The following is a 56,768-nucleotide window of genomic DNA, read 5'->3' as shown; positions in this document are numbered from 1 at the left end:
CGTCGCATGCCGCTCGATGGCCCGTGCCGCGTTGGCGCGGTCCATGCCGTGCCCGTCATCGCTCACGCGGATCAGCGCCCGTCCGCCTTCGCGCACGTCGAGGTCGATCGCCGTCGCGCCGGCATCGAGCGCGTTCTCGACGAGTTCCTTCACGACCGAGGCCGGGCGCTCGACGACCTCGCCGGCCGCGATGCGGTCGGCGACATCGCTCGCCAGGACGGCGATGGTCGGGGTGGTGGAACCGGCGGTCATGCTCGCAATCTCCCGGGGCGGATGCGGGCGGTCAATCGCGTTGCAACGGATAGGTGCGCTCGACGGGATACCAGCCTTCGCGGCCCGCCTCGAGCGAGATGCGAACCCACACGCCGCGGCGCTCGCGCACGGTGACCACTTCGCCGACGAGCGGGACCGCCCCCGGCTCCGCGCCAAGCGCGGGGAGGGCGCGCAGCGGTGTCGCGGTCGCGACGACGAGGAGATCGTCGGCACGGAGCCGGCCCTCCAGGACGGCGGCGACCGCGATAAGCGCGACCGAGGGGATGAGGAGGAGCCAGTGTGCTCCCGCCGGCCCACGCCGCGCCCGTAGCGCGAGCACGCCCCAAGCGGCGCACCAGAGCACGAGCGCGAGTGCGGCCATCGGGAGCGGCGGCACCGGGAGCACCAGGGCGGCACCGCGATCCTGCGGCGCGCGGGCCCGCGCGAGTCGCGGCCGCAGGTCGGCGGCCATGGGGTCGAGTCGCAACGCGCGTTGCCAGCCGAGGACCGCGCTCGCCGTATCCCCCGCCTGCCAGGCGGCGGTGCCGAGGTTCGCCCACGCGGCGGGATCGCGGGGCGCCGCCCGCGAGGCGCGAAGGAACGCATCCCGGGCACGCGCGAAGTCCCGACCGAGATACGCGGTCTGGCCCTCGCTGAACGCGGCGAGCGCCTCATTCGCGCCCTGTGCTGTGAGCCGCGCCCCGAGCATGAGCGCGCCGGCGAGCAGCAGCAGTGCGCCCTTCGCCCGCGCCTCCTTCGCCACGCGATCGAGCAGCGCCCGCACGCGGTCACGGTGATCCGCGGGCCGGGCCCCGCGCGCGTACGAGGCCTGATCGAGCGCATCACGCAGGTACTCGGCGTCCTTCGCCGTCTCCGCGGTGACCCCTTCACGCCGCAACGCCGCGCTGAGCGCGCCGGGGGCGGTCTCACGGTCCAACCGGACGCCGGTCCGGTCGCGCAGTGCCGCCTCGAAGAGCGTGCGCAGCGCCCCTTGCTCCGCGCTCCCCGGGCGTGCGAGGCGTTCGGCCGCCGTGAGCGGGCGGACCGGCTTGGGTCGCCGACGTCGGAACGCGAGGAAGGCCCACGGGAGCGGAGCCGCGAGCGCGAGCCATCCCCAGAGCGCCAGGCGCGGCAGCGTGAGCGGACGCGGGCCTTCGAGCGCCGGGCGCAGGGCGAGCGCCGAGTCTCGCCCGGTCGCGCCTGCCGCGCGCGTGATGCTCACGTAGTCACCTTCCCGAACGCGCAGCGCGATGGGGACGGTGCGCGCGACCTCGTATCGGCGCGTCCCCGGATCGAAGAAGACGAACTCGACGGCCGGCACCTCGCGCGCACCGGCCGTCCGCGGCGTCAGGAGCCACGAGAACTCCTTCGACCCCCCGAGCGCATTTGGCGTCGTGTCGAGCGTGACCCGTTCGTCCTCCGCGACGACGTCGGCCCAGGTCACCGCGAGAGCCGGGCGCGGCAGCAGCGTCGCATTGCCGATCCCCTCCACGCGCAGCGTGAGTACGAGCGGGTCGCCGACGCGCCCCTCGCGTGCGTCGGTCCGTGCGGTCACCCGCCACCGCCCGACGGCGCCGAGCCACGCACTCGGCCGACCGACGAGCGGCGGATCGATCGCGACGAGCGTCACCGACTCCGATCGCAGGGTGCGCTCCTCCTCGCGACTGAAGAAGCTCGGACTCTGCGGCAGCGCGTAGGTGAGTTGCGACGGCGCGATCTGGTAGCGGCCGGGCGTGAGCGGGAAGAGCGCGCGCCGGAAGACATGGACCTCGCTGCCTTCCCGCGTCGGGTCGCCCTTCGACATCGGCAACTCGTACGCGAGCATGGCGCGCGCTTCGGGCGGCACGAACACGGGATTGCGGCGCAGGCGCTGGCGCACCTCGGCGGGGAGGCTCACGGTCAGTGAGTACAGCGCCTGCTGGCCGACATAGACCGTATCGGGACCGATCGACGCGCGGAAGCCGACGCCGTCCTGCGCGGCAACGACCGGCGCCGCAGTGACGGACGCCGCGAACGCCCACGCCGCGACGGTCGCGGCACGTTGGGCGATGAGCAGCGCACGACCGGGACGGCTCACCAGTCCTTCTCCCCGTTCGCCCGCTGGTTGCGGCTGCCGCGCTGGCGACGCGACTGCGTCTCGCGCTCCTCTCGCGCCGCGGCGTCGAGCAACGCCTCTGCCTGCTGGCGGGACATCTGTCCCTGCGGCTCCGGCCTCGGTTGCTGCGACTGCTGTTGCGGCGGCTGCGGGCCGCCCCCACCGCCGCCGCCCTGCTGTTGCGGTGCGCGCAAAGCGAGCTCGTAGTTCCACTGCGCGTCAGCGTCGCCCGGTCGCTCGAGGAGCACGGTGCGCAGTGCGCGCCGGGCGTTGCGGAGGGCCGCCGTCCGCTGCTCCCCGTCGGTGTGCGTGCCGCGCTTCAGATAGGCCGTGCCGAGGTTGTACAGCGCGCGCGAGCGCAACTCGGGGCTGGGCGTGAAGGTCGCACGCTCCAACGCGTCGATCGCCGCGTCGATCGAATCGGCGGCCAGCAACGCCGTGCCGAGGTCGTACAGCACGATGGGGCGTCGGTCGCCGCTCGCGACGACGTCGCGGTAGGCGCGGATGGCGCCTGGCAGGCGCCCGGCTTGGTGCTCGCGGATCGCCTCGCGCAGCCGGTCGCCCTGGGCCTCGATGGGCGCGGGGAGCAAGAAGAGCGCGAACGTCGCCGTCACGCCGAACCGTCGAACGCGCCCGCCGTCGGCGAGCCAGGCATCGAGGAGGAGCAACAGGATGGCGAGCCCGACGAACCACTGGTACTGGAGCGGACGTGCGAGGCGCTGCTCCTCTTCGCGGCGCTCCGACTCGAGTTCCGCGAGGGCGCGACGCACGCGCATTCCCTTGTCACTCGCGTCGGCGGGCACGAACTCGCCGTCGGCGGCCTCGGCGAGTTCCCGCAGGAAGGTCTCGTCGTAGCGCGTGATGACGATCTCGCCCTGCTCGTCTCGCTTGACCTCCGTGCCGCCCGACTCGAGGAGCGGGATGGGGCCGCCCCCGGGCGTGCCGAAGCCGACCGTGACGAGGTGGATCTCCTTCTCCTTGGCGGTGCGCGCGAGCGCGAGGGCGGCAGGCTTGTCGTCGAAGGCCTCGCCGTCGCTCATCACCACGAGTGCCCGGTCGGCGCCGCCCTGGCTCACGGAGAGCAGGTCGAGCCCTTGACGCAGCGGCGGGGCGATGGCGCTCCCCGGCTGGCCGACGATGGTCGGGTCGAGGTTCTCGAGGAAGAGCTCGAGGGCGCCGTCATCGCTCGTGAGCGGCGAGAGGATGTAGCTCCGTCCGGCGAAGGCGAGGATCGCGACGCGGTCGCCGGGTGCGCTCGCGCGGAAGCGGCGGACCTCCTGCTTCATCCGCTCGAGCCGGCTCGGCCGCTCGTCCTCGGCGAGCATCGAGAGCGAGACATCCATCGCGATCGCGACGTCGAGGCCCTCCGTGTCGACGATGGCACTCCCCTGCCCCCATCGCGGCGCGGCGAGCCCGACGCCGAGCAGCGCGATGGCCGTCGCGAGGCGCGCCGCGCGCGCACGAGGCACCCGGCCGAGGCCGGGCGGTCCGAGCCGCTCGAGCGCTTCTGGCGAACCGAACCTCGCCAGCCGCGCCTGTCGCCGGCGGAATCCGGCGAGGACGGCGAGGAGCGCGAACAGCGCGGCCCCCAGCGCGGCGACGAGCATCCAGGGATGATCGACGACCCGCATCATGGCAGCGGTCCTCGACGCCAGAGGAGCAGCAACTCGCCAAGGAGTGCAAAAGCGGCGAGCGCGAGCGGCCACGAGTAGAGCTCGGTGAACCGCACGTAGCGCGTGGAGCGTATCGGCGCCCGCTCGAGCTGGTCGATCTGGTCGTAGATCCGCTTCAATGCCTGCGCATCGCGGGCCCGAAAGTAGCGGCCCCCGGTCTGCTTCGCGATGTCCTCGAGCAGCGCCTCGTCGATCCGCACCGGCCGGTTCTCGTAGCGGAGGCCGAAGACGCCGCGCCCGACCGGCACCGGGGCGACACCCTCGGTGCCGACGCCGATGGTGTACACGCGCACGCCGAGCGCCGCCGCTGCCTGCGCGGCGGTCCGCGGGTCGATCGTGCCGCGGTTGTTCTCGCCGTCGGTGAGCAGCACGACGACGCGCGACCGCCCGGCGGCATCGCGCAGGCGATTCGTGGACGTGATGAGCCCGGTACCGATCGCCGTGCCGTCCTCGAGCTGTCCCGGCTGGATGTTGTCGACCGCCGCGAGGAGGACCGGGTAGTCGAGGGTGAGCGGGACCTGCGTCAGCGCCTCCCCGGCGAAGGCGACCACGGCGACCTGGTCCTGCGTGCGCCCGAGGATGAACTCCTTGATGGTCTGCTTGGCGACCGCGAGCCGATTGTCCGGCTGGAAGTCCTCCGCGAGCATGGACGTCGAGACGTCGAGCGCGAGTACGATGCTGATGCCATCGGCGCGGACCGTCTCGGCGCGCGCGCCGGTCCGCGGCCGCGCGAGCGCGGTGACGGCCGCGACGAGCCCGAGCAGGCGGAGCGCGATCGCGAGGCGCGCGGCCCACTGGCCGCGCCGCGGACCGGCGGCGAGCAGTTCAGCCCGCGCGTGGAGCAACGCGGGAGGACGACGCCGCCGACGCCAGACGAGCCACAGCAGCACCGGTGCGAGTGCCGCGAAGGCCCACGGCGTCGTGAAGTCGAGCGCGCGCCAGTTCATCGCAGCGGCCTCCGACGGATCTTCCCTTCGCTCGCCCGGCGCGCGCGCCACGCGGTCTCGACGTCCGCCACGATCGCGCGCGCCTCGATCGCGATGCCCTTCGCCTCGTCGGCGCTGACAGGCGCGCGCGCGAAGGCGATCGGTTCACTCCGCAGCAGCAGTTCGGCCACGCGCTCCGGCAGGATCGGGAACTCCGCACCGCGCAGCGCGTCCGCGACCTCGCGCGCGGTGCGCGACGGGTCGGCCTGCGGGAATCGCGCAGCGAGGTAGCGGCGCATCACGTCGATGTGCGTGAGCGCGAACCGTCCGTGCTCGCCCGCTTCAAGGAGCCCGAGCCGGGCCGCGTGGGTGAACGCCTCGTGCGCGACAGCGGACGCGTCGGGGCCCTCGGCGCGGCGCGCGAGACGGTGCCGACGCCACGCGCGCCAGCCGGCCCAACCGAGCGTCGCGATGACCACGAGCGCGATCACCTGTCGCCACCACCCGCCACCGAGCACGAAGAGGTCCCGCGGCGGACGGGCGACACGCTGGGCGCTGTCCGCCGGGAGGACCGAGAAGACGCGCAACGCAGGGAGCCGCACCGGATACCGCACCTCGGCGCCGTCGCGGAGGACGGTGATGTCGCCGAAGCGCACCACGCGCTGCCCGGTATCCCACGCGATGAGCCGGTAGACCGCGGTCCGGTCGAGCACGGACGAAGTCGAGGCATCGCGGATCGCGCGCGGATCGAGCGGTTCCACGACCTCGTTCGAATCGGGGAGTGCCGGGAAACGGATCTCGGCGCCCGCCGGGACCCGCACCCGGAGCTCAACGGTGATGGGCTGCCCGACCCCGACCGAGTCCGGTGTCACGCGCGCAGTGACCTGCGCCACGAGGCGCACGGGCGCCACGGCCGCCGCGACCAAGGCGAGCCCCGCGATCCCGGAGCGGCAGCGGACGCCGATCGTCACCGGCGGCGGGCGCGCGTCTCGCGCGTGCGGAAGAAGCGGAGCAACGGCTCGACGTACCCGGCCTCGAGCGGCACGAGCACCTCATCCACCGCGAGCCGACGGAGCAGGGCCTGTCGCTCCTCCTGCTCCTTGCGCACGAGGGCGGCGTAGCGGGCGCGCACACGCCGGTCGCTCGTGTCGACCTCCACCAGCCGTCCCGTCTCCGCGTCGCGGAGCCGGGCGACCCCCGCGTCGGGGAGCGTCCGCTCGGCGGGATCGTCGAGGACCACGGCGACCACATCATGCCGCTGCGAGAGGCGCGTGAGCGGCTTGTCGAGCGCGGGGCTGACGAAGTCCGAGAGCACGAAGACGATCCCGCGATGCGAGAGCAGCCGTGCGGCGTAGTCCATCGCCGCCCCGAGATCGGTCCCGCGCGACGTTGACGGCCAGGCGAGGCAATCGCGCACGAGGCGGAGCGCGTGACGTCGCCCCTTCTTGGGCGGCACGACATGCTCGACCCGGTCGGTGTGCATGAGCAACCCCACGCGGTCGTTGTTGCGCGTCGCGCTCAACGCGAGCACCGCCGCGAGTTCCGCGGCGACGGCCTGCTTGTCCCGCGCCCCCGCCCCGCCCCGCGACGAGCCCGAGCAGTCGACGATGAGCAACACCGTCAGCTCGCGCTCCTCGACGTAGCGCTTGACGAAGAGCCGCCGCATCCGGGCCGACACGTTCCAGTCGATCGTGCGCACCTCGTCGCCCGCCTGGTACTCGCGCACCTCGGCGAACTCCATCCCCATCCCCTTGAAGACGGAGTGGTACTCGCCGGTGAAGCGCGAATTGACGAGGCCGCGCGTGCGCAGCTCGATGCGTTTCACCTGCCGGAGGATGTCGGCGGGGACCGCGCGGCCGCCGCGCCGCTCCGCCCGCTCGGGGGCGGCGGCGCCGGGGCTCACGGGGCGGGAACGGCGGCGAGGATCCGCGCGATGACCTCGTCGCTCGAGACGTTCTCGGCCTCGGCCTCGAACGAGAGGAGCACGCGATGGCGCAGCACGTCGGGGGCCATCGCCTTCACGTCATCGGGCGAGACGAAGTCGCGCCCGCGGAGGAAGGCGTGCGCGCGCGCCGCCTGCGCGAGCGCGATCGTCGCGCGCGGACTGGCGCCGTACTCGACGAGCGGCACGAGATCGGCGAGGCCCGCGTCCTTGGGCGCGCGCGTCGCGTGGATCAAATCGACGATGTAGTCGCCGAGTCGCGGGTCGAGGAAGAGCGCCGCGATCTGCTTGCGCGCCGCCATGAGTTCCTCCGGGCCGGCGACCGCCTTCACGTCGATCGCCTCGCCACCCGCCATGCGCTTCATGATCTCGCGCTCCTCGTCCCGGGTCGGGTAGCCGACACGGAGCTTGAGCATGAAGCGGTCGACCTGCGCCTCGGGGAGCGGATAGGTCCCCTCCTGCTCGATCGGGTTCTGCGTCGCGAGCACGAGGAACGGCTCGACGAGCGGGAAGCTGGTGCCGCCGATCGTGACCTGCTTCTCCTGCATCGCCTCGAGGAGCGCGGCCTGCACCTTCGCCGGCGCTCGGTTGATCTCGTCGGCAAGGACGATGTTCGCGAAGATCGGCCCGCGCTTCACGGAGAAGGTCGCGGTCGCCTGGTCGAACACCTGCGTGCCGATGACGTCGGCGGGGAGCAGGTCCGGCGTGAACTGGATGCGGCTGAAGCTCGTGCGCACCGTCTCGGCGAGGGTCCGGACGGTGAGCGTCTTGGCGAGGCCGGGGACGCCCTCGAGGAGGACGTGCCCGCCGGTGAAGAGCGCGATGAGGAGGCGTTCGACCATCGCCTGCTGGCCGACGACGCGCTGGGAGACCTGGTCGAGGATGTCCTGCGGGAGACGCGACGTCGTCATCAGCGGGTCTCGGAGTGGGTCAAGGCGAGGAGCAGGTCGCGCTCGCGGGGCGTGAGCGAACGGGACGCGCCCGACGCGAGCGCGCCGAGCTGGACGGGACCGAAGGAGGTGCGCACGAGGCGGAGCACCTCGAGCCCGACCGCCTCGCAGAGCCGACGCACCTCGCGCGTGCGACCTTCGCGGATCGTGAGCAGGAGATCGAACGCACGCGGCGTCTCCGAGGGCTCGACCGAGACCTCCTCGGGGACGACGAGGCCGTCCTCGAGCTCGACGCCGGCGCGGATCTCCGCCGCCGCCGCCTTCACCGAACCGCGGACCGTCGCGACGTAGCGGCGCTCCACCCCGGTGCTCGGGTGCGTGAGCAGGTGCGCGGCATCGCCATCCGTCGTGAGCAGCAGGACGCCCTCCGTCATGTAGTCGAGTCGCCCCACGTACGTGAGCCCCGGATCGGGCGGCACGAAGTCGAAGACCGTCTGGCGGCCTTCCGGGTCGGAGCGTGTGGTTATTACCCCGGCCGGCTTGTGGAGGACGTACCACTTCGCGGACGCGGGCATGCGCACCGTCTTTCCGTCCACCGTGATGACATCCTTGCCCGGCTCCACGCTCTGCCCGGTGCGCGCGACGGCGCCGTTCACCCGGACGCGTCCCGCCGCGACGAGCTCTTCCGCCTTGCGCCGCGACGCGATCCCGGCGCGGGCGAGCGCCCGATGGATCCGCATCGCCTCGTCGGTCACTCGGCCCCCGCGGCCTCAGCCTCCACGACCGCCTCGACCAGCACTTCCACGATGGACGCCTCCGCGGGCGGCTCGACCGCGGCCGGCGCCGGTTCCTCGTACCCCGGCTTCCGAAGCGCGATCGCGAGCTCGTCGACGCGCGGCAGCTCCTCGAGATGGCGCAATCCGAACTGCTCGAGGAACGATCCCGTCGTCCCGTAGAGCAGCGGCCGGCCGAGCCCTTCGGCGCGACCCACGACATCGATGAGCCCGCGTTCGTGGAGCGACTTGATGACCGCTCCCACGTCGACGCCGCGGATCTCGGCGACCTCGGCGCGACCGATCGGCTGCCGATACGCGATGATCGCGAGCGTCTCGAGGGCGGCCGCTGAGAGTCGCTGCGGCCGCGCCGCCATCTGGGCGCGCTCGATCGCTTCCGTGTACTCGGGGCGCGTCAGGATCTGCCACCCGCCACCCATGTCGACGAGGGCCACGCCGTGCCCGTCGACGTCGTAGTGCTCCCGGAGTTCGTCGAGCGCGGACTGCACCGCGGCGGGTGAGGACTCCGGGTCGAGCGCCGCGAGCTCCTCGGTCGGGATGGGACGAGGGCTCGCGAAGAGCGCGGCCTCAAGCAGCTTCGCCAGCGAGTTCACGGCGGATCTCCACGTCCGCGAACGGACGCAATTGGGTCAGGTGGAGCTCGCTGCGCTTCGCGAGCTCGAGCAGGGCGAGGAGGCCCGAGAGGACCTCCCAGGGTTCGGCATCGGTGCGGACGACATCACGCCAGCGGGCGTTGGCGCGCAACTGGAGCACCGCGCGGACGGTGGTCATGGCACCGTCGACGTCGAGCGCGCGCGGGATGACCTCGTGGACCGTCGGCTTGCGGGACGCGCGCAGCACGCGATCGACAGCGACGAGCAGATCCGTGAGGGCCAGCGCGAGGGGTGCCGGCGGCGGGGCGGCCGCCTGCTGGAGGAAGGAGCGGCCGAAGCGATTGCGACGGTCCTCACCGAGCTTCTCGAGGACGTCCACGACCTCGCGCATCTGCTGGTACTCGAGGAGCCGACGCACGAGTTCGGCACGCGGATCCTCCCAGCCTTCCACGCCTTCCTTCCGCGGCAGCAGCATCTGCGCCTTGATCCGGATGAGGCGCGCGGCCATCTCGAGGTACTCGGCCGCCTCGTTGAGCTTCAGTTCCCCCATGCGCGCAAGGAACTGCTCGCAGATGCGCGCGACGGGGATGTCGTAGATGTCGACCTGCTCATCGCGGATGAGCGCGAGGAGGAGGTCGAGCGGGCCGTTGAATCCGGCGATGTCGACGACGAACGCGGCGTCGGTCGGCTGGGGCTCGACCGCGGTCACGAGGACCACGCCGGGCGACAGGGGGAGGCGGCGAACAGGGGGCAAGCGCGGCGCGGCTGGAAGTGAGGCCCGTCACGGGCAGTCGGGCCGTAAAGTAGACCCCGTGCGCGCGGGAGTCAAAGCACGGCGCTCACTTGACTTACGCCCCTTCCCTCCCTAGGCTTCCCGTGCTACGGGTGCCGCATGCGTTCGCAGGGCGCCCGGGACCACCCTTAGGAGAATCAGTCAGTGCCGAGAATCGCGTCCGCGAAGAAGAACATGCGCAAGACCAAGACGGCGACCGCGCGCAACCGGTCGCAGCGCGCTGCGCTCCGGACCGCGCTGAAGACCGCGAAGGAGGGGGCGTCGTCCCCCGCCGAGAAGCTCAAGGCGACGCAGCTGCTCGACCGCGCCGCGCGGAAGGGGCTGATCCATCGCAACGCCGCGGCCCGCCAGAAGTCGAAGCTCGCCAAGGCGAAGTAGCCGGTCAACGCAAAAGGCCGCGCCCTGCCGGGCGCGGCCTTTTGCATTTCCAGAGGTCCGAGTTCGGACGGCAGTAGGCAGGCGCCGGGAGCCCGCGCGGCTATAGCGCCGCCAGCTCCCCGCCGCAACGCTCGCAATACCACTCGGTCGGATAGTTCAGCGTGCCGCACTCCTGGCACTTGAGCGTCTTGATGGCCTGCGACGTGCGAGGCGTGGGGCGGCCGAGCGGGCCCGATGAGGTCTCGTCGCCATCCGGCGCGGGCCGGGTGGTCGACGTCGAACGGGCGGGCGGCGTCACCGGGGGGGCGGCCGGGGTCGGGGTCGGCATGGCGCGTGAGGCGCCGCTCGGGCGCGGCGCGGTCACCGGGGCCGGATCATCCGCCTTCACCGGCGTGGAGGCGCGACCGACGACGGAGTTCAGGAACGCCAGTTCGTCGAATGACGGACCACCCGACATCGGCGCGGGCGCCGGCGGCGGCACGATCGCGGCAGGGGCGGCGACCGGTTCCGGAGCAGCGACCGGCGGCACCGCGGGCGCGGCAGGCGACGGCGTCGACGATCGGGGAGCGATCGGCGTGGCCGCGGGAACCGGCGCGGCGGGCGGCGCGGCGGGAGCCGTGGCGACCGGTTGACCAATCGGGGTCTGGCGGACGGGCGGCGGCGGCGCGGACGGCGCCTCCGCAATGCCCCGCGGCGTGGGAAAGGATACGCGCGGTGCCTGCACCGGCGCGACTTCAGGGATCGGTTCGGGCGCGGGGGAAGCCGCCGCCGCGACCGCGGGGACCGGCACCTCGGCAGGCGCCGCAGCGCCGCGAGCCTCGGTCAGCAACGACCGCGTCCGCTCGAACGCCGCGACCTTGGTCTCCCGTTCCCTCTCGATCTTCGCGATGCTCTCGTTGAGCGTCGCGAGCTTCTTGCCCCAGTCCGCGGGGTCGTACTCCCCGACCTCCGCGCGCAACTCACCCTCGATCCGCTCCTCCGTCACGAGCGCGAGCTTGGCCTCGATCTCGGCGACCGCGGCCTCGTCGGCCTTGAGTCCCTCGCTGAGCGACTCCGCCTCCATCGACGCGCGGACCTGAAGGTCCGTCAGCTTGGTCAGGTACTCGTCGCGCAGCCGATTGAAGACGTGCGCGGGCGTGCTCGCGCGCCGATCCTCGAGCTTCGCGAGGTAGCTCTCGTGCTTGCGCTTCTCGGCCATGATGGCTTCGAGCGTATCGATCCGCGAGGTGTCAGGCTTCGCCATCGGGTTCCCTTGTCACTGATGGGGCGACCGGAGAATGGTCACCCGTCCAGATCGTAGACGATTCGACCACCCACGATGGTACGGAGGGCGCGTCCGCGCAAAGTCCGGCCGCCGTACGGCGTGTTCCGCCCCTTCGACTTGAACTGCGTCGGATCCACCGTCCACGCGCGCGAGGGATCGAAGACGGTCACGTCCGCGAGACTGCCCTTCGCGAGCGTCCCACCCGGCAGGTGGAACACCTTCGCCGGGCGGCAGGCCATGCGATCGACCAGTTGCGGGAGCGTCAGGATCCCCGGCTCGAGGAGCCACGTGACGTTCACGCCGAGTGCGGTCTCGAGGCCGACGATGCCGTTGGGGGCATCGGCGAACTCGCGCTCCTTCTCGTCATAGTGGTGCGGGGCGTGGTCGGTCACGAGGAGGTCGATCGTCCCGTCCTTGAGTCCCTGCTGCAGCGCCTCGACGTCCCGCTGGGTCCGGAGCGGCGGGTTCATCTTGGCGTTGGTGTTGTACCCCTCGACCGCCTCGTGGGTCAGCGAGATGTGGTGGGAGCAGACCTCGGCGGTGACGTTGACCCCCTGATCCTTGCCCCAGCGCACGAGATCCACCGATCCCTTGGTGCTCAGGTGGCACAGGTGGATATGCCCGCCCGTGAGCTTCGCCAGCAGGATGCAACGGATGACGTCGATCTCCTCTGCCTCGCCGGGGATGCCCTTGAGCCCGAGGCGGGCGGAGATCGCCCCCTCGTGCATCGAGCCACCGTGCGCGAGGGCCATCACCTCGCAGTGCTCGACGACAGGGATGCCGAAGGTCTGCGCATACTCGAGCGCCGTGCGCATGAGATGCGAGTTCTCGACGGGCTTGCCGTCGTCGGAGACGGCGACGGCGCCGGCCGCGACCATCTCGCCGAACTCCGCGAGGGTCTCGCCCTGCTGGCCGACGGAGATGGCGCCGTACGGGTAGACCCGCGCGAAGCCGGCGGCCTCGCCCTGCCGCTTCACGAAGCCGACCGTCGCCTGGTTGTCGGTGACGGGCTTCGTGTTCGGCATCGCGGCGACGGCGGTGAAGCCGCCCGCGACGGCGGAGTGCGCGCCGGTCGCGACGGTCTCGACATCCTCGCGACCGGGCTCCCGCAGGTGCACGTGCACGTCGATCATGCCGGGCGCGACGACCTGTCCCGTGCAGTCGAGACGGCGCACGCCGTCAGGGCCGGCGATGGTGCCGCCGACCGCGGCGACCTTGCCATCGACGAGGAGGAGGTCACCGACCGCGTCCATCCCCTGCGAGGGATCGACGATCCGGCCACCGGTGAGCAGGAGCGGCGTCGGCTGCGCGGGCATCAGGCACCACCCTTGGCGACGTCGGCGAGTGCCGCCTTGTTGCCGGCGAGGAGATAGAGGACGGCCATGCGCACGGCGACGCCGTTGGTGACTTGGTGCAGGATCACGGAATGCGGTCCATCGGCCACGTCGGAGTCGATCTCGACGCCGCGGTTCATGGGGCCGGGGTGCAGGATGAGGAGGTCGCGCGGCGCCTTCTCCAACCGCGCACGCGAGACGCCGAAGACGCGGTTGTACTCGCGCAACGACGGGATGTAGCCGAGCTGCATGCGTTCGAGCTGGAGCCGGAGGACGTTGAGGGCGTCGGCCCACTCGATGGCGGCCTCGACGCGGTCGAAGACCTGGACCCCGAGCTCCGCGATGCCGGCGGGGAGCAGCGAACGCGGTCCGCAGACCGCGACCTCTGCCCCCATCGCCTTGAGGCCCCAGATGTTGGAGCGTGCGACCCGCGAGTGCAACACGTCCCCGACGATGCACACGCGTTTGCCCTCCAGGGAGCCCAGCTTGTCGCGCAGCGTGAGCAGGTCGAGCAACCCCTGGGTGGGATGCTCATGCGTGCCGTCACCGGCGTTGATGACGTTCGACTCGATCCGCTCCGCGAGGAAGCGTGCCGCCCCGGAGCCCGGGTGGCGCACGACGACCATGTCGATGCGCATCGCCTCGAGGTTCCGCGCGGTGTCGACGAGGGTCTCGCCCTTGGAGATGCTCGAGGCCGAGGCGGCGATGTTGACCGTGTCGGCGGACATCCGCTTCTCGGCGAACTCGAACGAGATGCGCGTTCGCGTGGAGGCCTCATAGAAGAGATTCACCACGGTCATGCCTCGGAGCGTCGGGACCTTCTTGATCGCCCGCTCGGAGATCTCCTTCAACGGCTCGGCGACATCGAGGATGGTGGTGATCTGCTCCCGGGTCATCCCCGCGAGGCCCAGCAGGTCCTTGCCGAGCCCGTTCACGACGCGCCGCCTCCGCCGCTGCCACCCAGCACGACGACCTCGTCCCGGTCATCGAGCGTGGGCACGAAGACGTCGACGCGTCCGCCCGGATGCACGTCGACCTTCTTGCCGACGACATCGGGCTGGATGGGCAGCTCTCGCCCGCCGCGATCGACGAGGACGGCGAGCATGATCCGCGCCGGGCGGCCGAAATCGGCGAGCTCGTCGAGCGCGGCGCGGATGGTGCGCCCGGTGAACAGCACGTCATCGACGATCACGACGATCTTGTCGTCGAGCGGGACCGGGAGATGGGTCTTGCCGACCACCGGCCGCGGGCCGACGGTCTGCAGGTCGTCGCGGTAGAGCGTGATGTCGAGCGCGCCGCGCGGGATGTCGTGCCCCTCGCGCTCGCGGATGACGTCGGCGAGTCGGTCGGCGATCTGGACGCCGCGTCGCTGGATACCGACGAGCACGAGACGCTCGGTGCCATCATTGAGTTCGAGGATCTCGTCCGCCATGCGGGAGATCGTTCGCGCGACGGCGCGCGCGTTCAGGACCACGGTAGGTGTTTCGCTCATGCCGCCTCAAATATGCGGCAACGGCACCGTCCGCGGGAGCCGAACGGCTCCGCGGATCCGCTTCGGCTCAGGCGGCGTGCGAGGTCCGCGTGTCCGTCGGGCGTCGTGCGAGGTACACCTTCTCCCGGCCAGGACCGAGGATCTCGGCCGCGACGGGGCGGGAGATCACGCCGATCACACGGCCCTCGTCGTCGAGGACCTGGACCTGGCGGGGATCGCTGTTGCGCTGCACGTGGGGTTCCATGAACGGGGCTCCGTGGGGCTTCACACTCTTGGACACCGGGGGCGGCGTCAGGGTTCGCTGAACACTCTCGCCGGCCTGTCTCGGACCGGTCACGAGCGGGCCAAGAATGCGGAACGGCAGGCCCCGAGTGCGGGGGCCTGCCGTTTCGTACGACGGGAGCGGACGGGGTGGGATTCGAACCCACGGTACGCTATTAACGTACACACACTTTCCAGGCGTGCGCCTTAAACCACTCGGCCACCCGTCCCGGGGAGTTCCGGAGCGCGCGAGGCGCCCCTCCAAACGACGACGCGCCGGCATGGCCAGCGCGTCGGGTGCTGCACGGACAGAGTGAGATTCGAACTCACGATACCGTTGCCGGTATGCCGGTTTTCGAGACCGGTGCCTTCAACCACTCGGCCATCTGTCCTAGGGAGAGAGGGGAATTTAGAAGGCGGAGGGGAGGGGGTCAACGGGGCGCGATGGGCAATTTCGCGGGAACCGCGAGGTCGCGCACGGCTTTCGTGACGCATGCCGACTGCCCGCACCCGCCGCCACCTCCGCTTCGCGCCGACGCGCGCATCCCTGCCCGCGCCGTCCATCGTGGCGGGCCTCGCGGTGATGCTGGCGATCGGGAACCCGGCCACGGTGCGCGCGCAGGGCGCGGATGCGTATCCCCTCCCCAACCGTCCCGTCTCCGCGATCGTCGCGCCGCGATGGATCGCGGAGGACCGGCGCGACGCGTTCGGCGAGGCCGAGCGCGCGATGACGCTGCTGAGCATCGGCCGCGGGATGCGCGTGGCGGACATCGGCGCGGGGGACGGCTACTACGTGGCGCGGCTGGCCGAGCGCGTCGGCCCCGAGGGGCTCGTGCTCGGAGAGGACATCGAGCCGCGCTATCTCGCCCTGCTCCGCGAGCGGGTCGAGACGGCAGGATGGACCAATGTCCGGGTCATCGAAGGCGCGGCAGACGATCCGGTGATCTCGCCCGGCAGCATCGACGTTGCCCTCATGATCCACATGTACCATGAGATCACGTCGCCCTTCGCGTTGCTGCACCGGCTGGCGCCGGCATTCCGCGCCGGCGGACGTCTGGCGGTGCTCGACGTGGACGGCCCCACCGATCGGCACAGGACGCCGCCGCGACTCCTCGTGTGCGAACTGGGGGCACTCGGGTACGCTCGAGTGCGCCGGGAGGCGATGGCGGACGGCGCGTATCTCATGATCTTCCGGGCGCCCACCGCCGCGGAGCGGCCGACGTCGGTCGCTGACGTACGCGCGCGCGTCGCTGCCGCGAACTGCCGCGCCTGACGCCCTAGGCATCGAGTGCGGTGGGGGCTCGCCGCAGGCCTGCCCTACCGGCGCTCGCGGAAGAAGGCCTTGAGGAGTGCGGCGCACTCCTCCTCGCGGACCCCGCCCTGCACCTCGGAGCGATGATTGAGGCGCGGGTGCCGGAGGATGTCGCCCACCGAGCCCGCCATGCCGGCCTTCTCGTCCCACGCGCCGAACACCACCCGTCCGACGCGCGCGAGCACGATCGCGCCGGCGCACATCGCGCAGGGCTCCAGCGTGACGTAGAGGGTGGCCGTGGTGAGCCGCGTGTCGCCGACCGCGTAGGCGGCCGCCTTGAGCACGCGCAGTTCCGCGTGCTGCGTCGCGTCCTTCCCGCCCACCATCGCGTTCCCGCCACGCGCGACGACGTTGCCGTTGTGCACCACGACGGCGCCGACCGGGACCTCCCCTGCCTTGCCCGCGCGCTCCGCCTCGGTGATCGCCTCCTGCATCCAGAAGGCATCCTCCTCGGCGCGGGTCGCGAACGTCACCGGTCCTGTCCTCATGGGGGGCTCCAGCCGTAGTGATCCGCAAGATACTGCAGCAGCACGGTGACGAAGACGTCGGCGAATGCCGCGCGGGCCGCCTCCGAGTCGCGGATCCCGGCATAGTGCGCCTCGAGCTGGACCGCGTCCACCGCGCCGATGCCGCCGAGCGACCCGTGGCGATCGGTGTTGTATCCGCCATCGAAGTACGCTTCCCCGACCAGCGGGGAAGGTGCGGCCGCGGACGGTACGGCAGGGACACCAACGGCGCTGAAGCGGGTACCGAGCGATCGCGCGCCGCGGAGCAGCGCCACGCCTGCGTCGCCGGAGACCGCGTCGACGTCGAGCCGCGCGATGCTGCTCGCCACGAGCATCGGCGCGAGCTGCGGATCCGGGAGTCGGAGCGTGCTCGCCGTGAGCCGATAGCCGAGTTCCAGCCGCTGCATCGCGTGGGCATGCCCATGGAGGTCGACCAGGAGGGCGCGCGGGTGCACGCGGGTCGCGCGTGCTTTGGCGCTGTCGATTCGGGTGTGGAACAGGTTCCAGAGCGGCGTGAGCGGCGCATAACCGTCCGTCGCCTCGGCGAGGTCGCGATTGGCGTCGAACTTCAGCCGGCTCAGCAGGTTGGCGACGACGAACGGGCGCACGCCAGCGCGTTGCTGGAACGCATCAGCGATCGCGAGGGCGAGGAGCCGGGTGTTGGCGTCGTTCACCGTCACGCACGCTGGGCAGTCGCGGTCCGGCAACTCCGCCGGCGCGAGCGTCCCGCCGTGCGGCGCAACGAGGACCAACGGCATGTTCCCGTCCTGCGCGGAGACCCAGGGCACGACATCATGGACGGGAGTCGGGGCAGGTCCGGGAGGCACCAGGCCCGGCGTCCCGTCGCCGGCGCAGGCGACGGCGCCGAGGATCGCGAGGACCCCCGGCGCCCGACGCCTCCACGCCGCGCGGAACGTCACGCCGTCGCGAACTCGATGCGATCTCCGTCGGCCTTCGCGACGATGTGATCCCCGTCCTTGAACCGCCCCTCGAGGAGCGCGAGCGCAAGGGGGTTCTGCAACAGCCGCTGGATCGCGCGCTTGAGCGGACGTGCGCCGAACGCGGGCTCGTAGCCCTCGGCCGCGAGGATCGCTCGCGCCTCGTCGCTGAGCGTGAGCGTGATCTTGCGGTCGGCGAGGAGGCGGTCGAGCCGCGTGAGCTGGAGGTCGACGATATGACTGATCTGTTCCTCGGCGAGCGGTCGGAAGATGACGATGTCGTCGACGCGATTGAGGAACTCGGGCTTGAAGTGCTGCCGCAGCGCCGCGCTCACCTGCGTCTCGACCAGGGGCCAGTCACGCGTCCCCTGCTCGAGGATCCAGGTCGACCCGATGTTCGAGGTCATGATGATGACCGCGTTGCGGAAGTCGACGGTCCGGCCTTGTGAATCCGTGAGCCGCCCTTCGTCGAGGATCTGGAGCAGGATGTTGAAGACGTCGGCATGCGCCTTCTCGATCTCGTCGAAGAGGACCACGCTGTACGGCCGGCGCCGGATGGCCTCCGTCAGTTGCCCACCCTCCTCGAAACCGACATATCCGGGCGGCGCGCCGATCAACCGCGCGACGGCGTGCTTCTCCATGTACTCGGACATGTCGATGCGCACCATCGCCTGCTCGTCGTCGAACAGGAAATGTGCCAAGGCGCGCGCCGTCTCGGTCTTGCCCACGCCGGTGGGGCCGAGGAAGATGAACGAACCGATGGGACGGTTCGGGTCCTGCAGCCCGGCGCGCGACCGTCGGACGGCGTTCGCCACCGCGGTGACGGCTTCGGTCTGGCCGATGACCCGCTTCGCAAGCTCCTGGTCGAGCTTCGCGAGGCGCTCGCGCTCCGACTCGAGCATCCGCGTGACCGGGATGCCGGTCCACTTCGCCACGATCTCGGCGATGTCGTCGGCGGTGACCTCCTCCTTCAGGAACTGCGCGCCGCCGGTCTTCTGCGCCGTGAGCTGCTCCTCCACCTGCTTCAGCTCGGCCTCGAGCTTGGGGACGGTACCGTACTGGATCTCGGCGGCCTTGCCGAGGTCGCCGGCACGGGTCGCCCGGTCGGCCTCGATGCGCGCCTCCTCGATGCGCGTCTTGAGCTTGCCGACGTTGCCGAGGGCGTTCTTCTCGTTCTGCCACTGCGCCTTCATCCCGCCCGACCGTTCGCGCAGGGCGGCGAGCTCCTGCTCGATGGTCGTCCGGCGCTCGACCGTCGCGGGATCACGCTCCTTCGCGAGCGCCTGCCGCTCGATCTCGAGCTGGACGACACGGCGCTCGACCTCGTCGATCTCCTGCGGGAGGGAGTCGATCTCGATACGGAGCCGCGACGCGGCCTCGTCCATGAGGTCGATCGCCTTGTCGGGCAGGAAGCGGTCGCCGATGTAGCGGTTGGAGAGCATCGCGGCGGCGACGACCGCGCCATCGGTGATGCGCACGCCGTGATGCGACTCGTACCGTTCCTTGAGGCCGCGCAGGATGGCGATGGTGTTCTCGACGGTCGGTTCGCCGACGAACACCGGCTGGAAGCGGCGCTCGAGGGCGGGGTCCTTCTCGACATGCTTGCGGTACTCGTCGAGCGTCGTCGCGCCGACCACCCGCAGCTCGCCGCGCGCGAGCATTGGCTTGAGCATGTTGCCCGCATCCATCGACCCCTCGGCCTTCCCCGCCCCGACGAGCGTGTGCAGCTCATCGATGAACATGACGAACTGGCCGTCGCTGGAGGTGACCTCCTTGAGCACGGCCTTCAGCCGCTCCTCGAACTCACCGCGGAACTTCGCGCCCGCGATGAGCGCCCCGAGGTCGAGCGAGACGAGGCGCTTGTTGCGCAGCGACTCGGGCACGTCGCCGTTGACGATGCGCTGGGCCAGCCCCTCGGCGATCGCGGTCTTGCCCACGCCGGGTTCGCCGATGAGGACCGGATTGTTCTTGGTACGGCGCGAGAGCACCTGCACCACGCGGCGGATCTCCTCGTCGCGGCCGATGACCGGGTCGAGCTTCCCCTTGCGCGCGTCCTCGGTGAGATCGCGCGTGAACTTCTGCAACGCCTGATACTGGTTCTCCGGCGTCTGGTCGGTGACGCGATGGGCGCCGCGCACGGCCTCGAGCGCCTCGAGGAGTCCCTTCCGCGTCACCCGCTGTGCCTTGAGCAGGTTCGCCGTCTCGGCCCCCTTCACGTCGGAGAGGGCGAGGAGCAGGTGCTCGGTGCTGACGTACTCGTCACCGAGGTTCTTGGCGTCCTTCTCCGCCTGGTCGAGGACCGCGCTCAGCTCGCGCGAGAGGTTGGGCTGCGCGTCGCTCTGCTTGGGATAGCGCGCGATCTCGCGCGTGAGCGCCTCGTTGAGCGCGGGGATACCGACCCCGAGCTTCTGGAGGATGGGGACGACGATGCCCTCCGTCTGCGCGAGGAGCGCCGCAAGGAGGTGCGTGTCGTGCGCCAGCGGATTCCCGTTCCGGCGCGCGTGGCCGATCGCGTCGGTCAGGGCCTCTTGGCTCTTCACGGTCAGACGGTCGGGGGACAGCATGGGGGGTGAGGCTGGAGGATGAAGGGAGCGCTGCCTGCGGCGAGACGCGGATCGTGCGGGATTCCGGGGGCGGAGCTTCGTTCCCTACCCTCCCGATGCAATCGTCAGACCCGGTCGCCTACGCCGATTCGGCCGGATGGGTGTCGGGTCTGGCATCCCGTCCCGCCGAATCGCCGGAGACGTCAGGGATTCTCCGGGATGGTCCCAAAGGTGCGGCCATCCGCACGGCGCAGCGAGATGCGTTGTCGATCGCACCATTCCAGGAACGGGATGAGCCACTTGCGGGTGATCCCCAGTGCCTCGCGCAGTTCCGAGGGCGCGTAGACGGTCCCCGCCTTGGCGTAGCTCCGCAGTCGCCGGAGCAACTCCTGCACCGCCTCCCGCGAGAAGGGGCGGTCGAGGGCGATCATCACCACCAGCTTCTCCTTCTCGAGCAGTTTGAGCTGGGCGTGCACATCGGTCCCGAGTTCCGCCACGAGTTCAGGGATGCTGAGCGCCTCCACGCCCGCACCCCGGATCCGCTCCAACAGTCGATCACGGGCCGAGGTGGCCCCGACGGACGATCCGGCGGCGAAGCCGACCCGTCGGAGATGAGCGCCGTCGACCACGATGAGCCCAGCACGCTCGGCGCGTCGGATGACCTCGTCGGCGAGGGCTGCGTGGGGCGTCAGCGCCTGACGCGCGACCTGACGGTCGAGCCCGGGCGCGAGTGGCTGCTCGACATGCATGCGCTCGATGGTCGCCATGAGGACCTCGCGCATCGCACCGAGGACTTCCAGCCGGACCAGCCGATCCCCGACGCGAACGACCTTCGTCAGCTCCTTCACGAGTCGTTCGACCAGTCCCGTGCGGAGGCCGAGTCGGAGCGGAAGGGAGCCGGTGTCCAGGCCGGCGGCACCAGCCTCGTCGAGCATCCAGCCGACGCGTTGCAGGTCGGTCGCGCCTGGCTGCGCCCACGGTTTGGCGCGCGCACTCGGCGGGAGCGGGTCGGTGACCACGCCGCCGCCGATCGTCCCGTCCGAGCCGCCGGCGCGAAGCACGAAGCGGTCGCCGGCGCGCGCCACGACCGGGGCATCGAGGATGAGACGCACTGCGCGCACCTGCCCCGGTACGACGGGGCCTCCGCTCGCGATCACCCGAGCCCCGACGTCGGCCGTGCCGAGATGGAAGCGCAGCCACCGGCGCGCCTGCACGGCCGGTGCCTGCTCGAGCAGCGAGACATCCGCCCGGAGCACATGACTGGTCGACCAAGGGTCGCCCGCGCGGACCAGCACCGCCTCCACGGACACCTCGTCGCGCGAGACGCCGGCGAGCGCGACGGCCACCCGAGTGCCCGCCCCCACCTGTTCGACCGTCTCGCCATGCGACTCGAGGCTGCGGACGCGCGCCGTGCGGTCGAGCGGCAGGATGCGCACGATGTCGTCGCGGGCGATCGTGCCGGTCCAGGCCGTGCCGGTCACGACGGTCCCGGCGCCCGCGACGGAGAAGACGCGGTCGACGGGCATTCGCCAGGGCTCGTCCGCATGCCGCGCGGGCACGCCGACCGCGGCGAGCCGGATGGCGGCGCGCAGGTCATCGAGGCCAGCGCCAGTGTGCGCCGACACCGGCACGATCGCCGCGTCCGCGAGCGAGGACGTCGCGAGCACACCGCGCACCTCCTCCGCCGCGAGCGCGAGCAGGTCGGGGTCGACGAGATCGGACTTGGTGAGCGCGACGACCCCTGCGCGCACGCCGAGCAGGCTGAGGATCGCGAGATGCTCGCGCGTCTGAGGCATCACGCCCTCATCGGCGGCGATCACGAGCAGCGCGAGGTCGATGCCGGTCGCGCCGGCGAGCATCGTCCGCACGAAGGCCTCGTGACCGGGCACGTCGACCACGCCGAGCGTCCCGAGTCCCTCGATCACGAGCGGAGCGAAGCCGAGCGCGATGGTGATGCCGCGGCGCTTCTCCTCCGGGAGTCGATCGGTATCGACACCCGTCAGCGCACGCACGAGCGCCGTCTTGCCGTGGTCGATGTGTCCGGCGGTCCCGAGGATCATGGGTCGCCCTGCTCCCACGACACCCAGGCGCGGAGCGCACGGCCGTCCGCGAGGTGCTCCTCGACGAACTCGCGCAGCAGGCGCTGATGGGCCCGCACCGTGGGAAGGTCGGTGAGCGCGGCCGTCCCGCCTCGAGACCAGGTGATGAGGGTCGCTCGCGCGTCCGGCGGCAACGCGCGCGCCCCCGGCGCGAGAGCCGCGCAGAGTCGGCAGAGCGCGCCGCCCGCGCGGTGCGCGAATCGGACCGGCTCGTCGGGCGCGAGCGCGCGGTGACAGCTGGCGCACTCCTCCAGCGCCGGCGCGAAGCCGAGCTCGGTGACCAGGCGCCATGCCGCCGCCACGGTCCGCTCCGGCACCTCGGGGTCGGTCGCGGAGCCGATCGCATCGAGACCCGCGGCGAGGGCGTCGTGGATCGCGCAGCCCTCGTCCTCCGGGCCGAATCGCATGCACAGCTCGCCGAGCGCCGAGGCCGCGTTGAAGCGCGCCAGCGACTCCGCCAGCGCGGGGCGCGCCCGGGTGGCGTCGAATCCGGTGAGGAGGTGCAGGTCCCGCGCCGGATGGAGCGAGAGCTGGGCGATCCCGCTGGTGAAGAGGTCGAGCCCCTGCCCGAACCGGCTCCTCGGACGCTTCGCGCCGCGCGCGATGACGCTCACCACGCCCGCCTCGCGCGTCGCCAGTCGGACGATGCGCGAGGTCTCGCGATAGTCGAAGCCGTGGAGGACGATCGCCTCGGTCTGGATCACCGGTGCAACTTAAGTCCCGCGTACAGGGTGCGCCCCGGCGCGGCGAAGCCGGCGATCTGCTGGTAGCGGACGTCCGCGAGGTTCTCGATGCGGAACTGGACGCGTGCGCCCGGCAGCAATCGCTCGGGCAAGGAGAGCTCGGCGCCGAGATCGATCAGCGTGAAGGGCGCGAGGTCGACGCTCGCCGGAGGATAGGTGGCGAAGTCACGGTCCACTCGGACGCCGGTGCGGGTGAACGCGGCGGTGAAGGTGCCGACGCCCTGCACCGTCCTTGCGAAGTGGAGCGAGGCCATGTGCTCGGGACGACGGAGCAGACGGCCGCCCGCGACGAAGTTGGCCCACGTGTCGGTGTCGAAGCCCGCGTCGACCACGCGCGTATCGGTCCAGGTGTATCCCGCCGTCACCGCGACGCCGAGGACGTCCGGCACCGTCGCCTCGAGCTCGAGACCGCCCGCGTTGGCCTGCGCGATGTTGTAATAGTTGGGATCGGTCGGTGACGGTGGAGCGAACGTGTATTGGATGAGGTCCCGGAACCGCTGGGTGAACCCGGTCAGCCGGACGATCGCGCGCCCACCGATGAGCGACTCGACGCCGAGCTCGGCGGAGCGGGTGCGCTCGGGCCGCAGCCCCGCGTTCCCGATCACGAAACCGGTCGCGAAGTTCTCGTAGAAGCTTGGCGCCTTGAACGCGTTGCCGACCGAGGCACGGAGCCGCGTCCCCGACGCCACGCGCCAGGCCGCGCCGAGGCGCAGCGTGCGGAAGGTGCCGAACGCGCTGTTGTCGTCGAGACGCGCGCCGACCGTGTAGGAGAGCCGTCCCGCGTCACCGAGGAGCTGCGCGTACCCGGCACGCGTCTCGCGCCACGCCGCTAACGCGTCGGGCGACTCCCCGAACTCGCTCTGGGAGAGCGACGTCGAGCGCTCCGCTTCACGAGCGTACTCGCCGCCGAGCGAGAGGTGCGCTACCGCTGCGAGGCGGATGTTCGCCCGAAGGTCGGCGACGCGGCGCGTGACCGTGCCGCGCGCGAAGTAGCCGAAGAAGCCGAGCGTGTCGGCGGCGTCGTCCGCCCCGTCGCTGGTGCGCGGATGCAACGTGTTGGCGGCGAATGTCACGCGCGTCTCGAGCCGATCGGACCACCGATGCCCCGCGTCGAGCCCGACCAGCAGCCGGTGCTCGGCGCGCTCCGCGTTACGGTCCTCGATCGCGCCGGACGAACCCGTGGGGTAGCGATACGAAGAGGCGTTGTACCGTGTGGTGAGGCGCAGGTCGCTCCGCGGGGTTCGGCCGAGCGAGACGGTCGCCGAGAGCCCGTCGTTGCGGTACGCGTTGTTGAACGTGAGGACGCCGTTCGAGGCGTGATGATCACCCTGCAGCGTCCACTGCGCGCGACGCGACGCCCCCCCGGCGCCGAGCGAGGCGCGCCGCCCGCCGAAGGATCCGCCGCCGACCTCGGCCCGCACGGTCTTCGCCCCGCCGCGACGGGTGAAGAGCTGGATCACGCCGGTCACGGCCTCGGACCCGTAGAGCACGCTGGCCGGTCCCCGGACGATCTCGATCCGCTCGACATCGTCCAGCGTGATGCGCCCGAGATCCAGCACGCCGCCGGGATCGTTCACCGGCACCCCGTCGATGAGCACGCGCACGTAGTTCGACTGCCCGCCGCGCAGGAAGAGCGCGACCGGTGACCCGAACGAGGAGGTCCGTGCGAGACTCAGCCCCGGGACGCGCCGCAGCGCATCCGCGAGGTGCATGATTCCCTCCGCGCGCAACTGATCACCGTCGAGCACGCTCGCGGTGGCGGTGGGTGCGGCGATGGCGCCGCCGGGGAGCCGCGTCGCCGTCACCACCTCGGGCGGGAGACGGAGCGGCTCAGGGCGCGACTGCGCGCGCACCAGGAGCGGGACGGCGGCGGCGAGGAGGAGCGCGCGCGCTGGACGGAGGATCATGGGACTCGGCACGACAGGATGGAAGAGGAGGAGGAGTACGATGCGGTCAGCGGGTGCCGCGTCCCCGAAGGGGCACGAGCACGGGCGCCCCCACGGCGGGATCGCGCGAGACGACGAGTGGCCACTCGTAGACCCGTTCGAGCACTTCCCCGCGCATCACCTCGCCGGGCGTCCCCGATGCGGCGATGCTGCCGTGGTGGAGCAACACGATGTGGTCCGCGAAGCGGGCCACGAGATTCAGCTGGTGACTCACGAGGAGGATCGCGTGGCCCGCGCGCGCGAGGGCGTCGAGCAGTTCGAACACCGCCATCTCGTGCGCGATGTCGAGGAAGGTCGTGGGCTCGTCCAGCACGAGCGCGCGGCCGCCCTGCGCGAGCGCGCGCGCGATGCGCACGCGCTGCCACTCGCCGCCCGAGAGCTCGTCGGTGCGACGGTCGAGGAAGATGCGCACGCCGGCACGATCGACGGCATGCGCGATCGCCGCATGGTCGGCAGGCGAGTGTCCGCTGAAGGCGCCGCCGTGCGGATACCGCCCGAGCGCGACGAAGTCTCGCACGTCCATCGGGAAGGCCGGCTCCTCGCGCTGCGGGACGACGGCCATCGTCGCGGCGACGGCACGCCGTTCGAGCGTGGCGATCGGTGCGCCGTCCAACAGGACGCGTCCGCTACGGGGCGCGAGCCGACCGAGCAACGCTCGCACCAGCGTGCTCTTGCCGGAACCGTTGGGACCCACGACCGCGGTGATGCGTCCGGCTTCCGCCGTGAACGACACCCCACGCACTGTCGGCTCCTCGCCTCCGTAGCCGAGCACGACCTCGTCGAAGACGATCACCGTGTCACCCCCGCGCGGAGGCGCCAGAGGAAGAACGGCACGCCGACGAGCGCGGTCACGGCGCCAAGCGGGAGCTCGGCCGGCGCCATCGCGGTGCGCGCCCCGAGGTCAGCGAGCACGACGAGCGTGCCGCCGGCGAGCGCGCTCGCGAGCACGGTCGCCCGTGCGCCGCGACATCCGAGCGCGCGCGCGATGGCCGGGACGATGAGACCGACGAAACCGATGAGCCCCGCGCCGGCCACGGTGGCGGCGGCGAGCAGCGACGCCGTGAGGTAGATCCGGCGCGTGACGCGCTCGACGTCGAGCCCCAGCGAGGCCGCCGCCTCCTCGCCCAGGGCGAGCACGTCGAGATCACGCCCCCAGAGCGCGAGCAGCGCGATCCCGAGCGCGACGTAGAGGGCGATCCAGCGCACGCCGTCCCACTGCGCGTCGCCGAGCGAGCCCATCATCCACCAGAGCGCCCCGCGCACCGTGTCATCCGGCGCGGTCGCGAGGGCCACCATGATGGCCGACGTGCAGAACGCGCCGACGACGACGCCGGCCATGAGGAGCAGACGCGGATCCGCACGACCGCCGGCGGCGCGCGCGACGAGCAGCACGAGGAGGACCGCCCCCGCGGCGCCTCCGAACGCCGCGAGCGGCACCAGACCGGGCGCGGACAGGTCGAGCGTCACGGCGACGACCGCGCCGACCGCCGCGCCGCCGGACACGCCGAGCAGGTATGGCTCGGCGAGCGGATTGCGCAACGTCGACTGCAGCGCCGTGCCACTCGCGGCGAGGCCCGCGCCGACCACGAGGCCCAGCGCGATGCGCGGCAGTCGCAGGTCGCGCACGATCGCGATGGTCGCCGGATCACCCGCGCCGAGGAGTGCGCGCCAGACGTCATCGGGCGCGAGCGGCACCGCTCCCACGGCAAGGCCGAGCGTCACTGCCGCGAGGAGCGCGGCGAGGAGCGCGAACCAGAGCACGCGGGGCGCGGAGCTCACCGTGTCTCCTCCGGATAGAGGAGCGCACGCAGGTGCTGCGCCGCTTCGCCCATCCGAACGCCGGGGCGCCCGACGATCATCGTGTCGATGATGAGGATGCGGCCCTCGCGCACCGCACGAATGGCGCGCCAGCCCTCGTGCTGCGCGATGGCCCTCGCGCTGGTCGGCCCCGCGAGGATGACGTCGGGATCGCGCTTCGCGATCTCCTCCAGCGAGACCTGCGGCGACGGGGCCTCCAGATCAGCGAAGACGTTGTCGCCGCCCGCGATCACGAGCAGCTCGGAGAGATAGCTCCCCTTCCCGATGGTCATCACCGGCGAGTCCCAGACATGCCAGAAGGCGCGGACACGCGCGGTGGGCACCGGAACCGCCCGGAGCGAGTCCAGACGGTCGAACACCGAGTCGACCACCGCGCCCGACTCGCCGCGACGGCCGATCGCGGCAGCGAGCACGGCCGCGACCCGCGGGAGATCAGCAACGTGATCGGTGCGATAGGAGAGGGTCGCCACGCCGGCGCGCCGCAGTTGGGTCGCGGCGGCACGATTGGACTCGGTCGCGTACAGCACGACGAGATCCGGGCGCTGGCCGAGCACCGCCTCGACGTTCGGCATCATCCCGTCGCCGACGTCCGGGATCGCGCGGGCTTGATCACTGAAGGCGTCCCAGTGCGTGCGGCCGACGAGCCGCCGCCCCTCGCCGAGCGCGAGGAGCAGCTCGGTGGTGACCGGATTGAGCGAGACGATGCGCTGCGCGACGAGGGCCATCGGGATGGTGTCACCGAGATCATCGCGGGCGACGTCGTCATGGACGTCCTTGGCCGGCGCGCAGGCAATCACGAAGCCGGCCGCGACAGCGGTCGCGATGGCGAACCCTGCCACGACGCGGCGCGCGGCGCGGCCGCGCGGGCGAGGATGAACGGGTCTGGGACGCATCGAACGAAAAAGCTCCTTCGGGATGCCGAAGGAGCCTCGATGCACGTGGCGGGGCGCGTCCCACAGCGGACGGCCGAGCGCCGACGCCACCGACCCTCCCCCGAGGGTCCGGATGTGGCGCGAACGTGGGTCGTCTCCTGGCTCCGGGCCGTCGCGCTCGCCTTCCCGGGTCGGTGACCCAGTGGCTGGTGTTGAGCGGACGTCTGCTGCTGCCCGATACAGTGGCGGGGCCGCGCCGGCATGTCACCGGCTTCCGTGTCCCGCGTTCGCCTTCAGTTGTGGAGCGGAGTCTACGACAGGCCGTCCCGCTTGGCAAGCGCGGCCGCGAGCCGGCCCTTGATGCGCGCGCGCGCCAGATAGTGCTCGGCCTTCTGCTGCTCGGTCGGTGCCGCGAGCTGCTCGTATGCCGCGTCGAGCGCCGCGGCCTCGAGTGCGAGCGCCTCGGGATCGGCCTCTCGCCGCGACGCGAGGCCGGGGCCGCGCCGCAGCATCACCATGCCAAGCCCGAGGAGCATCGCGGCGCCGATGCCGGTGACGACGAGCATCACGCGGAGGCTCGTCGATGCCGCAGCGGGCGGGATCGTGATCGCGAAGGTCTTCGCCGCGTCCACGTCCTGCGCGAGGAAGCGCTTGAACGGCCGCCCGTCGATCTCGACCGGATCGACCGCGACGAGCCCCGCGCCGTTCACGACGGCACTCGGCTCCTCGACGAGCACCTCGAGCACCGTCGTCGGGGACTCGATGAGCACCTCGAACGGATCCATGTCCGCGGGGATCTCGTAGGAGAAGCTCAGCTGCCGCATCCCCGGCGAGATCGGCGCGTTCACCTGCACGCGACCATCGACCGCGCGGATCGCGTCGCTGGAGATGTCCCCCTGCCCCGACTGGATCACGGTGACGCCGGGCGGCAGGGCCGCATCGAACGTGACGCCCGCGTCCCCACGGGCGACGCGCGTGAGCGAGGAGTCGTTGCTGAGCTCGAACGCCTCGACGACGGTGCGGGTCCGGCGCGTGGACGAGTCGGGGACCGTGACGATGAGGTGCCGCCCGCGCACCGCGATGGGGATCGGCGCGCTGGTGGTGTCGTAGACGACGAGGTCGGCCATGCCGCCGCGCAGCACCGCCTCGCGGACCGGCGGCGTGAAGTAGTTGACGCCGCCGCGACTCGTCGACACGAAGTAGACCGCGAGCGTGTCACCGAAGGCGCGGTAGGCGAACCGGTAGCGTCCGTTGGCCGCGGTGCGCATCGAGTCGAGCGGGCCCGCGGTATCGGGCCCCACCCGATGGAGGATCACCCAGGCGCCGCCGAGCCCGACGCCGTCGGGGGTGGGGCCTGGCAGCGAGATGCGCCCCTCGATGGTGCGCGATGCCTGTGCCGCGAGCGGCGCGGTCGGCGCGACGAACGCCGTGGCACCCGCGAGCAGCAGGGCGAGGCTACAGCGAGAAACGGCCAAAGTCCTCGGGGCGCAACTGCGCGAGGTGTCGCTTGAGTTCATCGGAGGAGAGCGGGTCGCCGTCATCGACGGGGGGCGGTTCATCGCGGCCGTCGGCCTCGTCGTCATCGTCGAGGAAGAGCGCCTCGGCGACGAGGATCGGCGCCTCCAGTCGGAGGGCCAACGCGATGGCATCGGAGGGACGCGCGTCGACCACGACGGGCGCTCCTGCCTTGGTGAAGTGCAACTCGGCGTAGAAGGTGCCCTCGTGCACCCGGACGACCTGCACGCGGCGCAGGAGGCCGCCGAGCCCCTGCACGATGGCCTGGGCCAGGTCATGCGTCATGGGCCGCTCGCGCTTCACGCCGTCCAGGTGCGCGGCGATCGCCTCGGCCTCCGGGCGCCCGATCCAGATCGGCAGCGCCCGCTCCCCCCCCTTCTCCTGCAGGACCACCACGTACGCCTGCGAGGAGGCGTCGAGTCCGAGCCGTGAGACCAGCACCTCGACCACGACGCCTCCCGGGGCGGCTCAGGCGCGCACAGCGCGCTTGAGCTCCGCCACCTTGTTGGTCCGCTCCCAGCTGAACAGGGAGACCTTCTTGCCCAGCCGCTCCGCCTTCTCGGGCGCGCGGCCGAAGTGGCCGTACGCGGCCGTCGGGCCGTAGATCGGCTTGCGCAGGTCGAGCGCGTCGATGATCGCCTTGGGCGTGAGGTCGAACGTCGCCTCCACCGCCTTCATGATGCGCCCCTCGTCGACGGTATTCGTGCCGAAGGTGTCGACCATGACCGAGACCGGCTTGGCGACGCCGATGGCGTACGCGACCTGCACCTCGCACTTGGTCGCGAGCTTGGCGGCGACGATGTTCTTCGCGACCCACCGCGCGGCGTACGCGGCGGAGCGATCGACCTTCGACGGATCCTTGCCCGAGAACGCGCCGCCGCCGTGGCGGCCGTACCCGCCGTACGTGTCGACGATGATCTTGCGACCGGTGAGGCCGGCGTCGCCGTGCGGGCCGCCGACGACGAAGCGGCCGGTCGGGTTGATGTGGACCTTCATCTTGCGGCCGCGGAGTTCCTCGGGGATCACGGCCTCGATGATGTCGCGCTTCACCGCCTCGTGGATCGCCTTGTTCTTGACCGTGTCGGCGTGTTGCGTGGAGATGACGACGGTGTCGACCTCGACCGGGCGCCCGTTGTCGTACACGACCGACACCTGCGACTTGCCGTCGGGCCGGAGCCAAGGGAGCGTCCCGTCCTTGCGACGATCCGCGAGCGCATGCGTGAGCTTGTGGGCGAGCATGATCGGGAGCGGCATGAGCTCCGGGGTCTCGTCGCAGGCGAAGCCGAACATCATGCCCTGGTCGCCGGCGCCACCGGTGTCGACGCCCTGACCGATGTCGCGCGACTGCTGGCCGAGCGAGTTGAGCACGGCACACGAGTCCGCGTCGAAGCCGATGCCCGCCTCGGTGTAGCCGATGTTCTTGATGGTCTCGCGGACGAGGCCGCGGAGGTCGGCCCAAGCCGCCGTCGTCACCTCGCCGAAGATCGTGGCGAGACCGGTGGTGACCATCGTCTCGCACGCGACGCGCGAGTAGGCGTCCTGCGCGAGCAGCGTGTCGAGCACCGCGTCGGAGATCTGGTCGGCGACCTTGTCCGGGTGGCCTTCGGTCACCGATTCGGACGTGAAGAGATGGCGATGCAGCACGGGAGATGGGGTCAGGAGTTGGTGGGATAGCAAGACGGCTGGCGCCAGACGCCAGCCGCAAGAATCACGCCCCGAACGATAACGCGACTAGGCGAGCCCCAGCAACCCATCGAGGAGCTCCTCGCCGAGCTGTTCCCCGAGGGCTTTCCGGAGCACCGCTTCGGCCTCACGTGCGGTGTCGCACGCGAGCGCGGCGTCGGCGGCAGCGGCGGCCGCCGCCGCGCTCACGCCGCGGACCAGCCGCTTGACCGCCGGGATCCCGCTCGCCGACACGCTCAGCGTGTGCACCCCGAGTCCGAGCAACGCGAATGCCATCAGCGGCTGCGAGGCCATCTCGCCACAGACGCTCACTTCGAGCGTCGCCGCACGGGCCGCCGCGACCGTGCGCGCGATGAGCCGCAGCACCGCCGGATGCAGCGGCGTGTAGCGCGTCACCAGCGAGGCGTTGCCACGATCGACCGCGAGGGTGTACTGCACGAGGTCGTTCGTGCCGATGGAGAAGAAGGCGACGTCCTTCGCGAAGCTGTCGGCGCTCATCGCGGCCGCGGGGGTCTCGACCATCACCCCGAGCGGGACGTCCGTCCGGTGCGGGATCCCCTTCCGCGCGAGCTCCTCCGCCGCCTCCTGCAACAGGTAGCGGGCCTGGCGGACCTCGTCGACGGAGACGACCAACGGGAGCATGATCCGGACGTCGCCGTGGACCGCCGCGCGCAGCAGGGCGCGCAGCTGGACCTTGAAGAGCTCCGGCTCGTCGAGGCACATGCGGATCGCGCGCCACCCGAGGAACGGGTTGGGCTCGTGCGGGAATCCGCCGATGGGGAGCTTGTCCCCTCCCACGTCGTACGTGCGGATGACCACCGGATGGCCGGCGAAGGCCTTCACCACGCGCGTGTACGCCTCGACCTGCTCCTCTTCGGTCGGCATCGCGGTCCGCCCCACCACGAGGAACTCGGTGCGCATGAGCCCCACGCCCGCCGCCCCGCTCTCGGCGGCCTTCACCGCCTCGTCGGGGAGGTCGACGTTCGCCCGCAGGGTGATGCGCGTCCCGTCGGTCATCACCGCCTCCGCGTCGGCGAGCGTCGCGAGCTCGGCCTGCGCCGCCGCCTCGCGGCGCGCGCGATCGGCGAACTGGGCCAGCACCGCCGCCGTGGGACGCGGGATGAGCGTCCCGTTGGTCCCGTCGAGGATCACGCGATCGCCCATCTGGATCTTCGACGTCGCGTCGATCAGGCCGACCACCGCGGGGAGGCCGAGCGATCGCGCGAGGATCGCGACGTGCGAGGTGCGCGTACCGGCGTCGGTCGCGATCCCCGCGATCGCACGCCGATCGAGCTGGATCGTGAGACTCGGCGTCAGGTCGTGCGTGACGAGGATGGCGTTCGAACCCGGCTCGAGGTCGACGGGATCGTGGTCCGGGAGGTCGAGCAGGAGCGACAGGAGGCGGATGTGCACGTCGACCAGGTCGCCGACCCGCTCGCGCATCATCGGGTTCGTCGAGCGACCGAAGTGCTCGCGCCACTCCAGCATCACGAGGTCGAACGCCTTCTCGGCAGAGAGGTTCTGCCGCACGAGGGCCTCGACGCGCGTGCGCAGTTCGACATCGCCGAGGATGGCGATCTGCACCTCGAAGATCATCGATTCCGCCGCGCCGGCATTCTCCTCGGCCCGGGCCTTCACGCCGCGCAGGCGCTCCACCGCCGCATCGATCGCCGCGCGTAGACGCGCGATCTCGGCGTCGATCTCACCATCCTCGATGACGCGCGACCGGACCTCGGGCACCTCCCAGCGCAGGAGGTGGGCGGGCCCGACCACGATCCCGGGGGAGGCGGAGACGCCGTGCAGCGTGGTGGCGCCCACTCAGTGCTCCCCGAACTTGTTGGCGATGAGCAGCGCGAGCGCCTCGAGCGCACCCTCGGCGTCGGCGCCCTCGGCGCGCAGCCGGACCGTGGACCCGCACTCGGCGGCGAGCATCATCACCCCCATGATGCTCTTCGCATTCACCTCGAGGTCGTCGCTCGCGATGGTGATGTCGGCCTTGAACCGGCCGGCGGTCTTCACGATCTCGGCGGCCGGACGGGCATGGATCCCGTTCGCATTGATCACTTGCACGGCACGTTCTGGCATCAGCGCACCATCGCGTAGAGGACGAAGGCGGCCAGCGCGAGGGTGGCGAGGCGCCACCCCTCCAACCGCCCGTGCAGCACCGTCACCAGCACCGCTCCCGCCGCGACCGCGGCGAGAACGCCTCCCAACAGCACCCGCCCCGGTCCGATGATGCCCTGCGCGGCCACGGGGAGCGCCACGCCGGCGAGGAGCGCGGTGGCTCTCGCGACGTGCGCGGGCCCCTGTCGGAGGACCGGATTGCCCAGCGCCTGCGCCACGCGAAGGCCGTGCGTCCAGCCCGCGTGGAGTCCCCAGACGCGCAAGGCCAGATGCAGCGCATTGTACGTGCCGAGGAAGACCAGCACCACCGTCAGCGGCGAGCCACCGAGACCGAACGCGAGCAGCGCGATCGCGGAGCAGAGCGGGACCCACCCCGCCCACACGAGCCGATCGCCGACGGAGCCGAGCGGGCCCGGGGCCGCGACACGGAATCGCTCGATCTGCGCCTCCGGGACCCCGTCGAGCTCGGCCCGCGCGAGCGCCCCTACGGCGACGGCGGCGAGGTACGGATGCGCGTTGAAGTAGCCGCTGTGGCGCGCCATCGCGCGGCGATAGGGCTCGCCGTTCCGCCCGCCGGGCAGGCGCCGCAGCGCGGGCTCGAGGGCGAACGCGATGCCGTTGCCGAGCATCGTCTCGTAGTTCCAGACGCCCTGGATCGCGAACATCCGCACGAGCATCGCGGCGCGGACGCGCAACGGGAGCGGTGGCGGCCCGGCCACTGGGGGGCTCGCGGGGGCGGTCACAGCATGCTCCCGGCGAGGCCGAAGCCGATCGCAAGTCCGCCGAGCAGGTACCAGCGTGCCCCGGTGGTCCCGTGCACGACCTTCCAGACCGCGGCAAGTCCGACCGCCGAGGCGATGGCGACGACGACCGCCCGACTCAGCACCGGCGAGACCCGCACCGTCGCGGTCGCGGCCTGATGGATGGGGACGAACGCGACGAGGGCGAGGAGCGTGAGGAGGCCGCCGCGGAGCAGGTCCGACGACATCCCGAAGAGCTGGAGCGCGACGACCGCGCTGCCCGACCCGCGGGCGATGCGGTCCTGCTGTTTGCGGGCCCAGTGCGCGTTCCACCGCCGCAGCATCACCATCGTCCATCCGCCGATCCCGGCGGTGACGAGCGCCGCGAGGGCGGCGACGCTCATCGCCGACGGGGTGCCCTCAGGCACCTGAGCGAAGAGCACGCCGCCGACCACGGAGGCGGAGCCCCACTCGGGGTAGCGCGAGGCCCCGAACGGCATCGACTCGAGGGCGAAGAACTCGAGCGCGACCCCCATGAGCAGCCCCCGACCCGGCTCGCCGATGAGCGCGCCCGCGAGCGTCGCCGCGACGACCGGGCGCGAGAGCATCGCCTGCGGGAAGCTCACGACGTCGAGGCCGAGCACGGCGCCGAGGACGGCGAGCGGCAGCAGCTGGAGGAGGTCGGCGAGGGACATCAGCCGGACCCATCGCCGCGGAGGAGGTCGTCGAGCGGGAGCGCCGCGGCTTGCGGCACGTCCTGCGCGGTGACGGTCACGCCCGCGGCCGCGAGGTCGCGCAGCCGCTGCTCCTCATCTGCCGTCAGGAAGACATACCGGAGCCGCGGCGCGCGTCCCGGCTTGTGGTGGATCCCGCCGACCATCACCGCCCGGATGCCGGGCGCCGCGGCGACGAGCCGCTGCATCGTCGCGATGTCTCCCGTGAGGAGCATGCCCGGGCGGGGATCCCGCCGGTACTCCGCCAGACGCGCCGCGGCGCTCGCCACCGACTCGAAGTGGAGGTCCATCTCCGGCGGCACCCCCATCCGGTAGAGCTCCTGCTCCCACTCCGACGCGGCGACGTCATCGTCCACGAGGACGAAGAAGCCGAGCGTGCACGGCTGTCCCCAGCCGACGACGACCTGTCCGTGGATCAGGCGGTCATCGATGCGGAAGAGCTCAAGCGTCACGCTTGCCCTCGAGCACGGTGAGGGCCTCGCGGCCCTGTTCGGCCGCCTTGCCGAGGTCGCCGCCGCAGGCGTAGCTGAGGATCGTGGGGAGCGCGGCGCCGGTGACGACGGTCAACGCCGGATCCTCGCGCTGGAGTCGGCGCGCGGCCATCGTGCAACTCCCCGCGGGGAGGTCGGTGAAGATGAGTCTCGCGCCCGAACGCGCGAGCGCCTCGCGCAGGACGGTCTCGATCTCCCTGGGGCCGAGCCCGGCATTGCTCACCGCGATGAAGCAGTCGCCACGCCCGGAGATCTGCTCGACCGCGGACCGGATCCCCTCGGCGAAGGTGCCGTGACCCGCGACGACCGCCCGGGTCCTGCCGGAGGCGCCGTCACTCATCGGTCACTCGTCGTCATCGAGGAGATAGCGCTGCACATCGGCCTTCTTCTCGCGCATGTGCCCCTTGAGGCGCTCGTTGAAGGCCTGCGCCGGATCATGCCCGCTGTAGCGCATCAGGTGGTTCATCGCGATCACCTCCGCGATCACCGTGATGTTCTTCCCGGGATTGAGTGGCACCGTGATCTTCGGGATATCGACCCCGAGGATCGTCGTCTGCTCCATCTCGAGCCCGGTACGCTCCACCGCCATGCCCTCCTTCCACTCCTGGAGGACGACCACGACCTCGATGCGCTTCTGCTGCCGCACCGACCGCACCCCGAAGATCGAGCGCACGTCGATGAGGCCGATGCCGCGGATCTCCATGTAGTGGCGCTGGAGCGGGTGCCCGGAGCCGATGAGGACGTCCGCCCCCTTGCGGCGCGTGATCACGAGATCGTCGGCGACGAGGCGATGGCCGCGCTCGACGAGGTCGAGCACGCACTCGGACTTGCCGATGCCGCTCGCCCCGGTGAAGAGGAGTCCCACGCCGTAGACGTCGGCGAGCGAGCCATGCAGCGAGGTCTGCGGGGCGAACGCGTCGAGGAGGAACGGCGTGATGCGGTTGTAGAACTCCGCCGTCTTGAGCGCCGAGACGAGGATCGAGACGCCCGCCTGCTTCGCCGCCTCGTCCATGCCCGCCGGGAGCTCCAGCCCCTTGGTCACCATCACGCACGGGATGGGATAGCCAAGGAAGGTGGCGAGGATCCGCGCGCGCTCGGTGTCGTCGAGCGACCGGAGATAGCTGACCTCCGTCTCGCCGAGCACCTGGATGCGCGAGGGGACGAAGCGACCGGTGTAGCCGGCGAGGACGAGGCCGGGGCCCGACGCGTCGGACGACGGCACCTCGCGCGTGAAGCCCTCGGGACTGCCGAGCATGGAGAGCTCGAGCAGGTCCTTGGTGCGCTCGTAGAACGCGCCGACGGTCAGCGGGGCCATGGACGGTTCGGGCTCAGGCGCGGGAACGGGCGCGCGCGAGTTCGCGCGCCCGGCCCTTCGGGAGCGCCCGCTTCTCGCGCGCGGCCTGCGTGCGGATGCGCGCAAGGGCGAGCGCGAGCGACGGTCCGAACCACCGTCCCTCGCCGCTGGCGACGAGGTCGTGGTGCTGGGGCGCGCGGAGCGTCACGCTCACCCGTCGCACCGTCCCGTCCTGTTCGAAGCGGACGATCGCCTCGACCACGCGCGGGATCCGCTGCGCCGCGCGCCGGACCTCTCGCTCGGCGCGCTTGCGCATGTGCGCGGACACCTCGGCGTGATGCGCATGGAAATGCACGTCCATCGTCACCCTCCCGGGTTGAGCACGCGGAGCAGGTGCGCCTCGGTCTCGCGGGCGCAGCGATCCCACGTGAACGTCTCGGCGAACGCGCGGGCGCGTCCCCCCATCTCCTCCACCAGCGCCGGGGACCCGGCGAGGCGGTCCATCGCGGCCGCGAGTGCGGCGACGTCCCCGTGCGGGACGAGGAAGCCCGTCTCGCCGTGACGCACCGACTCGCGGATGCCCGGCGAATCCGACGCGACGACCGGCGTCCCGCAGGCCTCCGCCTCGACGTTCGTCAGGCCCCACCCTTCCTTCGGAGAGGCGAGCGCGACCGCCCAGGAGCGGCGCAGCAGCGCGAGCTTCTCCGTCTCGCTCACAAAGCCAAGGAAACGCACGCGCTCGGTCAGGTCAAGCGAACGCGCGAGCGCCTCGAGCGCGGGACGGAAGTCCCCCGCCCCGGCGATCTCGAGGACCGCATCCCGCCGCTGCACCTGCGCGAAGGCGCGGATGACCAGGTCGACCCCCTTGTACTTCTTGAGCCGCCCCAGATACGAGAAGACCGGCGTGGGCGACCGGACCGAGGCATCCGGTGTGTAGTGCTCGTGGGACACGCCGGGGGGGATCACCACCACACGATCGCGCGCGATGCCGCGCGCGACGAGGTCGTCGCCGGTGCTCTCGCTGATCGCCTGGAATGGAACGCCGCGGTACATCCAGGGGATGGGGCGCTCGGAGAGCCAGACCGCGGACGCCAGCACGGCGTTCAGTTCCTGGAAGGCCGCGCCGCCGAAGAGATGCGGGACCACGACCACCACGCGCTGCGCCCCGCCCCACCGCGTGGTGAAGAGCGGCATCTTGTTGATGTCCTCGAAGAGCACATCGAAGTGCCGCTGCTTGAGGTGCCGCTCCCAGTAGCGCCGCGCGTGCAGCGCGAAGGTCTGGCGCGTCCCCACGCGATGGATCTCGATGCCCTTCCGCGTGACGCGCGGCGGGCAGTCCGGCCATCCGCCGCAGAGGAGCACGACCTCGTGTCCCCAGGCGGCGAGCCGCTCGAGGATCTCGTGCAGGTGCGTCTCCGCGCCGCCGCCGAGGGGATTCTCGATGTCCTGCCAGTTGACCGCGCAGATCCTCACGACAGGCGGCCCATCCGTCGCGCGAGCGCATCGATCACGCCGTTGACGAACCGCGCGCTGTGCGCCGTCCCGAAGCGCTCGGCGAGCCGCACGCACTCCTGGATGACGACGCGCGGCGGTGTGCCGCCCTGCATCAGCTCGGCGGCGGCCAGTCGGAGCACCGACCGCTCGATGTGCCCGAGCCGGTCGAGACGCCAGTTGGTGGTCACGTCGCTCAACTCGCGGTCGATCTCGCCCCGCTCGGCGGCGACGAGCTGGATCAGCGCGAGCGCGAAGGATCGCTCGTCGGGCTGGATCGCGAGATCGTCCCAGACGAGCATCGCGATGCGCGCGAGGTCGGGCGGCGTCCCTCGCACGTCCCAGGCGTACAGCGCCTGCAGGGCGCGCGAGCGCCCGCGGGTCTCCAGACGCACGGCCATTACTCGTCCGCCCCGGCGGCGTTGTCGAGCCGACCGAAGAGGTCGGCCATCTCGAGCGCGGCGAGCGCGGAGTCCCAGCCCTTGTTGCCGTGCGCGCCGCCGGCGCGCGCCTCGGCCTGCTCCATCGTGTCGCAGGTGAGCAGACCGAAGCCGACGGGCACGCCGTACTCGCCCTGCAGCAGCGCCAGTCCGCGCGAGGCCTCGCCGGCCACGAAGTCGAAGTGCGGCGTGTCGCCCCGCACCACCGCGCCGAGCGCGACGACGGCGGTGTACTGGTCCGTCTGCAGCGCCTTCATCACGGCCGGCGGCAGCTCCCACGCCCCGGGCACCCAGATGATGTCAACGTCCTCGAACTTCACGCCGTGCCGCACGCAGGCGTCGAACGCGCCTTCGACGAGCTTCTCCGTGACGTGCGAGTTGAAGCGCGCGGCGACGATCACCACGCGATGGCCCGCGCCCGCCGGCTCCCCGATGAACTCGGCCATCAGACGGCCCGGAGATGACCGAGCTTGGTGCGCTTGGTCTCGAGGTAGTCGGCGTTCTCCTTCGTGGACGGCGAGATGATCGGCACGCGCTCGCCGAGCCGGAGCCCATACCCCTCGAGCCCCACGAGCTTCTTCGGGTTGTTCGTGATCGGGCGGATCGACTTGAGGCCGAGGTCGAGGAGGATCTGCGCCCCGATGCCGTAGTTCCGCAGGTCGGGCGCGAATCCGAGCTTCTCGTTGGCCTCGACCGTGTCGGCGCCCGCGTCCTGGAGCGCGTAGGCCTTGAGCTTGTTGAGCAGGCCGATGCCGCGCCCTTCCTGGTCGAGATAGACGATGACGCCCTTCCCTGATTCGACGACGAGGCGCATGGCCTCGTGCAGCTGCCAGTGGCAGTCGCAGCGCATCGAATGGAAGGTGTCGCCGGTGAGGCACTTGGAGTGCATCCGGACGAGCACATCCTCGGCGCCCGCGACCTCGCCGTGGACGAGCGCCACATGCTCGCGGCTGTCGACGTCGTTGCGGTAACCCACGAGCCGGAACTCGCCGAACTCGGTGGGAAGGCGCACGTCCGCCTCGCGATGGACGAGGCGCTCATGCTGCAGGCGGTAGGCCACGAGCTGGGCGACGGTGATGAACGTGAGCCCATGCGTGCGAGAGAACGCCTCGAGCTGCGGCCGCCGCGCCGAACTGCCCTCGTGGTCGAGGATCTCGCAGATCACGCCGGCGGGCTGGAGCCCCGCGAGCCGCATGAGGTCGACCGCCGCCTCGGTGTGCCCGACGCGCTGGAGGACGCCTCCCTCGCGCGCCCGAAGCGGATGCACATGCCCCGGACGCCGCAGGTCACCGGGCTGGGTCGTCGCGCTCGCGGTGAGCCGGATCGTCGTCGCCTGGTCGCTCGCGCTGATGCCCGTCGTCACGCCGTGCCTCGGTGCCGCGTCGATGGTCACCGTGTACGCCGTGCGGAGCGCGTCGGTGTTCTCGTCCCCCATCATCTGCAACCCGAGCTGCTTCACGCGCTCGGGCGAGAGGGCGACGCAGATCATCCCCTTCGCCTGCATGAGGAAGTTGACGCCTTGCGGCGTGATGAACTCGGCCGCGCCGATGAGGTCGCCCTCGTTCTCGCGATCCTCGTCGTCGGCGACGACGATGAACTTCCCGTGGCGCAGGTCCTCGAGGGCCTGCTCGATGGTGCCGAACATGGTCACTTGGTGGTCAGAAGGGGCGCCGCGAGGCGCTTGAGATGCTTGGCGAGCACGTCCGCCTCGAGCTGCACCCGATCGCCGGGCCGGAGCTGCCCGAGCGTCGTGTGGCGGAGCGTGTGTTCGATGATGCTGAGCTGGAGCACGCCCGGCGCGGGGAGGGCGTTCACCGTGAGACTGACGCCGTCGACGGCGATCGAGCCCAGGGGGACGAGCAGTTCGTCGACCTCGGCCGGGACCTCGAGGTCGATGAGCCACGCGTCGTCGCGTCGGGCGATCGCGCGTACCGTGCCCACGCCGTCGACGTGCCCCTGCACGATATGACCGCCGAGTCGGTCGCCCACGGCGAGGGCGCGCTCGAGGTTGAGCGCCGTGCCCAAGGTCCATCCGCCGATGGTCGTGCGATCGAGCGTGGTGACGACCGCCGCGACGCGGAACCAGCCAGGGCCGTACTCGCGCACGGTGAGGCAGGCGCCGTTGCAGGCGATGCTCTCCCCGAGCGTGATGCCCTCGTAGGGGGCCGCGATGACGAGCTCCCGCCCGGCGTCCGTGGAGGACACCTCGCGCACAGCCCCGACTGCGGTGATCAATCCGGTGAACATTCGTGGTGCGTGCGTGACCGACGGCGGTGGAATCAGCGGCCGGCGGGGGCGTAGGTGGTCATGAGGTCGTCGCCGAACTCGCGACGCTCCGTGACGCGCCACTGCTCCGGCGCCCCCGAACCCGGCTGCACGGCCCCGAATGCGGGCAGCGCCCCGGCCCCGAGCAGGACCGGCGCCTGAAAGATAATCAGGCGGTCGACGAAACCACCGTTCATGAGGGCCCCGGCCAGCCCCGCCCCACCCTCCACCAGGAGGTGCCGGATGCCCTCGGCCCGGAGGGTCGCCATTTGAGCGTTGAGCCCGCGGGCGTCGAGGACGCGTACCCCGCTCGACTCGAGGCCGTCGACCGCGACCCGGCCTGGCGCGTCCGCGAGGACCCAGGTCGGCACCTTGCGGGCGGTCCGGACCAGCTGCGCGTCCCGCGCGAGCCTGGCCTGCTGGTCGAACACCACGCGGACCGGCGCGACCCGGGGGCGGCGCCCGTATCGGACGGTGAGCGCGGGGTCGTCCGCGATCGCGGTCCCGATGCCGACGGCGACCGCATCGGCGTTGGCCCGCAGGCGGTGCACGTGACGGCGTGCCGCGACGCCAGTGAGCCAGCGTTGTGAACGGTCGCCGGGGGCGAGGCCTCCGTCGAGTGAGACCGCCAGCTTCAGCGTGACGAAGGGACGGCTGGCGTCGCGCTGCGCGAAGAGGAACGGCGCGTTGAGCTCCGCCGCAGCGGCGGTCTCGACCTCGTCCGTGACGGCGATCCCGGCGGCGCGCAGCCTCGCCATGCCGCCACTGGCGACCGGATTTGGATCAGGCACGGCGACGATCACGCGGCGGACACCCGCGGCGATGAGCGCGTCGACGCAGGGCGGCGTCTTGCCGTGATGGGCGCAGGGTTCGAGGGTGACGTAGACGTCCGCCCCCCGCGCGCGCTCCCCCGCTGCGGCGAGCGCCGCGACCTCGGCGTGCGGCCCGCCGAACGCGTCATGCCACCCCTCGCCGACCACGACCCCGTCACGAACGACGACGGCGCCGACCATGGGGTTCGGCGCCGTCCGTCCCCAGCCGCGTCGCGCGAGCAGCAGCGCGCGACGCATCCGGGCCCCGTCCTTCGGGCCCGGTGCCGGGGCGAGGGGGTGGAGCGAGTCGATCAGAAGCTGATGCGGATGCCCACCGAGCCGTACAGGCGCGTCTTGTCCGCGGCCTCGGAGAAGGTGTTGAAGGTCGTCACCTCGCCACCGCTGACCTGGCCGACCTCGGCCACGACCTTCGCGATGAGGAGGTTGAAGCCGAGCGACCCGTACATCGTGGTCCGCTTGAGTTCCTGCGACGGGCTCGCTGTGAAGCCGCCACCGCCCGTCACCGTCCCGCTGATGGCGCTGCTGGCGTCATACGTGTCCTGACCGAAGCCGGCGCCGAGCTGGAAGAGAAGGAGGTTCTTCTGCGCGGCGACGCGCCACGAGGTGGTCTTCACCGAGAAGTCGTTGAGCGCGAAGTCGGCATTCGACGCCGCCGCCGTGACGCTCATCGTCGGCAGGTCGCGCACGAGGTACGACACCGAAACGCCGGGGACGATCAGCGACTGCTCGAGGAGCCCGACGCGCGCGCCGAGGCCGACCTTCGTGTTGCCGTCGGACGCCGCGAGGGAGACGCCGTCGCCCTCGATGTCGGGCACATACGTCACGCTGCCGATGAGGTCGACGCCGCCGACGCGCGTCACGCCGAGCGGGAGGCCCTTGAAGAGACCGACGGCGAAGTCGACGCCGGGCAGGCCGATGATCTGCTCATTCGCGGCGATGTTCGAGTTCTGCGCGCCCGCGAGGCTGACGTTCAGCCCCGACAGGTCGGGGAGGTCGCCCATCACCGCGTTGCCGCGGAGCGCGATGGCGAAGTGGCCGAGGCCGCCGAGCGTGGTCCCGATGCCGAGGGTGTGGCTGCCGCCGACGAGCGAGGTCCCGATCTGCGGCATCATGTAGGCCCACAGGTCCGTCGCCTTCTGGCAGGCATCCTGGGTGACCCCGGCGGCACACTGGGCATTCGCGGGGACGGAGACGGCAGCGAGCAACGCGGTACCGGCGAGAAGACGACGCATGTGGTGGAACTCCGTGTCAGACGAGGTGAACCCGCCCCGATCCAGGACGGGTGTGGCCGATGATCCAATTACCGACGCCGGCCTGCGAAGCAAGGTCACGGATCCGCGCGGCCCCCGCTGTGTCGGTGATCACAACCATCCCGACGCCCATGTTGAAGGCACGGTACATCTCCGCGCGGTCGACCCCGCCCGCCGCTTCCAGTACCCGGAAGGTCGACGGAATGTCCCACGCGCGCATCTCCACGACCGCATCGAGATGCGACGGCAGCGCCCGGTCGAGATTGCCGGGAATGCCCCCGCCGGTGATGTGCGCCATCGCGTGGATGTGACCCAGGACCGATCCGAGGATCGGGAGGTAGCTCCGGTGCACGGCGAGCATCACGTCGGCCACGCTCTTCCCTCCCGCCTCGGGGAACGGATCGTGGACCCCCAGCTTGAGCCGGTCGGCGAGGATGCGGCGCGCCAGCGAATAGCCGTTGGTGTGCAACCCGGTGCTCTCGAGGCCCACGAGCACGTCGCCATCCTGCACGCCGGCGCTCGTGATGACCTGATCCTCCTCCACCGCGCCGACGATGAAGCCCGCGAGGTCGTAGTCGGGCGGCGTGTACACGCCCGGCATCTCGGCGGTCTCGCCGCCGATGAGCGACGCCCCGTTCTCGCGGCAGCCGGCGGAGACGCCGGCCACGACGCCCTCGACGACGGCGGGGATGAGCTTCCCGAACGCGACGTAGTCGAGGAAGAAGAGCGGCTTGGCCCCCTGCACGAGGATGTCGTTCACGCAGTGGTTGACCAGGCAGTGCCCGATGGTGTCGTGACGGTCGGCCTCGATGGCGATCTTGATCTTCGTGCCGACGCCGTCGGCGCTGGCGACGAGCAGCGGCTTCTGCATCCCCTCGGGGACGCGGAACATGCCGCCGAACCCGCCGAACGCCCCGCGTGCGCCCGCCGTGAACGTGCTCTCCACCAGCCGCTTGATGCGGTGCTTGGAGTCCTCCGCCGCGTCGATGTCGACGCCGGCGCTCGCGTAGGTCAACTTGGCGTCGTGCATCTCCGCGCTCACGCGTCGAGGGCCTTGTCGAAGCTCACGAGCCGGTGGAAGTCGGCGACGCGGCGCTCGATGTCGGCGCGGGTGACCTCGAGGAGTCGCGTGATCGAGAACCCCTCGACGACGAACGACCCCATCGCCGACCCGACGATCACCGCACGGCGCATGTTCGCCTCGGAGATGTCATCGGTCCGGGCGAGCCAGCCCATGAAGCCGCCCGCGAACGAGTCGCCGGCACCGGTCGGGTCGAACACCGACTCGAGCGGATAGGCGGGGGCGTGGAAGATCGCGTCCTTGTTGAACATGAACGCGCCATGCTCGCCCTTCTTGATCAGAACGGTCCGCGGTCCCTTGTCCATGATCCAGCGCGCCGCCTGCACGAGGTTGGCGCACTCGGTGAGCTGCCGCGCCTCGCCGTCGTTGAGCGTGATGAGGTCGACGTGCTTGAGGAGCTCGAGGAGGTCGGGGCGGCGCGACTCGATCCAGAAGTTCATCGTGTCGCAGGCGACGAGCTTGGGCGCCTTGACCTGCTTGAGCACCTCGAGCTGGAGGCGCGGGTCGATGTTCGCGAGGAAGACGTACTTGGCGTCGGTGAACTGCGCCGGGATCTTCGGCTTGAAGTGCGAGAACACGCCGAGGCGCGTCTCGAGCGTCTCGGCGGAGTTCAGGTCGTGGCGGTACCGGCCGCGCCAGCGGAACGATTCCCCCTCCATCTGCTCGAGGCCGGCGAAGTCGATGCCGCGCGCCTTCAGTGGTTCGAGCTTGGCCATCGGGTAGTCGCTGCCGACCACGCCGACGAGCTGCACCGCGGTCTGGTGCGACGCGGACGCGGAGAAGTAGTTCGCCGAGCCGCCAAGGACCTCGTCGGCCTTGCCGAACGGGGTCTCGACGGAATCGAGCGCGACGGAGCCAACGACGAGAACTGACATCGGGATGAAGGCTGAAGGATGGAGGCTGAAAGCTGAACAGCGATGCGCGGACGTGATGCGAACAGCGGGAGCGGGTAGTTCTATCCTTCCACCTTCATCCTACTGCCTTCATCACATCCGCTCGGGCGCCGAGATGCCGAGGAGTCCGAGCCCGTTCGCGATCGTGATCCGCGCCGCCTTCGCGAGCGCGAGTCGCGCCTGCATGATCGGCTCGGGTTCGCCGAGGACGTGGCACTTGTGATACCAGGTATGCACCATGCGTGCCGTCTCGAGGAGCCAGTTCGCGACCCGGTGCGGCTCGAGCGACTCGGCAGCGTTGGCGACGAGCGCCGGCCAGTCGAGCAGCGCCTTGACCAGTTCGCGCTCCTCGGGGGTGTCGAGCACGCTCCAGTCGAGTCCGGCGCCCGTCACGCTCGCCGGGTCGATGTCGCCCACGCGGAAGATGTTGCAGACGCGCGCATGCGCCATCTGGATATAGTAGACGGGATTCTCCTCGCTCTGCGACCGCGCGAGGTCCACGTCGAACACGAGCTGGCTGTCACCCTTCCGCATGAGGAAGAAGTAGCGGACCGCATCACGACCCACTTCGTCGATGAGATCGCGCACCGTGACGTAGCTGCCGGCACGCTTGGAGATCTTCACCTCCTCGCCGCCCTTCATGACGGTGACCATCTGGTGCAGCACGTACTCGGGGTAGCCTTGCGGCACCCCCATGTCGAGCGCCTGCAGTCCGGCACGCACGCGCGCAGTCGTGCCGTGGTGGTCGGCGCCCTGCACGTTGATCGCGCGGGAGTAGCCCCGCTCGAACTTGGTCACGTGGTACGCGACATCCGGCACGAAGTAGGTGAAGGTCCCGTCGCGCTTGCGCATGACGCGATCCTTGTCGTCGCCGTACTCGGTGGTGCGGAGGTAGAGCGCGCCGTCATCCTCGAAGGTGTGCCCGGCCTTCTCCAGCTTGCCGACCGTCTTCTCGACGAGCCCATCGGTGTACAGCGAGCTCTCGAGGTAGTAGACGTCGAACTTCACGCCGAACGCGCGCAGGTCGAGGTCCTGTTCCTTGCGCAACTCGCGCACCGCGACCGCGCGCACCTGCTCGAGGTCGTCGCCCTTGGCATCACCCGGGAACTCGGCCGCATAGCGCTCGGCGATCTCGGCGATGTACTGGCCGTGATAGCCGCCCTCGGGGATCTCGAGCGGCAGGCCGTCGCGCTCGCGCAACCGAGCCTGCACCGACTTCGCCAGATTCGCGATCTGCACGCCCGCGTCGTTGTAGTAGAACTCGCGCGTGACCTGCCAGCCCTGCGACGAGAGCAGCGACGCGATGGAATCGCCGAGCGCCGCCTGGCGCCCATGTCCCACATGCAACGGCCCGGTGGGATTGGCCGACACGAACTCGACGTTGGCGGTCTTCCCCGCCCCACCCTGGCCCGTCCCGTACGTCGTACCGGCGGCGAGGATGCGCCCGAGTCCCGACGCGAGATCGGCGGTGGACAGTCGGAAGTTGATGAACCCCGGTCCCGCGACGGTCGCCTCGGCGACGCCCGCGGCCTTGGTGTCGAGCGCCGCGATCAGCGCGTCGGCGATGTCGCGCGGCTTCTTGCCGAGCGGCTTCGCGAGCGTCATCGCGACGTTGGTGGCCCAATCGCCGTGCGCGGGATCGCGCGGACGCTCGAGGTTGGGCTGGACGTCCGCGCTCGCGCCGATGGCGACCGCGGCGCGCTGGAGCGCGTCGCGCAGGGCATCGAGGCCGGTCACGCGTCGGAGCCTGGCTTCGACGAACTCGGGGCGGGCGCGGCGGCGGGTGCCGGCGTGCTCGCGGTCGCGGACGTCGTCGCGGCCGGCGTCGGCGGGCTCGCCGCCCCCTCGGTCTTGGTGGCCGCGCGCTGATCCTTCTTGCCGTCCTTCCCGTAGTCGGTGATGTAGAACCCCGACCCCTTGAAGAGCAGGCCGCCACCAGCCGACATGCGCCGCGGCGCGACCTTGCCGCAGGTCGGGCACGGGAGCTCCGACTGCGCGTTGCTGATCTTCTGCGTGAACTTCTCGAAATCGTGCCCGTCGGGGCAGCGGTACTCGTAGGTCGGCATCGGGCTCGTCAGGCGTAAATGGCGTAGCCCGTTAAAGTTAGACCCGGCGACCGAGCCGTTCAAGTCGCGTGAGCACCCGATCCGGGAGCGTCAGGGAGTCCGCGATCGCCGCGACCTCCTCCGCCGCCCGCCACGCCGCCTCCAGCTCGGCGAGTTCGCCCTCCGCGGCCTGCCGCTCCTGTTCCTCGTGCGCGGCCATCTCGAGCGCGATCCGCGTCTCCACGGGCAGGCGCGAGAGCCAGGACGCCTTGTCGTCCAGACCGAGGCGGCGGCTCGCATCGGCAGCCGTCCGGAAGACCTGCTCTGGCGAGCCGGCGGCCTCGAGGAATCGTACGGCCCCATCCACCGATGCCCGCCCCCCTCCGTGATGGTTCACCGACGGGAGGGCGATCCGTGCGGCGGCGATGGCCGCCTCACCCGTGAGCAGGACCCGCGGGTCACTCGTCGAGTACGCGCCCTTCCGCGACCCGACCGGCGCATCGATCCGCTGCACCGCGAGGTTCAGTCCCCACCCGAGTGGATCGTCGGCCAGCGGCACAACCTGCGCGGTCGCGAGGTGCCACGGCGTCGCGACGAACGTCCCCTGTGCGTCTGACGAACGCAGCACGACACGTCGGGCGCGATCCACCAGCATCGCGAGGTTGAACATGTTGAGCGGCAGTCCCCACGCGCCGCCAACGGCGACGAGTCCGAGCACGGGACCGGCGATGAGATAGCCGACGGAGAGGCTGACGCCGGCGGCACCGATCGCGACGTAGCGCCGATACCGGGTGGCGAATCGCGGCCCGTAGCGCCACGCCGCGAGTTCCGGACGCAACGCGGCGCCGATGCGGATGAGCTCCGTGCCGTCGCCGAGCCGGGTGAGCGCCACGTTCGCCGTCGAGACGCGGAGCGGCGTCCCGCGAAACGCCCGTTCCGCGTCCTCGATCGCCTCCCAGCGCTCCTCGAGCGGTGTGAGGTTCCACTGTTTGCAGACGCGACAGACGGCCCAGAGGCGGCCTTTCTCCGCATCGAAAGCCAGGCGGCGCCCGACCGGGAAGTGCTCGAGCGCCTCGTTCGACCCGAGAGGGGCATGACAGAAGATGCAGGTCGTGTACATACGGAAAGGTACCCTCAGCCCCGCCCGAATCGCCCCAACCGATCCGCCATCCATTCCGGCAGCGTCAGCGTGTCGGCGATCGCCGCGATCTCCTCGGCCGCCTTCCACTCCGCCTCCAGCGCGGCGAGTTCGCCCTCGAGCGCGCGTCGCTCGACGTCCTCGTGCGCGGCCATCTCCAGCGCGAGTCGCATCGAGGGCGGGAGCGCCTGGAGATCGCGCGACGGATCCCCCGACCCGTCCCGACCGATCGTCTGCGCGGCGCGCGCGAAGGTCTCGCGCATCGCGCCGGTCTCCTCGAGGACCCGTACCGCCTCCTGTACGGTGTTGCGGCGCGCCCCCGCCTCGTTGACGTGCGGGATGATCCGGCGGACGACGTCGAGCGCGGCGTCACCGCGTAGCGTCACGCGGGGCGCGAAGTCGGGGTTGAGCGGCAGGAAGCGTCCCACCGCGGTCGGCACGCGAAGCCCGGGGACGCTGAGGGCCCAGCCCAGCGGTTCGTCGGGGGCGGTGAAGACCCGCGCGAGCCGCGCATCGGCGAGGGTGAAGGCGACCCCGCCCTTCTCGTCGCTCGCGCGCGCGATCACGCGCCGCTTGTCGATCGCGCGCTTCACGATGCCCACCCCGTAGTACGGCAACATGGAGAACCCCAGCCCCGCGAGCGGGCTGACGAGGAGAGCACCGCCGCCGAAGACCGCGGAGAGCGCGGTGTATCGCCGCCATCGCGTGGTGAAGCGCTCGCCGTATCGCCAGGCCGCGAACTCGGGGCGCAACGGCGCCCCGATGCGGATCAACTCGCTCCCGTCGCGCAGGCGCGCGAGGCCCACCTGTTCCGTCGCCGCGCGCAGCTTCGTGTCCCGGTAGAGCCGCTCCGCCGCCTCGATCGCCTCCCATCGTTCGTCGAGCGGCGAGAGGTTCCACTGCCGGCAGCTCGGGCAGACGACCCAGAGACGCCCCTTCGCGGCGTCGAACGCGAGGCGACGGCCGACGGGGAACGCCTCGAGCATCTCGTTCCCGCCGAGCGTGGCGTGGCAGAAGGTGCAGGTCGAGTACATGGCTCAGCGGAGCCGGAGGCGTTCGAGTTGCGCCAGGACGGCCGGCGGGAGCGTGAGGCCGTCGGCGATCGCCGCGATCTCCTCGGCCTCCTTCCACTGCGCCTCGAGATCGGTGAGTTCCCCGGCGAGCAGTGCGCGCTCCTGCTCCTCGTGCGCGGCCATCTCCACGGCAAGCCGCATCGCCGCACCGCTCCTCGCGAACGGCGAGGCGAATCTGTCCTCGCCGTCGTGAACGGGCATGTCCCCCGGCGCCTCGCCGCGCTCGGTCCGCTTGCTCGCGGGATCGAGCCGACTCGCCAGTTTGAACCGGCACCGCGCACCACGAGCTCGGGGTCACGCGGATTGAAGAACGCGCGACCGCCGACGAGCGGCGCGTGACGAACGCGCAGGTGCCACCCGCCCGACTCGTCCGGGTCGCGGAGGATGCGCATCGTGTTGACATGCTCCTGGGTCAACCGCGCAAGTCCTCCCGTCGGCAACTCGAGGTCGGCGACCTTGCGGGTCATGTTGACCAGCTCGGCGCCGCGGTGAGGGCAACGAGCCCGATCAGCGGGAGGGTCGCGAACTGGATCATCCCCGTCACGCCAACGGCCTTGGTCACCATCACCAGGCCGCCGCCGACCGCCGTGGCGGGACCCCGGATCGCCCATCGTCGCGTGAAGCGCTCCCCGTAGCGCCAGGCCGCGAACTCGGGACGCTGGGGATCGCCCACCCGGATGAGCTCCGTCCCGTCCTTGAGGCGCGCCAGCCCGATGTTCTCGGTGGACGCGCGCAGGCGCGAGTCGCGAAAGAGGCGCTCACCCTCCTCGATGGCCTCCCAGCGCTCATCGAGCGGCGAGAGGTTCCACTGCTTGCACGCGCGGCACACGGCCCAAAGGCGCCCCTTCGCCGCATCGATCGCGAGCTTGCGCCCGACCGGGAAGCGCTCGAGCATCTCGTTGGCGCCGAGCGGGGCGTGACACGTGATGCAGGTGGCGTACATCGCTCAGCGACCCGAGAGCCGATCGAGACGGGACGCGACCCACTCGGGGAGCGTGAGCGCATCGGCGATGGCGGCGACCTCCTCCGCCTCGCGCCACGAGGCCTCGAGTGCGCCAAGCTCTCCCTCGAGCGCGCGTCGTTCGATGTCCTCATGCGTCGCCATCTCGAGCGCGAGGCGCATCTCCGCCGGGAGCGAGCCGAGGAACGGGTCCACGCGGACGCAGGCCGCGCGGAGGAAGGTACCGTGCACGTCCCCCGACTCCTCGAGGAGCGCGACCGCACCTCCGACGGTGTTCCGGCGCCCGCCGGAGACGTTGATGTGCGGAAGGAGGCGACGCGCGAGTTCGATCGCGTCCGCACCGCAGAGATGTATCGGCGGTTCGTTGCCGTCCGACTTCTCCCCGAACTTCCCCACCGGCACGCTCGCGCGCAGCCCCGGGACCGTGAGCCGCCAGCCGTGCGGCGATCGGTCATCGAACCAGATCCGCGCCGCACGCGCGCCCCAGTGCGTGAAGGTCATCGGGCCGGAGGTGTCCTCCCATCGCGCGATGACACGTTTCCGCCCGGCGCGGATCATGAAGTGCGAGTGGAGATTCCATGGGATCGCGACGACCCCCGCGCTGACCGTCCACCCGAACGCGGTGAGGGCGGTGAGTCCCGTCACGAGGATGGTCGACCGCACCGCGTACCGCCGCAAGCGCAGCGCGAATCGGTCCCCGTATCGCCAGGCTGCGAACTCCGGTCGAAGCGGCGCACCGATCCGGATGAGTTCGGTCCCATCTCGCAGCCGGGCCATCCCCATCTGGTCGGTCGCCACACGCAGCTTGGTGTCCCGGTACGACCGCTCCGCCGACTCGATCGCGTCCCAGCGCTCATCGAGCGGGGAGAGGTTCCATTGCCGGCACGCCGCGCACACGACCCACAGTCTCCCCTTGGCCGAGTCGAACGCGAGGCGTCGGCCGACCGGGAAGACCTCGATCGCCTCGTTCGTGCCGAGTGGGGCGTGACAGAAGGTGCAGGTCGAGTACATCGCCCTTGAATGTCAGGGGCGGACCGTCCGGCGGCAATCAGCCGGGGCGGTACTCTCCCCACGCGGCGCGCAGCAGATCGCTGATCTCCCCCACCGTCGCCCGCGCGCGCACGGCGTCGATCACGAGCGGCATGAGCGGGGCGCGGGAGGTGCCCGGCACCGCATACGCCGGCGCGGCGGCACGGATCGCCGCGAGCGCGGATCCGACCGCTGACGCATCGCGGGAGGCACGGACCGCCGCGAGTCGTGCGCGCTGCCCCTTCTCGAGCGTCTTGAAATCCGGCGCGGGGATGATCGGCGGCGCCTCGCCGTCGCCGAAGCGGTTGACGCCGACGATCACCGTCGCGCCCGATTCGACGCTCAGCTGGTACTCATAGGCGGAGCGACCGATCTCCTCCTGGAAGAATCCCGCCTCGATCGCCGCCGAGGAGCCGCCGAGCGCCTCGACCTGGCCGAGGAGCGCGAGCGCGCGCCGCTCGAGCTCGTCGGTGAGCGCCTCCACGTAGTACGACCCGGCGAGCGGGTCCACCGTCTGCGCCACTCCGCTCTCGTACGCGACCACCTGCTGCGTGCGAAGCGCGAGCGTCGCCGCCTCGGCGGTCGGGAGCGCGAGCGCCTCGTCGTAGCCATTGGTGTGCAAGGACTGGGTGCCGCCGAGCGTCGCGGCCAGTGTCTGCACCGCCACCCGCACGACGTTGTTGAGCGGCTGCTGCGCCTGGAGCGTCACACCGCCGGTCTGCGTGTGGAAGCGGAGCTTGCAGCTCGTGTCGCTCGCGCCGAACCGTTCGCGCATCAGCGTCGCCCACATCCGGCGCGCGGCGCGGAACTTCGCGACCTCCTCGAAGAGGTCGTTGTGGCAGGCGAAGAAGAAGCTGAGCCGCGGCGCGAACTCGTCCACCTTGAGCCCGGCGTCGATGGCGCGCTGCACGTATGTGAGCGCGTTGGCGAAGGTGAAGGCGAGTTCCTGCACCGCCGTCGCCCCGGCCTCGCGGATGTGGTACCCGGAGATCGAGATCGGATTGAAACTCGGCACCTCGGCAGCGCAGAACCGGAACGTCTCCGCGATGAGCGCGAGCGACGGCTCCGGCGGGAAGACATACGTCCCGCGCGCGATGTACTCCTTGAGGATGTCGTTCTGGATGGTGCCGCTCAGCTTGGCGCGCGGGATCCCGCGCTCCTCCGCGACGACGACGTACATGGCGAGCAGCACGGCGGCCGTCGCGTTGATCGTCATCGACGTGCTGACCTTGTCGAGGGGGATCCCGTCGAGCAGCGCGTGCAGGTCCTCGACCGAGTCGATCGCGACACCCACCCGCCCGACCTCGCCCAGCGAACGCGGCGAATCGGAGTCGAGCCCCATCTGCGTCGGGAGGTCGAACGCGGTGGAGAGGCCCGTCTGCCCCGCCTCGAGCAGCAACTTGAAGCGCGCATTCGTCTCCTGCGCGGTCCCGAACCCGGCGTACTGGCGCATCGTCCAGAAGCGGCCGCGATACATCGTCGGCTGGACGCCGCGCGTGAACGGGAACGCCCCGGGCTCGCCGAGCGCGGCGGGCACGGGGCCTTCGGACGGACGGTACACCGGGGCGATCGGGATGCCGGACGGGGAGAGCTTCTCGTCGGCGGGCTTGGCTGGGTCGCTCATGAGGGGGGCGAGGGGAACGGCGACGTCAGCGCGGCGCGAGCATCTCGCGCGCGATCTCCACGTCCGCCTTGGAGCCGATGTAGTACGGGGACCGCTGGTGGAGCTCGGTCGGCTGCACATCGAGGATGCGGCGCTGGCCGTCGATCGCCGCGCCGCCGGCCTGCTCGCAGATCCACGCGAGCGGATTGCACTCGTAGAGGAGCCGTAGCTTGCCGGTCTTCGCCTTCGCGTTGGCCGGATACGCGAAGAGCCCGCCACCGAGGAGGTTGCGGTGGAAGTCGGCGACGAGCGACCCGACGTAGCGCACGTTCATCGCATCCCGTTTGCCATCCATGCCGCGATAGCGCCGGATGAGCGCGCGCACGTTGTCGTCCCAATGCTGCTCGTACGCCTCGTTCACGGAGAGGTAGCGGCCGTGCGCCGGCGTGCGGATGTCGGGATGCGAGAGGAGGAACTCGCCGATCGACGGATCGAGCGTGAAGCCGTGCGCGCCCTGCCCCGTCGTGTAGACCATCATGGTGCTCGATCCGTAGATCACGTACCCGGCGGCCACCTGCTTGAGGCCCGGCTGGAGCATGTCCTCGGTGGTGCCGGCGCCGTGCCCCTTGGTCACGCGACGCAGGACCGAGAAGATCGTGCCGACGGGGACGTTCACGTCGATGTTGGATGACCCGTCGAGCGGATCGAAGAGCAGCACGTAGTTGCCCTTCTTGAACTGGTCGGGGATCGGGATGATCCCCTCCTCCTCCTCCGAGGCCATCGCGCAGAGGCGGCCGCCGTGGTCCAACGCCTTCACGATGATCTCGTTGGAGATCACGTCGAGCTTCTTCTGCGCCTCGCCCTGCACGTTGTCGGTGCCGTGCTCGCCGAGGACGTCCACGAGGCCCGCGAGGCGCACCTTGCTGGCGATCATCTTGGCCGACAGCGCGAGGTCCTGGAGGATGCCCGACAGCGCGCCGGTGGCGTGCGGGTGCATCCGCTCCTGCTCGATGATGAACCGCTCGATCGTGACGACCGACGTGCTGGTGTTCTTGACCACGGGGTGAGGCTCCAGGTGCGAGGGTCCCGCGCGGGAAAGGTGGCCGCGCTACCGTATGTCGGGCAATGGCCGTGCCACGCGCCAGCGCACGCCGCCCGCCTCGGCCTCGAGCGTGGCGCCGTCAGTGCGCAGGATCACCGTCCCGAGCTGGTCCGTGCGGAGGACGGTCGCGCCGGCGTCGAGCAGGCGCTGCATGACGTCCGGACTGGGATGTCCGTAGGTGTTCGCGGTCCCGACCGGCACGAGCGCGATGCGCGGCCGTACCGCCGCGAGGAACTCGGGCGTGGTGCTCGTGGACGACCCATGGTGCCCGACCTTGAGTACCTCGGCGCTGAGATTCCCGCCATGATCGAGCAGCCAGCGCTCCTCCCCTGCCTCGGCGTCCCCGGTGAGGAGGAAACGCACCGCCCCGTAGCGCGCGCGCACCACCGTGCTCGCCTCATTCGGGTCATTCAGCGAGGCGGTCCACGCCGAATCCGGCGCGAGGAACTCGACCACGAGGCCATCGATGTCCACGGATTCGCCCGGGCGGGCCCGCTGCCAGCGCGTGCCCATCGCCGCGGCGGTCGCGAGCAGCTCGCGGTAGCCGACGCTCCCCTCGACGTACGCGGACTCCCGCAGCTCGGGTGGCGCGAGCGCACGCAGCACGCTCGCTGCGCCACCGATGTGATCCGCGTGCGGGTGCGTGAGCACGAGCAGTGCGAGCGCTCCGCCGCGACGACGGAGATACGGCACGACGGTCGCGCGCCCCGCATCGCCGGACGACCAGCTGCGCCCGGCATCGACGAGCACCCATCGACCGCGCGGGGAGCGCAGGGCGATCGCATCGCCCTGGCCGACGTCGATCAGGTGCAGTTCGACGCCGCCGTGCCACGGCAATGCGATGCCATCGGGGCGCCAGGCGAGCACCGCGACGCCGCTGAGCGCGATCAGCGCCGGACGCGCGGGATGGCGGCTCCACCCGGCGACCAGCACAGCGATCGCGACGACGCCCGCGATCGCCGCCGCGACCGCGGTGGGCGCGACGGGGAGCGCGGCGCCTGGCAGGCTCGCGGCGAGCGACGCGACGGCATCCATCGCGCGGAGCAGCGGCCGCGCCGCGTCGACGACGAACGCGGCGCCGAGGGCGTCGGGAAGGACCATGACCAGGAAGAGCGCGGGTTGCAGCAGGGACACGATGGGTCCGGCCGCGAGGTTGCTCAGCGGCGCGACCAGGCTGAGTCGGCCGAAGTGCCAGGCCACCAGCGGTGCGGTCACGAGCGTGGTCAACGCGCCGGCGATGAGCTCGCGGGCGAGCGTGCCGCGCCATCCCTCCCAGGACTCGGGGAGCCGTCTCCCCACGCGTGCGGCGACGAGCACGGCCGCATAGCCACTCACGGACAGTTGCCAACCGAGGTCGAGCACGGTGCGGAGATCGGTGAGCGGCAGCAGGGCGCCGAGCGCGAAGGTCCCCCACGGCGAGACGGGACGCTGGATGGCCTTGCTCGCCTGCGTCGCCGCGAAGAGCGTCACGCTGCGCACGGCGGGCGGCGGCGCACCGATCGCGATGACATACAGTGCGCTGACCGCCACCGCCGCGGCGGCGGCCGCGGTCGCCCGCAGGCGCAACGCCGAGAAGAGCAGCAGCAGCGCGCCCCCGACGATCGCGACGTGCAGTCCGGAGATGGAGAGGAGGTGCACGAGCCCCGCATCGGCGTACCGGTCCCGGAGGGCCGGATCGAGGCCACGCGCGTCGGCGATGAGCAGGGAGCGCACGATCGGCGCGTCGGGGCCGAAGCGTCGGTCGAGCGTCGCGGCGACGCGGGACCGCCAGCGGGCGAGCGCACCGGGGCCGCGCAAGCGTTCGATCCGCGCCTCGCGCAGGAGCAGCCCGCGATCGCTCATGCTCGGCTCCGCGCGCGTGATGCGCACGTCGCTCCCTGCGGGCGCCTCACCGCTGCGCACCGCGACGGCGACGCGCACCCGGCAGGGCGCGAGCCCGTCGATCCGGCGCAGCTCAGCAGGCACGAAGGCCCCCGGTGCGGCCGCGGCGCGGAGCGACGCGACCCAAGGGCCGCCCTGCACGGCGCGCGCGGCGCAGGCGGCATCAGCGGCAGCGAGCGCACGGCCGAGTTCGGCTGCCGAGAGGGCCAGCAGCACCAACGCGGCGGGCATGAGCGCCCGGCCTCGCCAGAGCGCGACCAGGACGAAGGTCGCGCCGACGAGCGACACGCGCGCGAGCGGGAGCTCCGCGAGGCCGGCCATGGCCCCGAACACCCAGGCGATCGCTGCAGTGAGGATCAGCGGCATGCCGGGATGTGCGACGGAGCGGGTGCAGCCGCGACATCAGATCCGCGCGATGCGGGGCGTTCGAACGCGGGACCTCCCAGCGAGGCGCGGGACGAACGGTGTGACCGATGGCCTGACCATTGGCGTGACGAACGGCGTGACGGAGCGGGTGACCGGCGGCGTGGTCCGAGGGTAGGATGAAGCGATGCGCCCTCTCGCGCCCCGCGTCGCCGCGCCCCTGGCGCGATCCTCACGCGTGCCCTGCTGCGGGATCGGGGCAGGCGGCATCGCCGCTCGGCGCACAGACGTCCGCCGCCGCGGTACCACTGCAGGAGGAGGTGCCTTGCACCGCGATGCGGAGCGCGCTGCATGGCGTCGTCCTGCTCGGCGCCCGTCTTCCCGCGGCAGGCGGGCCATCCTGCGACCTGATGGTCGAGTATCGCGACTGGATGGAGCGCAGCGACGACCTGCTGGGGGCGCGACGCGCGCGCGATGCGCGCTTCACGGGCCGCGAGTGGGACTTCGCGGCGGGCGCGATGCGCCTCGGCGCGCCCGACTGGTTCGTGCTGATCCGCGGGGACAGCCTCACATTCGCCGCACCAGGGCGCCCGCGTCGCCTGCACTTGACCGCGTTCGCTGCGGAACCCGGTGCGGCGCCCTCGCGGCTCGGCTCCTGGTATGTACTCGTGGACGAGGATTCGGTCGCGACGCGCGCGTTCCGGTCGCCGGTGACCGGCCGTCGGCTGCATCAGGTGCTCGAGGATCGCGGCAGTCTGGTGTACGCCGTGGGTGGCGTGGCAGTGGACGCGCCGCGCATCCGCGCGCAGTTCGCCGAGATGCGCGCGCTCCGCGCCGCGCTCGGCTTCACCGACCCGCTCCCGCTGGCGCGCTACGTCATCGCCCCCGCGCGCGACACCACGCTCTCGGTGCTCGGCGTGCTCCAGATGGACCGGCCGCTCTTCGCGATGATGGTCTTCCCTCCCCTCGCCGTGTTCGCGCCGCTCTCGGCGCAGGGCGGGCTGGATGCGCACGAGGTGGTGCACGTCGCGACCTTCGGCCGGCGCGACGTGATCCCGGGAACGGTCGGGGAGGCGTTCGCGATGCACCACGGCGGATCCCATGGGCGATCCTTCGCCGAATCATTCTGCGCGAACCGCACCATCCGCGCGCTCGGCGCGCTCACGGCGGCGCAGCTCGACTCGGCGCTCGGCGGCCAGTGGTGGGATGACGAACGCGCCGACGTGGCGGGGTTCGCACTGGGCCACGCGATCGGCTGGTTCATCGCGCAGCGTG

General features: G+C 71.3%; 57 protein-coding genes, 2 tRNA genes and 1 riboswitch (2 of these 60 only partly in view). Of the genes, 3 read left to right on the top strand and 56 right to left on the bottom strand.

From position 1 onward, the window contains the following. The 10 genes in view from mutL to IPJ78_09435 are tightly spaced (at most 31 nt apart) and all read right to left on the bottom strand, a layout consistent with a single transcriptional unit that may run on beyond the window. On the bottom strand, positions 1-252 hold the start of the coding sequence (mutL, locus tag IPJ78_09480) for a DNA mismatch repair endonuclease MutL (GenBank protein ID MBK7906785.1). It extends 1,554 nt beyond the left edge of the window; the window shows 252 of its 1,806 coding nt (coding positions 1-252); it begins with the start codon at positions 250-252; its stop codon lies off the left edge, out of view. 31 nt (positions 253-283) lie between these two features. Next, positions 284-2,329: a BatD family protein gene (locus IPJ78_09475; GenBank protein ID MBK7906784.1), complete on the bottom strand. Its 2,046-nt coding sequence runs from the start codon at positions 2,327-2,329 to the stop codon at positions 284-286. Beyond that, positions 2,326-3,981: a VWA domain-containing protein gene (locus IPJ78_09470; GenBank protein ID MBK7906783.1), complete on the bottom strand. Its 1,656-nt coding sequence runs from the start codon at positions 3,979-3,981 to the stop codon at positions 2,326-2,328. Before IPJ78_09470 ends, IPJ78_09475 begins: the two co-directional genes overlap by 4 nt. Then, entirely contained in the window at positions 3,978-4,967 is a 990-nt protein-coding gene (locus IPJ78_09465; GenBank protein MBK7906782.1) for a VWA domain-containing protein, read from the bottom strand. The genes IPJ78_09470 and IPJ78_09465 overlap by 4 nt, the downstream gene beginning before the upstream one ends. Beyond that, positions 4,964-5,917, bottom strand: a complete 954-nt coding sequence (locus tag IPJ78_09460; GenBank protein MBK7906781.1) for a hypothetical protein — start codon at positions 5,915-5,917, stop codon at positions 4,964-4,966. The genes IPJ78_09465 and IPJ78_09460 overlap by 4 nt, the downstream gene beginning before the upstream one ends. Next, positions 5,914-6,849: a DUF58 domain-containing protein gene (locus IPJ78_09455; protein MBK7906780.1), complete on the bottom strand. Its 936-nt coding sequence runs from the start codon at positions 6,847-6,849 to the stop codon at positions 5,914-5,916. The genes IPJ78_09460 and IPJ78_09455 overlap by 4 nt, the downstream gene beginning before the upstream one ends. After that, complete coding sequence (locus IPJ78_09450; protein MBK7906779.1) at positions 6,846-7,799, bottom strand: AAA family ATPase; 954 nt, start codon at positions 7,797-7,799, stop codon at positions 6,846-6,848. Before IPJ78_09450 ends, IPJ78_09455 begins: the two co-directional genes overlap by 4 nt. After that, positions 7,799-8,518 carry an rRNA pseudouridine synthase gene (locus tag IPJ78_09445; protein MBK7906778.1) on the bottom strand — a complete coding sequence of 240 codons (720 nt, stop codon included), beginning with the start codon at positions 8,516-8,518 and terminating at the stop codon, positions 7,799-7,801. The genes IPJ78_09450 and IPJ78_09445 overlap by 1 nt, the downstream gene beginning before the upstream one ends. A gap of 11 nt (positions 8,519-8,529) precedes the next feature. Beyond that, positions 8,530-9,165, bottom strand: a complete 636-nt coding sequence (scpB, locus tag IPJ78_09440) for an SMC-Scp complex subunit ScpB (protein ID MBK7906777.1) — start codon at positions 9,163-9,165, stop codon at positions 8,530-8,532. After that, positions 9,140-9,883: a segregation/condensation protein A gene (locus IPJ78_09435; protein MBK7906776.1), complete on the bottom strand. Its 744-nt coding sequence runs from the start codon at positions 9,881-9,883 to the stop codon at positions 9,140-9,142. Before IPJ78_09435 ends, scpB begins: the two co-directional genes overlap by 26 nt. 219 nt (positions 9,884-10,102) lie before the next feature. Here IPJ78_09435 and IPJ78_09430 point away from each other — a divergent pair, with 219 nt between their 5' ends. Further along, positions 10,103-10,336: a 30S ribosomal protein S20 gene (locus IPJ78_09430; GenBank protein MBK7906775.1), complete on the top strand. Its 234-nt coding sequence runs from the start codon at positions 10,103-10,105 to the stop codon at positions 10,334-10,336. A gap of 100 nt (positions 10,337-10,436) precedes the next feature. Here IPJ78_09430 and IPJ78_09425 read toward each other — a convergent pair whose 3' ends face one another. From IPJ78_09425 to IPJ78_09395, 7 genes are all read right to left on the bottom strand, one after another. Continuing rightward, complete coding sequence (locus IPJ78_09425) at positions 10,437-11,579, bottom strand: hypothetical protein (GenBank protein MBK7906774.1); 1,143 nt, start codon at positions 11,577-11,579, stop codon at positions 10,437-10,439. Between the two features lie 38 nt (positions 11,580-11,617). Then, entirely contained in the window at positions 11,618-12,916 is a 1,299-nt protein-coding gene (locus IPJ78_09420) for a dihydroorotase (GenBank protein MBK7906773.1), read from the bottom strand. Next, positions 12,916-13,869, bottom strand: coding sequence for an aspartate carbamoyltransferase catalytic subunit (locus tag IPJ78_09415; GenBank protein MBK7906772.1), 954 nt, complete (start codon positions 13,867-13,869; stop codon positions 12,916-12,918). The genes IPJ78_09420 and IPJ78_09415 overlap by 1 nt, the downstream gene beginning before the upstream one ends. Further along, positions 13,866-14,426, bottom strand: coding sequence for a bifunctional pyr operon transcriptional regulator/uracil phosphoribosyltransferase PyrR (pyrR, locus tag IPJ78_09410; GenBank protein MBK7906771.1), 561 nt, complete (start codon positions 14,424-14,426; stop codon positions 13,866-13,868). Before pyrR ends, IPJ78_09415 begins: the two co-directional genes overlap by 4 nt. 67 nt (positions 14,427-14,493) lie before the next feature. Next, the gene (locus IPJ78_09405) at positions 14,494-14,670 is read right to left on the bottom strand and encodes a hypothetical protein (GenBank protein ID MBK7906770.1); all 177 of its coding nucleotides are present in this window, start codon (positions 14,668-14,670) and stop codon (positions 14,494-14,496) included. A 159-nt stretch (positions 14,671-14,829) separates the two neighbouring features. After that, positions 14,830-14,917 (bottom strand) — tRNA-Ser (locus IPJ78_09400). A gap of 75 nt (positions 14,918-14,992) precedes the next feature. Beyond that, positions 14,993-15,079: transfer RNA gene (locus IPJ78_09395), tRNA-Ser, on the bottom strand. 101 nt (positions 15,080-15,180) lie between these two features. On the opposite strand from IPJ78_09395, the gene IPJ78_09390 reads away from it, so the two are divergent. Further along, positions 15,181-15,960 carry a methyltransferase domain-containing protein gene (locus IPJ78_09390; protein ID MBK7906769.1) on the top strand — a complete coding sequence of 260 codons (780 nt, stop codon included), beginning with the start codon at positions 15,181-15,183 and terminating at the stop codon, positions 15,958-15,960. Positions 15,961-16,004: 44 nt separating this feature from the next. Here the strand turns inward: IPJ78_09390 and tadA are convergent, their stop codons facing one another. The 39 genes from tadA to IPJ78_09195 form a co-directional block, all read right to left on the bottom strand. Then, a complete protein-coding gene (tadA, locus tag IPJ78_09385; protein MBK7906768.1) occupies positions 16,005-16,487 on the bottom strand; it encodes a tRNA adenosine(34) deaminase TadA in 483 nt (160 codons plus the stop codon). Beyond that, positions 16,484-17,425 carry a hypothetical protein gene (locus tag IPJ78_09380; protein ID MBK7906767.1) on the bottom strand — a complete coding sequence of 314 codons (942 nt, stop codon included), beginning with the start codon at positions 17,423-17,425 and terminating at the stop codon, positions 16,484-16,486. The genes tadA and IPJ78_09380 overlap by 4 nt, the downstream gene beginning before the upstream one ends. Further along, on the bottom strand, positions 17,422-20,007 hold the full coding sequence (clpB, locus tag IPJ78_09375) for an ATP-dependent chaperone ClpB (GenBank protein ID MBK7906766.1): 2,586 nt from the start codon (positions 20,005-20,007) through the stop codon (positions 17,422-17,424). The genes IPJ78_09380 and clpB overlap by 4 nt, the downstream gene beginning before the upstream one ends. Positions 20,008-20,189: 182 nt before the next feature. Beyond that, the gene (gene selB, locus IPJ78_09370; protein MBK7906765.1) at positions 20,190-22,046 is read right to left on the bottom strand and encodes a selenocysteine-specific translation elongation factor; all 1,857 of its coding nucleotides are present in this window, start codon (positions 22,044-22,046) and stop codon (positions 20,190-20,192) included. Further along, on the bottom strand, positions 22,043-22,789 hold the full coding sequence (recO, locus tag IPJ78_09365) for a DNA repair protein RecO (protein MBK7906764.1): 747 nt from the start codon (positions 22,787-22,789) through the stop codon (positions 22,043-22,045). The genes selB and recO overlap by 4 nt, the downstream gene beginning before the upstream one ends. Further along, positions 22,786-24,735 carry a TonB-dependent receptor gene (locus tag IPJ78_09360; GenBank protein MBK7906763.1) on the bottom strand — a complete coding sequence of 650 codons (1,950 nt, stop codon included), beginning with the start codon at positions 24,733-24,735 and terminating at the stop codon, positions 22,786-22,788. Before IPJ78_09360 ends, recO begins: the two co-directional genes overlap by 4 nt. A gap of 46 nt (positions 24,736-24,781) precedes the next feature. Further along, positions 24,782-25,567, bottom strand: a complete 786-nt coding sequence (locus IPJ78_09355; protein ID MBK7906762.1) for an ABC transporter ATP-binding protein — start codon at positions 25,565-25,567, stop codon at positions 24,782-24,784. Next, complete coding sequence (locus IPJ78_09350) at positions 25,564-26,553, bottom strand: iron ABC transporter permease (GenBank protein MBK7906761.1); 990 nt, start codon at positions 26,551-26,553, stop codon at positions 25,564-25,566. The genes IPJ78_09355 and IPJ78_09350 overlap by 4 nt, the downstream gene beginning before the upstream one ends. Next, a complete protein-coding gene (locus tag IPJ78_09345) occupies positions 26,550-27,485 on the bottom strand; it encodes an ABC transporter substrate-binding protein (protein ID MBK7906760.1) in 936 nt (311 codons plus the stop codon). The genes IPJ78_09350 and IPJ78_09345 overlap by 4 nt, the downstream gene beginning before the upstream one ends. Positions 27,486-27,617: 132 nt before the next feature. Beyond that, positions 27,618-27,740, bottom strand: a riboswitch (cobalamin riboswitch). A gap of 35 nt (positions 27,741-27,775) precedes the next feature. Then, positions 27,776-28,939 (bottom strand): hypothetical protein, encoded by a 1,164-nt coding sequence (locus tag IPJ78_09340; protein ID MBK7906759.1) that lies wholly within the window; start codon positions 28,937-28,939, stop codon positions 27,776-27,778. Continuing rightward, positions 28,920-29,429 (bottom strand): bifunctional nuclease family protein, encoded by a 510-nt coding sequence (locus tag IPJ78_09335; GenBank protein ID MBK7906758.1) that lies wholly within the window; start codon positions 29,427-29,429, stop codon positions 28,920-28,922. The genes IPJ78_09340 and IPJ78_09335 overlap by 20 nt, the downstream gene beginning before the upstream one ends. A gap of 18 nt (positions 29,430-29,447) precedes the next feature. Further along, positions 29,448-30,620 (bottom strand): methionine adenosyltransferase, encoded by a 1,173-nt coding sequence (locus IPJ78_09330; GenBank protein ID MBK7906757.1) that lies wholly within the window; start codon positions 30,618-30,620, stop codon positions 29,448-29,450. Positions 30,621-30,710: 90 nt separating this feature from the next. After that, a complete protein-coding gene (ptsP, locus tag IPJ78_09325; GenBank protein ID MBK7906756.1) occupies positions 30,711-32,480 on the bottom strand; it encodes a phosphoenolpyruvate--protein phosphotransferase in 1,770 nt (589 codons plus the stop codon). Then, entirely contained in the window at positions 32,481-32,747 is a 267-nt protein-coding gene (locus tag IPJ78_09320) for an HPr family phosphocarrier protein (GenBank protein MBK7906755.1), read from the bottom strand. Next, on the bottom strand, positions 32,747-33,505 hold the full coding sequence (locus IPJ78_09315) for a PTS system mannose/fructose/sorbose family transporter subunit IID (GenBank protein ID MBK7906754.1): 759 nt from the start codon (positions 33,503-33,505) through the stop codon (positions 32,747-32,749). Before IPJ78_09315 ends, IPJ78_09320 begins: the two co-directional genes overlap by 1 nt. 20 nt (positions 33,506-33,525) lie before the next feature. Next, positions 33,526-34,221 carry a PTS sugar transporter subunit IIC gene (locus IPJ78_09310; GenBank protein MBK7906753.1) on the bottom strand — a complete coding sequence of 232 codons (696 nt, stop codon included), beginning with the start codon at positions 34,219-34,221 and terminating at the stop codon, positions 33,526-33,528. Continuing rightward, positions 34,221-34,712 (bottom strand): PTS sugar transporter subunit IIB, encoded by a 492-nt coding sequence (locus tag IPJ78_09305; protein ID MBK7906752.1) that lies wholly within the window; start codon positions 34,710-34,712, stop codon positions 34,221-34,223. The genes IPJ78_09310 and IPJ78_09305 overlap by 1 nt, the downstream gene beginning before the upstream one ends. Continuing rightward, a complete protein-coding gene (locus IPJ78_09300) occupies positions 34,702-35,091 on the bottom strand; it encodes a hypothetical protein (GenBank protein MBK7906751.1) in 390 nt (129 codons plus the stop codon). Before IPJ78_09300 ends, IPJ78_09305 begins: the two co-directional genes overlap by 11 nt. A 3-nt stretch (positions 35,092-35,094) precedes the next feature. Continuing rightward, a complete protein-coding gene (hprK, locus tag IPJ78_09295) occupies positions 35,095-36,066 on the bottom strand; it encodes an HPr(Ser) kinase/phosphatase (GenBank protein MBK7906750.1) in 972 nt (323 codons plus the stop codon). A gap of 13 nt (positions 36,067-36,079) precedes the next feature. After that, positions 36,080-36,406: an HPF/RaiA family ribosome-associated protein gene (locus IPJ78_09290; GenBank protein MBK7906749.1), complete on the bottom strand. Its 327-nt coding sequence runs from the start codon at positions 36,404-36,406 to the stop codon at positions 36,080-36,082. Between the two features lie 2 nt (positions 36,407-36,408). Then, on the bottom strand, positions 36,409-37,518 hold the full coding sequence (locus IPJ78_09285) for a glycosyltransferase family 4 protein (GenBank protein MBK7906748.1): 1,110 nt from the start codon (positions 37,516-37,518) through the stop codon (positions 36,409-36,411). Further along, positions 37,515-37,937, bottom strand: coding sequence for a transcription antitermination factor NusB (gene nusB, locus IPJ78_09280; GenBank protein ID MBK7906747.1), 423 nt, complete (start codon positions 37,935-37,937; stop codon positions 37,515-37,517). The genes IPJ78_09285 and nusB overlap by 4 nt, the downstream gene beginning before the upstream one ends. Then, entirely contained in the window at positions 37,937-38,422 is a 486-nt protein-coding gene (locus IPJ78_09275) for a 6,7-dimethyl-8-ribityllumazine synthase (protein MBK7906746.1), read from the bottom strand. The genes nusB and IPJ78_09275 overlap by 1 nt, the downstream gene beginning before the upstream one ends. Next, the gene (locus tag IPJ78_09270) at positions 38,422-39,621 is read right to left on the bottom strand and encodes a bifunctional 3,4-dihydroxy-2-butanone-4-phosphate synthase/GTP cyclohydrolase II (protein MBK7906745.1); all 1,200 of its coding nucleotides are present in this window, start codon (positions 39,619-39,621) and stop codon (positions 38,422-38,424) included. The genes IPJ78_09275 and IPJ78_09270 overlap by 1 nt, the downstream gene beginning before the upstream one ends. Before the next feature lie 2 nt (positions 39,622-39,623). Beyond that, positions 39,624-40,223: a riboflavin synthase gene (locus IPJ78_09265; GenBank protein ID MBK7906744.1), complete on the bottom strand. Its 600-nt coding sequence runs from the start codon at positions 40,221-40,223 to the stop codon at positions 39,624-39,626. A gap of 32 nt (positions 40,224-40,255) precedes the next feature. Then, positions 40,256-41,311, bottom strand: coding sequence for a bifunctional diaminohydroxyphosphoribosylaminopyrimidine deaminase/5-amino-6-(5-phosphoribosylamino)uracil reductase RibD (gene ribD / locus IPJ78_09260; GenBank protein MBK7906743.1), 1,056 nt, complete (start codon positions 41,309-41,311; stop codon positions 40,256-40,258). Positions 41,312-41,364: 53 nt separating this feature from the next. Then, positions 41,365-42,306 (bottom strand): hypothetical protein, encoded by a 942-nt coding sequence (locus tag IPJ78_09255; GenBank protein MBK7906742.1) that lies wholly within the window; start codon positions 42,304-42,306, stop codon positions 41,365-41,367. 16 nt (positions 42,307-42,322) lie between these two features. Then, positions 42,323-43,354, bottom strand: coding sequence for a phosphoribosylformylglycinamidine cyclo-ligase (locus IPJ78_09250; protein MBK7906741.1), 1,032 nt, complete (start codon positions 43,352-43,354; stop codon positions 42,323-42,325). 8 nt (positions 43,355-43,362) lie between these two features. Continuing rightward, the gene (locus IPJ78_09245; GenBank protein ID MBK7906740.1) at positions 43,363-44,280 is read right to left on the bottom strand and encodes a bifunctional hydroxymethylpyrimidine kinase/phosphomethylpyrimidine kinase; all 918 of its coding nucleotides are present in this window, start codon (positions 44,278-44,280) and stop codon (positions 43,363-43,365) included. 111 nt (positions 44,281-44,391) lie between these two features. Continuing rightward, positions 44,392-46,035, bottom strand: coding sequence for an arginine--tRNA ligase (locus IPJ78_09240; protein ID MBK7906739.1), 1,644 nt, complete (start codon positions 46,033-46,035; stop codon positions 44,392-44,394). After that, entirely contained in the window at positions 46,032-46,364 is a 333-nt protein-coding gene (locus IPJ78_09235) for a zinc ribbon domain-containing protein (GenBank protein ID MBK7906738.1), read from the bottom strand. Before IPJ78_09235 ends, IPJ78_09240 begins: the two co-directional genes overlap by 4 nt. A 37-nt stretch (positions 46,365-46,401) precedes the next feature. Continuing rightward, positions 46,402-47,463: a hypothetical protein gene (locus IPJ78_09230; protein ID MBK7906737.1), complete on the bottom strand. Its 1,062-nt coding sequence runs from the start codon at positions 47,461-47,463 to the stop codon at positions 46,402-46,404. A 14-nt stretch (positions 47,464-47,477) separates the two neighbouring features. Continuing rightward, a complete protein-coding gene (locus tag IPJ78_09225; protein ID MBK7906736.1) occupies positions 47,478-48,515 on the bottom strand; it encodes a hypothetical protein in 1,038 nt (345 codons plus the stop codon). A gap of 3 nt (positions 48,516-48,518) precedes the next feature. Then, positions 48,519-48,755, bottom strand: coding sequence for a hypothetical protein (locus IPJ78_09220; GenBank protein MBK7906735.1), 237 nt, complete (start codon positions 48,753-48,755; stop codon positions 48,519-48,521). Between the two features lie 262 nt (positions 48,756-49,017). After that, positions 49,018-49,497, bottom strand: coding sequence for a hypothetical protein (locus IPJ78_09215; protein MBK7906734.1), 480 nt, complete (start codon positions 49,495-49,497; stop codon positions 49,018-49,020). A gap of 3 nt (positions 49,498-49,500) precedes the next feature. Continuing rightward, positions 49,501-50,526, bottom strand: coding sequence for a hypothetical protein (locus tag IPJ78_09210; protein MBK7906733.1), 1,026 nt, complete (start codon positions 50,524-50,526; stop codon positions 49,501-49,503). Between the two features lie 37 nt (positions 50,527-50,563). After that, positions 50,564-52,168, bottom strand: a complete 1,605-nt coding sequence (locus IPJ78_09205; GenBank protein ID MBK7906732.1) for a methylmalonyl-CoA mutase — start codon at positions 52,166-52,168, stop codon at positions 50,564-50,566. 25 nt (positions 52,169-52,193) lie between these two features. Continuing rightward, a complete protein-coding gene (fbp, locus tag IPJ78_09200; GenBank protein MBK7906731.1) occupies positions 52,194-53,207 on the bottom strand; it encodes a class 1 fructose-bisphosphatase in 1,014 nt (337 codons plus the stop codon). 48 nt (positions 53,208-53,255) lie between these two features. Continuing rightward, a complete protein-coding gene (locus IPJ78_09195; GenBank protein ID MBK7906730.1) occupies positions 53,256-55,496 on the bottom strand; it encodes a DNA internalization-related competence protein ComEC/Rec2 in 2,241 nt (746 codons plus the stop codon). 332 nt (positions 55,497-55,828) lie between these two features. Between IPJ78_09195 and IPJ78_09190 the strand changes: the two genes are divergently transcribed. Next, on the top strand, positions 55,829-56,768 hold the 5' portion of the coding sequence (locus tag IPJ78_09190) for a hypothetical protein (protein MBK7906729.1). 239 nt of this gene lie beyond the right edge of the window; 940 of the gene's 1,179 nt are visible here — the first part of the coding sequence; it begins with the start codon at positions 55,829-55,831; its stop codon lies beyond the right edge, outside the window.

The organism is Gemmatimonadota bacterium (genome assembly GCA_016714015.1).
GTDB lineage: Bacteria > Gemmatimonadota > Gemmatimonadetes > Gemmatimonadales > Gemmatimonadaceae > Pseudogemmatithrix.
This window is presented reverse-complemented; position numbering and strand designations above follow the sequence as displayed.

Coding starts and splice junctions, on each gene's coding strand:
- IPJ78_09470 (MBK7906783.1), bottom strand. CDS start 3,981: ATGATGCGGGTCGTCGATCATCCCTGGATGCTCGTCGCCGCGCTGGGG.
- IPJ78_09270 (MBK7906745.1), bottom strand. CDS start 39,621: ATGTTCGGCACCATCGAGCAGGCCCTCGAGGACCTGCGCCACGGGAAG.
- IPJ78_09255 (MBK7906742.1), bottom strand. CDS start 42,306: ATGCGTCGTCTTCTCGCCGGTACCGCGTTGCTCGCTGCCGTCTCCGTC.
- tadA (MBK7906768.1), bottom strand. CDS start 16,487: ATGAGGACAGGACCGGTGACGTTCGCGACCCGCGCCGAGGAGGATGCC.
- ribD (MBK7906743.1), bottom strand. CDS start 41,311: ATGCGTCGCGCGCTGCTGCTCGCGCGACGCGGCTGGGGACGGACGGCG.
- IPJ78_09195 (MBK7906730.1), bottom strand. CDS start 55,496: ATGCCGCTGATCCTCACTGCAGCGATCGCCTGGGTGTTCGGGGCCATG.
- pyrR (MBK7906771.1), bottom strand. CDS start 14,426: ATGAGCGAAACACCTACCGTGGTCCTGAACGCGCGCGCCGTCGCGCGA.
- IPJ78_09205 (MBK7906732.1), bottom strand. CDS start 52,168: ATGAGCGACCCAGCCAAGCCCGCCGACGAGAAGCTCTCCCCGTCCGGC.
- IPJ78_09310 (MBK7906753.1), bottom strand. CDS start 34,221: ATGTCCCTCGCCGACCTCCTCCAGCTGCTGCCGCTCGCCGTCCTCGGC.
- IPJ78_09450 (MBK7906779.1), bottom strand. CDS start 7,799: ATGACGACGTCGCGTCTCCCGCAGGACATCCTCGACCAGGTCTCCCAG.
- hprK (MBK7906750.1), bottom strand. CDS start 36,066: ATGGCCCCGCTGACCGTCGGCGCGTTCTACGAGCGCACCAAGGACCTG.
- IPJ78_09320 (MBK7906755.1), bottom strand. CDS start 32,747: ATGCCAGAACGTGCCGTGCAAGTGATCAATGCGAACGGGATCCATGCC.
- IPJ78_09420 (MBK7906773.1), bottom strand. CDS start 12,916: ATGCCCGCGCAGCCGACGCCGCTCCTGCTCACCGGTGGCCGGATCGTC.
- IPJ78_09360 (MBK7906763.1), bottom strand. CDS start 24,735: ATGATCCTCCGTCCAGCGCGCGCGCTCCTCCTCGCCGCCGCCGTCCCG.
- IPJ78_09225 (MBK7906736.1), bottom strand. CDS start 48,515: ATGTACTCGACCTGCACCTTCTGCCACGCCACGCTCGGCGGGAACGAG.
- selB (MBK7906765.1), bottom strand. CDS start 22,046: ATGATCCTCGGGACCGCCGGACACATCGACCACGGCAAGACGGCGCTC.
- IPJ78_09210 (MBK7906733.1), bottom strand. CDS start 50,526: ATGTACTCGACCTGCACCTTCTGTCACGCCCCACTCGGCACGAACGAG.
- IPJ78_09390 (MBK7906769.1), top strand. CDS start 15,181: ATGCCGACTGCCCGCACCCGCCGCCACCTCCGCTTCGCGCCGACGCGC.
- IPJ78_09445 (MBK7906778.1), bottom strand. CDS start 8,518: ATGCGGATCCATCGGGCGCTCGCCCGCGCCGGGATCGCGTCGCGGCGC.
- IPJ78_09345 (MBK7906760.1), bottom strand. CDS start 27,485: ATGCGTCCCAGACCCGTTCATCCTCGCCCGCGCGGCCGCGCCGCGCGC.
- IPJ78_09405 (MBK7906770.1), bottom strand. CDS start 14,670: ATGGAACCCCACGTGCAGCGCAACAGCGATCCCCGCCAGGTCCAGGTC.
- IPJ78_09245 (MBK7906740.1), bottom strand. CDS start 44,280: ATGTCAGTTCTCGTCGTTGGCTCCGTCGCGCTCGATTCCGTCGAGACC.
- IPJ78_09265 (MBK7906744.1), bottom strand. CDS start 40,223: ATGTTCACCGGATTGATCACCGCAGTCGGGGCTGTGCGCGAGGTGTCC.
- IPJ78_09465 (MBK7906782.1), bottom strand. CDS start 4,967: ATGAACTGGCGCGCGCTCGACTTCACGACGCCGTGGGCCTTCGCGGCA.
- IPJ78_09215 (MBK7906734.1), bottom strand. CDS start 49,497: ATGTACGCCACCTGCATCACGTGTCACGCCCCGCTCGGCGCCAACGAG.
- IPJ78_09235 (MBK7906738.1), bottom strand. CDS start 46,364: ATGCCGACCTACGAGTACCGCTGCCCCGACGGGCACGATTTCGAGAAG.
- clpB (MBK7906766.1), bottom strand. CDS start 20,007: ATGCTGTCCCCCGACCGTCTGACCGTGAAGAGCCAAGAGGCCCTGACC.
- nusB (MBK7906747.1), bottom strand. CDS start 37,937: ATGGCCGTGCGTCTGGAGACCCGCGGGCGCTCGCGCGCCCTGCAGGCG.
- IPJ78_09290 (MBK7906749.1), bottom strand. CDS start 36,406: ATGGACGTGCATTTCCATGCGCATCACGCCGAGGTGTCCGCGCACATG.
- IPJ78_09230 (MBK7906737.1), bottom strand. CDS start 47,463: ATGTACACGACCTGCATCTTCTGTCATGCCCCTCTCGGGTCGAACGAG.
- IPJ78_09250 (MBK7906741.1), bottom strand. CDS start 43,354: ATGCACGACGCCAAGTTGACCTACGCGAGCGCCGGCGTCGACATCGAC.
- IPJ78_09425 (MBK7906774.1), bottom strand. CDS start 11,579: ATGGCGAAGCCTGACACCTCGCGGATCGATACGCTCGAAGCCATCATG.
- IPJ78_09220 (MBK7906735.1), bottom strand. CDS start 48,755: ATGCCCGTTCACGACGGCGAGGACAGATTCGCCTCGCCGTTCGCGAGG.
- IPJ78_09300 (MBK7906751.1), bottom strand. CDS start 35,091: ATGAGTGACGGCGCCTCCGGCAGGACCCGGGCGGTCGTCGCGGGTCAC.
- IPJ78_09275 (MBK7906746.1), bottom strand. CDS start 38,422: ATGGCCGAGTTCATCGGGGAGCCGGCGGGCGCGGGCCATCGCGTGGTG.